The sequence below is a fragment of the Variovorax sp. 01N429 genome (assembly GCF_056399425.1).
In genome coordinates this window covers 1-56,735 of sequence record NZ_JBFTRG010000019.1, presented here as the reverse complement: position 1 = coordinate 56,735, position 56,735 = coordinate 1, and the positions used below count along the sequence as shown (strand labels likewise).

The 56,735-nt window shown below is 65.0% G+C and carries 50 protein-coding genes and 3 pseudogenes (1 of these 53 running past the window's edge); 37 read left to right on the top strand and 16 right to left on the bottom strand.

Translation table 11 applies throughout. The annotated features are described in order from the left end of the window. From AC1DSF_RS25470 to AC1DSF_RS25460, 3 genes are all read right to left on the bottom strand, one after another. On the bottom strand, positions 1–286 hold the start of the coding sequence (locus AC1DSF_RS25470; RefSeq protein ID WP_478183656.1) for a substrate-binding domain-containing protein. The gene continues 596 nt to the left of window position 1, outside the view; the window shows 286 of its 882 coding nt (coding positions 1–286); the start codon lies at positions 284–286; its stop codon lies off the left edge, out of view. Continuing rightward, complete coding sequence (locus AC1DSF_RS25465) at positions 283–678, bottom strand: c-type cytochrome (RefSeq protein WP_478128077.1); 396 nt, start codon at positions 676–678, stop codon at positions 283–285. The genes AC1DSF_RS25470 and AC1DSF_RS25465 overlap by 4 nt, the downstream gene beginning before the upstream one ends. A gap of 89 nt (positions 679–767) precedes the next feature. Beyond that, positions 768–2,606 carry a methanol/ethanol family PQQ-dependent dehydrogenase gene (locus tag AC1DSF_RS25460; RefSeq protein ID WP_478183655.1) on the bottom strand — a complete coding sequence of 613 codons (1,839 nt, stop codon included), beginning with the start codon at positions 2,604–2,606 and terminating at the stop codon, positions 768–770. Positions 2,607–3,084: 478 nt separating this feature from the next. Between AC1DSF_RS25460 and AC1DSF_RS25455 the strand changes: the two genes are divergently transcribed. The 11 genes from AC1DSF_RS25455 (at position 3,085) to AC1DSF_RS25405 (ending at position 13,458) form a co-directional block, all read left to right on the top strand. Continuing rightward, complete coding sequence (locus tag AC1DSF_RS25455; RefSeq protein WP_478183687.1) at positions 3,085–3,798, top strand: ABC transporter ATP-binding protein; 714 nt, start codon at positions 3,085–3,087, stop codon at positions 3,796–3,798. A 43-nt stretch (positions 3,799–3,841) separates the two neighbouring features. After that, complete coding sequence (locus AC1DSF_RS25450; RefSeq protein ID WP_478183654.1) at positions 3,842–4,831, top strand: PQQ-dependent catabolism-associated beta-propeller protein; 990 nt, start codon at positions 3,842–3,844, stop codon at positions 4,829–4,831. Continuing rightward, a complete protein-coding gene (locus AC1DSF_RS25445) occupies positions 4,828–6,006 on the top strand; it encodes a type 1 periplasmic-binding domain-containing protein (protein WP_478183653.1) in 1,179 nt (392 codons plus the stop codon). Before AC1DSF_RS25450 ends, AC1DSF_RS25445 begins: the two co-directional genes overlap by 4 nt. Continuing rightward, a complete protein-coding gene (locus tag AC1DSF_RS25440) occupies positions 6,003–6,869 on the top strand; it encodes an ABC transporter permease (RefSeq protein WP_478183686.1) in 867 nt (288 codons plus the stop codon). The genes AC1DSF_RS25445 and AC1DSF_RS25440 overlap by 4 nt, the downstream gene beginning before the upstream one ends. Positions 6,870–6,930: 61 nt before the next feature. Then, the gene (locus AC1DSF_RS25435) at positions 6,931–7,914 is read left to right on the top strand and encodes a Bug family tripartite tricarboxylate transporter substrate binding protein (protein WP_478128073.1); all 984 of its coding nucleotides are present in this window, start codon (positions 6,931–6,933) and stop codon (positions 7,912–7,914) included. A 22-nt stretch (positions 7,915–7,936) separates the two neighbouring features. Further along, positions 7,937–8,959, top strand: coding sequence for an AAA family ATPase (locus tag AC1DSF_RS25430; RefSeq protein ID WP_478183652.1), 1,023 nt, complete (start codon positions 7,937–7,939; stop codon positions 8,957–8,959). A gap of 143 nt (positions 8,960–9,102) precedes the next feature. Next, entirely contained in the window at positions 9,103–9,939 is an 837-nt protein-coding gene (locus tag AC1DSF_RS25425) for a DUF58 domain-containing protein (protein WP_478183651.1), read from the top strand. A gap of 9 nt (positions 9,940–9,948) precedes the next feature. Continuing rightward, on the top strand, positions 9,949–10,899 hold the full coding sequence (locus AC1DSF_RS25420; RefSeq protein ID WP_478128070.1) for a hypothetical protein: 951 nt from the start codon (positions 9,949–9,951) through the stop codon (positions 10,897–10,899). After that, positions 10,896–11,930: a vWA domain-containing protein gene (locus AC1DSF_RS25415; protein ID WP_478128069.1), complete on the top strand. Its 1,035-nt coding sequence runs from the start codon at positions 10,896–10,898 to the stop codon at positions 11,928–11,930. Before AC1DSF_RS25420 ends, AC1DSF_RS25415 begins: the two co-directional genes overlap by 4 nt. Then, a complete protein-coding gene (locus AC1DSF_RS25410; RefSeq protein WP_478183650.1) occupies positions 11,927–12,466 on the top strand; it encodes an MxaK protein in 540 nt (179 codons plus the stop codon). Before AC1DSF_RS25415 ends, AC1DSF_RS25410 begins: the two co-directional genes overlap by 4 nt. Beyond that, complete coding sequence (locus AC1DSF_RS25405; protein WP_478183649.1) at positions 12,463–13,458, top strand: vWA domain-containing protein; 996 nt, start codon at positions 12,463–12,465, stop codon at positions 13,456–13,458. The genes AC1DSF_RS25410 and AC1DSF_RS25405 overlap by 4 nt, the downstream gene beginning before the upstream one ends. Here AC1DSF_RS25405 and AC1DSF_RS25400 read toward each other — a convergent pair. After that, positions 13,413–15,362, bottom strand: a complete 1,950-nt coding sequence (locus AC1DSF_RS25400; RefSeq protein ID WP_478183648.1) for a S9 family peptidase — start codon at positions 15,360–15,362, stop codon at positions 13,413–13,415. The genes AC1DSF_RS25405 and AC1DSF_RS25400 overlap by 46 nt on opposite strands. Positions 15,363–15,494: 132 nt before the next feature. On the opposite strand from AC1DSF_RS25400, the gene AC1DSF_RS25395 reads away from it, so the two are divergent. Then, positions 15,495–15,836 carry a hypothetical protein gene (locus tag AC1DSF_RS25395; RefSeq protein ID WP_478143983.1) on the top strand — a complete coding sequence of 114 codons (342 nt, stop codon included), beginning with the start codon at positions 15,495–15,497 and terminating at the stop codon, positions 15,834–15,836. Between the two features lie 195 nt (positions 15,837–16,031). Here AC1DSF_RS25395 and AC1DSF_RS25390 read toward each other — a convergent pair. The 3 genes and pseudogenes from AC1DSF_RS25390 to AC1DSF_RS25380 form a co-directional block, all read right to left on the bottom strand. Further along, positions 16,032–16,133: pseudogene (locus AC1DSF_RS25390) on the bottom strand (ImmA/IrrE family metallo-endopeptidase); the annotation flags it as partial. A 40-nt stretch (positions 16,134–16,173) separates the two neighbouring features. After that, positions 16,174–16,386 carry a hypothetical protein gene (locus AC1DSF_RS25385; RefSeq protein WP_478128065.1) on the bottom strand — a complete coding sequence of 71 codons (213 nt, stop codon included), beginning with the start codon at positions 16,384–16,386 and terminating at the stop codon, positions 16,174–16,176. A gap of 354 nt (positions 16,387–16,740) precedes the next feature. Continuing rightward, positions 16,741–17,694 carry a helix-turn-helix domain-containing protein gene (locus AC1DSF_RS25380; RefSeq protein WP_478128064.1) on the bottom strand — a complete coding sequence of 318 codons (954 nt, stop codon included), beginning with the start codon at positions 17,692–17,694 and terminating at the stop codon, positions 16,741–16,743. Positions 17,695–17,871: 177 nt separating this feature from the next. On the opposite strand from AC1DSF_RS25380, the gene AC1DSF_RS25375 reads away from it, so the two are divergent. The 9 genes from AC1DSF_RS25375 to AC1DSF_RS25335 all read left to right on the top strand — a co-directional run bounded on the left by AC1DSF_RS25375 (position 17,872) and on the right by AC1DSF_RS25335 (position 26,253). Further along, positions 17,872–18,714 carry an SDR family NAD(P)-dependent oxidoreductase gene (locus tag AC1DSF_RS25375; RefSeq protein ID WP_478143942.1) on the top strand — a complete coding sequence of 281 codons (843 nt, stop codon included), beginning with the start codon at positions 17,872–17,874 and terminating at the stop codon, positions 18,712–18,714. Further along, positions 18,711–20,495, top strand: a complete 1,785-nt coding sequence (locus tag AC1DSF_RS25370; RefSeq protein WP_478128062.1) for an FAD-dependent oxidoreductase — start codon at positions 18,711–18,713, stop codon at positions 20,493–20,495. Before AC1DSF_RS25375 ends, AC1DSF_RS25370 begins: the two co-directional genes overlap by 4 nt. After that, positions 20,485–20,847 (top strand): NIPSNAP family protein, encoded by a 363-nt coding sequence (locus tag AC1DSF_RS25365; protein ID WP_478183647.1) that lies wholly within the window; start codon positions 20,485–20,487, stop codon positions 20,845–20,847. Before AC1DSF_RS25370 ends, AC1DSF_RS25365 begins: the two co-directional genes overlap by 11 nt. Positions 20,848–20,863: 16 nt before the next feature. Continuing rightward, complete coding sequence (locus AC1DSF_RS25360; RefSeq protein WP_478128060.1) at positions 20,864–21,658, top strand: SDR family NAD(P)-dependent oxidoreductase; 795 nt, start codon at positions 20,864–20,866, stop codon at positions 21,656–21,658. A 30-nt stretch (positions 21,659–21,688) separates the two neighbouring features. After that, positions 21,689–22,540 (top strand): branched-chain amino acid ABC transporter permease, encoded by an 852-nt coding sequence (locus AC1DSF_RS25355; protein ID WP_478128059.1) that lies wholly within the window; start codon positions 21,689–21,691, stop codon positions 22,538–22,540. 13 nt (positions 22,541–22,553) lie between these two features. After that, positions 22,554–23,555, top strand: coding sequence for a branched-chain amino acid ABC transporter permease (locus AC1DSF_RS25350; RefSeq protein WP_478128058.1), 1,002 nt, complete (start codon positions 22,554–22,556; stop codon positions 23,553–23,555). A gap of 13 nt (positions 23,556–23,568) precedes the next feature. Beyond that, entirely contained in the window at positions 23,569–24,288 is a 720-nt protein-coding gene (locus AC1DSF_RS25345; protein ID WP_478128057.1) for an ABC transporter ATP-binding protein, read from the top strand. Next, positions 24,285–24,983, top strand: coding sequence for an ABC transporter ATP-binding protein (locus AC1DSF_RS25340; protein ID WP_478143943.1), 699 nt, complete (start codon positions 24,285–24,287; stop codon positions 24,981–24,983). The genes AC1DSF_RS25345 and AC1DSF_RS25340 overlap by 4 nt, the downstream gene beginning before the upstream one ends. A gap of 82 nt (positions 24,984–25,065) precedes the next feature. Next, positions 25,066–26,253 carry an ABC transporter substrate-binding protein gene (locus AC1DSF_RS25335; RefSeq protein WP_478183646.1) on the top strand — a complete coding sequence of 396 codons (1,188 nt, stop codon included), beginning with the start codon at positions 25,066–25,068 and terminating at the stop codon, positions 26,251–26,253. 596 nt (positions 26,254–26,849) lie between these two features. Here AC1DSF_RS25335 and AC1DSF_RS25330 read toward each other — a convergent pair. Beyond that, entirely contained in the window at positions 26,850–28,766 is a 1,917-nt protein-coding gene (locus tag AC1DSF_RS25330; protein WP_478183645.1) for a sensor histidine kinase, read from the bottom strand. Continuing rightward, a complete protein-coding gene (locus AC1DSF_RS25325) occupies positions 28,676–29,383 on the bottom strand; it encodes a response regulator (RefSeq protein ID WP_478183644.1) in 708 nt (235 codons plus the stop codon). The genes AC1DSF_RS25330 and AC1DSF_RS25325 overlap by 91 nt, the downstream gene beginning before the upstream one ends. Before the next feature lie 140 nt (positions 29,384–29,523). Between AC1DSF_RS25325 and AC1DSF_RS25320 the strand changes: the two genes are divergently transcribed. Together AC1DSF_RS25320 and AC1DSF_RS25315 are read left to right on the top strand one after the other, a co-directional pair. Next, positions 29,524–30,570, top strand: coding sequence for a serine hydrolase (locus tag AC1DSF_RS25320; protein ID WP_478183643.1), 1,047 nt, complete (start codon positions 29,524–29,526; stop codon positions 30,568–30,570). After that, the gene (locus AC1DSF_RS25315; RefSeq protein WP_478183642.1) at positions 30,567–36,803 is read left to right on the top strand and encodes an autotransporter outer membrane beta-barrel domain-containing protein; all 6,237 of its coding nucleotides are present in this window, start codon (positions 30,567–30,569) and stop codon (positions 36,801–36,803) included. The genes AC1DSF_RS25320 and AC1DSF_RS25315 overlap by 4 nt, the downstream gene beginning before the upstream one ends. A gap of 8 nt (positions 36,804–36,811) precedes the next feature. Here the strand turns inward: AC1DSF_RS25315 and AC1DSF_RS25310 are convergent, their stop codons facing one another. The 3 genes and pseudogenes from AC1DSF_RS25310 to AC1DSF_RS25300 form a co-directional block, all read right to left on the bottom strand. After that, the gene (locus AC1DSF_RS25310) at positions 36,812–39,886 is read right to left on the bottom strand and encodes an adenylate/guanylate cyclase domain-containing protein (protein WP_478183685.1); all 3,075 of its coding nucleotides are present in this window, start codon (positions 39,884–39,886) and stop codon (positions 36,812–36,814) included. Positions 39,887–40,018: 132 nt separating this feature from the next. Further along, positions 40,019–40,144: pseudogene (locus AC1DSF_RS25305) on the bottom strand (double zinc ribbon domain-containing protein); the annotation flags it as partial. A gap of 125 nt (positions 40,145–40,269) precedes the next feature. Continuing rightward, positions 40,270–41,163: an SDR family oxidoreductase gene (locus tag AC1DSF_RS25300; RefSeq protein WP_478128050.1), complete on the bottom strand. Its 894-nt coding sequence runs from the start codon at positions 41,161–41,163 to the stop codon at positions 40,270–40,272. Positions 41,164–41,240: 77 nt separating this feature from the next. On the opposite strand from AC1DSF_RS25300, the gene AC1DSF_RS25295 reads away from it, so the two are divergent. After that, positions 41,241–41,810 carry a TetR family transcriptional regulator gene (locus AC1DSF_RS25295; RefSeq protein ID WP_478128049.1) on the top strand — a complete coding sequence of 190 codons (570 nt, stop codon included), beginning with the start codon at positions 41,241–41,243 and terminating at the stop codon, positions 41,808–41,810. Between the two features lie 66 nt (positions 41,811–41,876). Here the strand turns inward: AC1DSF_RS25295 and AC1DSF_RS25290 are convergent, their stop codons facing one another. Continuing rightward, a complete protein-coding gene (locus tag AC1DSF_RS25290; RefSeq protein WP_478128048.1) occupies positions 41,877–42,176 on the bottom strand; it encodes a hypothetical protein in 300 nt (99 codons plus the stop codon). A gap of 150 nt (positions 42,177–42,326) precedes the next feature. Between AC1DSF_RS25290 and AC1DSF_RS25285 the strand changes: the two genes are divergently transcribed. The 3 genes from AC1DSF_RS25285 to AC1DSF_RS25275 are packed head-to-tail and all read left to right on the top strand — an operon-like array spanning position 42,327 to position 46,130. Continuing rightward, positions 42,327–43,487 (top strand): mandelate racemase/muconate lactonizing enzyme family protein, encoded by a 1,161-nt coding sequence (locus AC1DSF_RS25285; protein ID WP_478128047.1) that lies wholly within the window; start codon positions 42,327–42,329, stop codon positions 43,485–43,487. 39 nt (positions 43,488–43,526) lie between these two features. Continuing rightward, entirely contained in the window at positions 43,527–44,666 is a 1,140-nt protein-coding gene (locus AC1DSF_RS25280; RefSeq protein ID WP_478128046.1) for a M24 family metallopeptidase, read from the top strand. 24 nt (positions 44,667–44,690) lie between these two features. Then, positions 44,691–46,130: an amidohydrolase family protein gene (locus tag AC1DSF_RS25275; RefSeq protein WP_478183641.1), complete on the top strand. Its 1,440-nt coding sequence runs from the start codon at positions 44,691–44,693 to the stop codon at positions 46,128–46,130. 28 nt (positions 46,131–46,158) lie between these two features. Here the strand turns inward: AC1DSF_RS25275 and AC1DSF_RS25270 are convergent, their stop codons facing one another. From AC1DSF_RS25270 to AC1DSF_RS25260, 3 genes are read right to left on the bottom strand one after another with little or no spacing between them, the layout of a single operon-like run. Next, a complete protein-coding gene (locus AC1DSF_RS25270) occupies positions 46,159–47,199 on the bottom strand; it encodes a CobW family GTP-binding protein (protein WP_478183640.1) in 1,041 nt (346 codons plus the stop codon). A 2-nt stretch (positions 47,200–47,201) separates the two neighbouring features. Beyond that, a complete protein-coding gene (locus AC1DSF_RS25265) occupies positions 47,202–47,672 on the bottom strand; it encodes a RidA family protein (protein ID WP_478128042.1) in 471 nt (156 codons plus the stop codon). Positions 47,673–47,694: 22 nt separating this feature from the next. Continuing rightward, complete coding sequence (locus AC1DSF_RS25260; protein ID WP_478183639.1) at positions 47,695–48,447, bottom strand: GntR family transcriptional regulator; 753 nt, start codon at positions 48,445–48,447, stop codon at positions 47,695–47,697. Between the two features lie 192 nt (positions 48,448–48,639). Between AC1DSF_RS25260 and AC1DSF_RS25255 the strand changes: the two genes are divergently transcribed. The 10 genes and pseudogenes from AC1DSF_RS25255 to AC1DSF_RS25210 all read left to right on the top strand — a co-directional run. Next, positions 48,640–49,641 (top strand): ABC transporter substrate-binding protein, encoded by a 1,002-nt coding sequence (locus AC1DSF_RS25255; protein ID WP_478128040.1) that lies wholly within the window; start codon positions 48,640–48,642, stop codon positions 49,639–49,641. 13 nt (positions 49,642–49,654) lie between these two features. Further along, complete coding sequence (locus AC1DSF_RS25250; RefSeq protein WP_478128039.1) at positions 49,655–50,479, top strand: ABC transporter permease; 825 nt, start codon at positions 49,655–49,657, stop codon at positions 50,477–50,479. Positions 50,480–50,504: 25 nt separating this feature from the next. Next, a complete protein-coding gene (locus AC1DSF_RS25245) occupies positions 50,505–51,293 on the top strand; it encodes an ABC transporter ATP-binding protein (RefSeq protein WP_478128038.1) in 789 nt (262 codons plus the stop codon). Positions 51,294–51,309: 16 nt separating this feature from the next. After that, on the top strand, positions 51,310–52,398 hold the full coding sequence (locus AC1DSF_RS25240; RefSeq protein WP_478183638.1) for an NAD/NADP octopine/nopaline dehydrogenase family protein: 1,089 nt from the start codon (positions 51,310–51,312) through the stop codon (positions 52,396–52,398). Then, positions 52,395–53,285, top strand: coding sequence for a dipicolinate synthase subunit DpsA (locus AC1DSF_RS25235; RefSeq protein WP_478128036.1), 891 nt, complete (start codon positions 52,395–52,397; stop codon positions 53,283–53,285). Before AC1DSF_RS25240 ends, AC1DSF_RS25235 begins: the two co-directional genes overlap by 4 nt. Then, positions 53,282–54,628: a dihydroorotase gene (locus AC1DSF_RS25230; protein WP_478128035.1), complete on the top strand. Its 1,347-nt coding sequence runs from the start codon at positions 53,282–53,284 to the stop codon at positions 54,626–54,628. The genes AC1DSF_RS25235 and AC1DSF_RS25230 overlap by 4 nt, the downstream gene beginning before the upstream one ends. Continuing rightward, positions 54,625–55,305 (top strand): hypothetical protein, encoded by a 681-nt coding sequence (locus tag AC1DSF_RS25225; RefSeq protein ID WP_478183637.1) that lies wholly within the window; start codon positions 54,625–54,627, stop codon positions 55,303–55,305. The genes AC1DSF_RS25230 and AC1DSF_RS25225 overlap by 4 nt, the downstream gene beginning before the upstream one ends. A gap of 1 nt (position 55,306) precedes the next feature. Further along, complete coding sequence (locus AC1DSF_RS25220; RefSeq protein ID WP_478128033.1) at positions 55,307–55,501, top strand: 2-hydroxymuconate tautomerase; 195 nt, start codon at positions 55,307–55,309, stop codon at positions 55,499–55,501. Next, positions 55,501–56,490: an isochorismatase family protein gene (locus AC1DSF_RS25215; protein WP_478128032.1), complete on the top strand. Its 990-nt coding sequence runs from the start codon at positions 55,501–55,503 to the stop codon at positions 56,488–56,490. The genes AC1DSF_RS25220 and AC1DSF_RS25215 overlap by 1 nt, the downstream gene beginning before the upstream one ends. Before the next feature lie 102 nt (positions 56,491–56,592). Further along, a pseudogene (locus AC1DSF_RS25210) lies at positions 56,593–56,735 on the top strand (NAD(P)(+) transhydrogenase (Re/Si-specific) subunit alpha); the annotation flags it as partial.

The window sequence follows — 56,735 nt, the reverse complement described above, 5'->3', positions numbered from 1 at the left end:
CTGGAAGCTTGAACTTCAATGTGTTCCGGATGAAGGCCAGGCGCTGCGGAAACGAGTAATAGACCACCGGGAGACCTAGCGACTTTCCGAACACTTCGGCGATCTTGTTCTCGATGCCCTCGCCCTTGACGTTTGAAAAGGGCAGGTTGTTCGGGTCCTGGCAGACGCGCAATGCGGTGCGTGCCGCCGGCGGATCCTGCGCGGCAGCGCCGGCCGTCAGCGCTGCCAGCCCGATGGCGATGGCGATGGCCGCGAGCATGCGTTGATGAGAGCCTGCGTGGGTCATTTGATCTCTTCGACCTTCGCGCGCGTGATTGCGCCGTCGGACCTGCCTTTGAGATAGGCGTAGAGCTGGTTGATGTTGTCCATGACCATCGGACTGTTGCCGAAGCTCTGCATCCCTTTTTCCAGCCGGCCGTTGGTCACGGTCTTGATGAAGTCCTCCTTCGACAGAGTCTTCAGGCTGATCACCAGCGACGGCCCGACCAGTCCTTCCTGGTTCGCGCCGTGGCAACGGTCGCAAGCGGCCGCTCGCCAGGCGCGGAAGCCCTTCATCGTCTCGCTGTCCACCTTGTAACCATCGACCACCTTGTACAGGGGCGGCTTGTCGTCGGAATGAGCAGCGCCCGCCAAGATCAGCAGTGCGCCGGCGATAAGCAAAGCCTTCCTTGAACTCATGTTGCGAGATCCTTGTTTTCGTCTGAATGAAGAGATGGCAACCGGTCGGCTGCCATCTCCGGATCTGGCCCTACGGGCCCCTCTCACGTTCAGTTGCCGCCGGGGTTGCCGCCGGGCAGGGCGAACACGGTCAGGGAGCCTCCGAGTTCGGTGTACTGGTTGAGCTCCCTGTAGCCACCTACGGCGCCCAGGCCATCCTGGTCTTTCTCGAGGCCTGCGGCCATGCCGATGCCGGCCCAGCCACCGATGCCGGAGAACACGCCAATGAACTGCTTGCCCTTGTGCTCGTACGTGAACACGTTGCCGATGATGCCGGAGGGGGTCTTGAACTTGAACAGTTCCTTGTTGATGTTCTTCTTGTCCACGCACTTGAGGTAGCCCTCGAGCGTGCCGTAGCAGGAGATGCCGCCAGCCGTGTTGAGCGGACCGCTCCAGACCGAGAACTTCTCCGGATGGCTCTGCACGATCTTGCCGGTGCTGGCGTTCCAGGTGATGTAGTTGCCCATGCCACCGTGGCTGTTCGGAGCCGGATACATGGAGAGCGTGGCACCGACGTACGGTTGGCCTGCTGTGTACTCGACCTTGAACGGCTCATAGTCCATGCACACGTGGTTCGTCGGCACGTAGAAGAGCTTGGTCTCCGGGTCGAAGGCGGCCGGCTGCTGGTCCTTGGAGCCAAGCGCTGCCGGGCAGATGCCCTTGCTGTTGACGTCCGGTCCGTTCTGCGCGGTGGAGTACTTGGACACCACTTGCGGGCGGCCTGTCTTCATGTCGACCTTCGTGGCCCAGTTCACTTGCGGGTCGTACTTTTCGGCCACCAGCAATGCGCCGGTCACGCGGTCCAGCGTGTAGCCGAAGCCGTTGCGGTCGAAGTGCACGAGCGCCTTGGTGGGCTTGCCCTTGACGTCGATGTCGGCCAGGATCATTTCGTTGATGCCGTCGAAGTCCCACTCGTCGAAAGGCGTCATCTGGTAGGCCCACTTGGCCATGCCGGTGTCGACGTCACGCGCGAAGATGGTCATGGACCACTTGTTGTCGCCGGGGCGTTGCGAGGGGTTCCAGGTCGACGGATTGCCGGTGCCGTAGTACACCGTATTGAGGGCCTTGTCGTAGCTGTACCAACCCCACGTGGTCCCGCCGCCGAGCTTCCACTGATCGCCTTGCCAGGTCTTCAGCGACGAGTCCTTGCCGACGGGTGCCATCTTGCCGTCGGTCCAGGTCATGGTCTTGTCGGGGTCCATGAGCATTTCGGCATCGGGCCCGGTGCTGTAGGCCTTCCAGACTTGCTTGCCGCTGTTGATGTCGTAGGCCGCCAGGAAGCCCCGTACCCCCCACTCGCCGCCGCTGATGCCCGTGATGACCTTGTCCTTGAAGACGTGAGGCGCGTTGGTGTTGACGGCGCCCAGCTTCGGGTCGCCGTTCTTCACGGTCCAGACGACCTTGCCGGTCTTGGCGTCGAGCGCGACGAGATTGCTGTCGGCCTGCTGAAGGAAGACCTTGCCCTCGGCATACGCCAGCCCGCGGTTCACCGTGTCGCAGCACATCTGCGGGATCACCGCCGGGTCCTGCTTGGGCTCGTACTTCCATACGATCTTCTGCGAATCGAGATCGATCGCGAAGACCTTGTTCGGGAACGGCGAGTGCAGGAACATCATGTTGTCGATGACCAGCGGCGAACCTTCATGCCCGCGCAGCACGCCGGTGGAGAAGGTCCACGCGACCTGCATCTTGCCGACATTGCCGGCGTTGATCTGCTTGAGCTTGCTGTAGCGCTGGTTGTACATGTCCCCAGCCTGCATCGCCCAGTTCTTCGAGTTGGCGATGTTTTTCTCGACATCGGCGTTCGCCAATGCCAAGGCTGGCAACGCGAGGAGCGCCGGCGCCAAACAACGCCAAAGGCGCCCGTGGAAATGCCCGGAAATTCGCATCGAAGTCTCCTTGTTCTGAGCCACCAGAGTCGCCCGAACGGAACCTCCGACAGGGCGACTGCCGCACGACGCAATGAAGTCGGCGACGGCGCTAAATGCAAGATGCGCGCCCGCTCGAACGAGCCTGATGAGCGCGTCCAGCCGAGTGCCTCCGCGCTTGCCGCGGGCCGCTCTGGAGGGGCCATTCCTTAGGGGCAAACCCTATTCGTGCATGCATCCGACAGGCCCGTTGCAACCTTGCCGAGGCTGTTTGCGGAACGACGCAGTGGTAGTGGCGAGAAACCGAAGTATCAGCGGGGGGAACCAGGAGGGGCCGCTGCGTCGAAACTGTGGCAACCACTTTCGACACAGAGTGTTTCACCGTCAGGCGAAGCATCCCGAACCCTGTGCCATGCAGGGGCGCGACCCGCTTGCGCCGATGGGCGCGTGTATTGCATGCTCGAAGTTATTCATGCCATACACGCTCCCATCGACGACCATGTTGCGGACCACGGGCCTGACCAAGCGCTACGGCACTCGGGCGGCGTTGAAGAGTCTTTCGCTCGCGATCGGGTCAGGTCAGTTCGTGGCCCTGCTGGGGCCCAACGGCGCTGGAAAGTCGACGCTGTTCCAAGTGCTCACCGGGCTTTTCGCGGCGGACGAAGGCGAGGTCGAAGTCGCTGGTCATTCGCTGCGCCGGTCCGCGACCGCGGCGTTGCGCCACATCGGCGTGGTGTTTCAGCAGATATCGCTCGATCTGGATCTCAGCATTCGCCGGAACCTGCTGTTCCAGGCTGACCTGCACGGCCTGCCGCGGCGGCTCGCAGCGTCACGCATCGAGGTGGGCTGCGCGCAGCTCGGCATCGACGCCGACCTCGATCGCAAGGTGCGTGAACTGTCCGGCGGCAACCGGCGCAAGGTGGAACTCGTGCGTGCATTGCTGCATCGACCCTCCGTGCTGCTGATGGACGAAGCCACCGTGGGCCTGGACCCGAAGTCACGCCAGGACCTGATGCGCGCGCTCCATGCGAACGTGCAGGAGCGCGGAGTCTGCGTCCTGTGGGCAACGCACAGGGTGGAGGAGGCCGAAGGCGCCGATCGCGTATTGGTGCTGCACAAAGGGGAACTGCTGGCCGATGGCACGCCGTCCGAGGTGACCCAGGCGCTTGGAGAGCCGTCGCTGGAAGCGGGCTTCATCGCCCGCACGAGTTGACAGGTTGAATGCGACGCTGAACCAGATCAGGAGAAACACCGACATGAATGCAGTTGCCCACGTCCTGAAGCGCGCAGCGTGTTCGGTTGCGGCCCTGTGGTGCGTGTGCCTCTGCACGGCGGCACTGGCGCAAGGCACCGCCTATGTGTCGAGCGAAAAGGACCAGGCACTCACGCTGATCGATCTGACGACCCTCAGCGTCAAGGGCACCATCCCTACCTGCAAGCGTGGGCGACACATCCAGCTCACGGCGGATCACCTCATCATGCTGGCCTGCAGCGATTCGAACGCCGCCGATGTGATCGACCCCGCGACGGGAAAGTCGGTGCGCCGCATTCCGCTGAGCGACGACCCCGAGGCCTTCGATGTGTCGCCGGACGGCAAGACCCTTTATGTGTCCAACGAGGACGAAGGCGCGGTCAGCTTCATCGATGCGGCCAACGGCAAGGTGCTCAAGTCGATCAAGGTCGGCAAGGAACCCGAAGGCGTGAAGATCAGCGCCGACGGCAAGACGCTGTACGTGACCTCCGAGGTCGCCAGCCTCGTGCACGTGATCGATGTCGCCAGCGGCACCATCGTCAAGAATGTGAAAGTTGGCAAGCGGCCGCGCCGCATGGCCTTCACCCCCGACGGCAAGGAACTGTGGGTCACCAACGAGCTCGATGCCAGCGTCAGCATCATCGACACGGCCACCCGCAATGTGGTGGGCGGCCTCAAGTTCGAAATCAAGGGTGCGCGCAGCGAGGACATCACGCCGGTGGGCATCCAGATTGCGCACGACGGCAAGCGCGCTTATGTGGCACTGGGGCGCGCCAACCACGTCGCGTTCGTCGATGTGCCGCAGCGCAAGGTCACGAATCTCGTGCTGGTCGGCAAGCGCGCGTGGAATGTCACGCTCGACAAGGCCGAAGCCCGGCTGTATGTGGTCAACGGCCTGAGCGACGACGTCACCGTGGTCGATGTCGCAGCAGCCAGGCCGATCAAGAGCATCCCCGTCGGCCGCGTGCCGTACGGGCTGGTGGTGGTCGAATGAAGTGGATCGCCTGCTCCGTCGGCGTGTCGCTGCTGCTGGCGGCGCCGGCGTCCATGGGACAGGCGAAAGGTGCCATCACCCCGCTGAAGGCAACGTTGATCTCGCCGAGTCCGGACGCGCGGCTCGAACGGTCGCGCGTCGAACGACATTTTCTGGGCCACCCCGACGGTCCTGCGAGTGACGGCCTGGAGGTTGCGTTGGACGAAGGTCAGTTCGAGATCGAGGCGGTCGATGCGGCGGTCGCGCTGGCGAAGCAGCCCGCAGCCTCGCTGGAGGCGGCACGCACCGTCGCGCAGGCGGCCGAAAAATCAGGCGCTGCGGTGATCGTGACGGATCTTCCTGCGGATTGGACGCTGGCCGTGGTTGACGCGGTGAAGTTGCCGGTGATCAACGTCGGCGACGCCGCCGATCGTTTGCGCGAGCAGGACTGCCGTGCGCGCCTGTTCCATATTCTCCCGAGCGAGCGCATGCGTGCCGACGCCCTGGCGCAAACGCTCGTGTCGCGCAAATGGAGCAAGTTGCTCCTGCTCGTGGGCCCGAGCGAGCAGGACCAGTTGCGGGCCGCCGCGGCGCAGGCTTCGATCAAGCGCTATGGCTTGCAGGTGGTCGCGACCAAGCCTTTCAAGCTCTCCGGTGACCCGCGCGAGCGCGACCTGGCCAATCCGCTCCTGCTGACAGCGGGCAGCACCTATGACGCCGTCTGGGTGGTCGACAGCGACGGTGAATTCGCGCGCGGCCTGCCCTACCGGATCGTGTTGCCGCGCCCGGTGGTGGGCGATGCAGGGCTGGTGGCGCTGGCTTGGCATGCGCAGTTCGAGCGCTACGGTGCGCCGCAGGTGTCGCGCCGGTTCGCGAAGGCGGTTGGCCGGCCCATGACCGACGTTGACTGGTCGGCCTGGATGGCGGGCAAGGCGCTCGTCGCAGCCGCCATCGCTGCTCCGAACGGACCTGCCAGCGCCTGGGCGCAGGCGCTCGCCAAGACGCCCCTCGATGGCTCCAAGGGCACGAACCTGACCTTCCGTCCGTGGGATGGGCAGTTGCGCCAGACCGTGCTGCTCACCGACGGACAGGGCGTGATTTCGCAGGCGCCGGTGGATGGCATGCTGCATCCGACCAACGTGCTGGACACACTGGGCGCGGACGCCCCGGAGAAGCGATGCAAGACGACGCAATGATTCCGGTCGAAGGCGCCGAGGCAGCGCGTGCGCCGCACCGCGGCATCGCCCATGCGCTGCAGGCCATGCAGGCGATCGTCATGCGCGAACTGCTCAAGTTCTCGCAGCAGACCGGCCGGTTGGTCTCGGCGCTGGTCCGGCCGCTGCTGTGGCTGGCGGTGTTCGCAGCGGGTTTTCGCAACGTGTTCGGCGTCGCGATCGTCGAGCCGTACGACACCTATATCCCCTACGACGTCTACATTGCGCCGGGACTGGTGGGCATGGTGCTGTTGTTCAACGGGATGCAGTCGTCTCTCGCGATGGTCTACGACCGCGAGATGGGCCTGATGCGGCTGCTGCTCACGGCGCCGTTGCCGCGAGCATGGCTGCTGTTCTGCAAGCTCTGCGCAACGGCGCTGCTGTCGGTCTTGCAGGCCTTGGTCTTCATCGTCGTCGCGACCCTGATCGGCACCGATCTGCCACTCTTCTCGCTGGGCGGGCTGCATGCCTTGCTGGCGCTGGTCTGCGGGGCACTGATGCTGGGTGCGCTCGGCCTGCTGCTGTCGGTGCACATCAAGCAACTCGAGAACTTCGCCGGCACGATGAATTTCGTGATCTTCCCGATGTACTTCATTTCGACTGCGCTCTATCCGCTGTGGAAGCTGCAGGAGTCGGGCGCTGAATGGGTCTATCAGCTCGCTCGCTTCAACCCGTTCACGCATGCCGTCGAATGGATCCGGTTCGCGTTGTATGGCAAGGACCCCGGCGAGGCACCCTGGATCGTGCTGGGTTGCCTGGCGGTGTTTCTCGTGTTCGCCTGCTGGGGCTACGACCCGCAGCGCGGTTTCGGCGGATTGACCAAGCGCGGCGGAGGCCCCACATGAGCGCCGCGCCGGACCGCTCCAAGCAAGCTCGCACCGCAGTGCGAAGCACGGAGGTTGCTGAATGAATACCGGCCGCCGCCGCTGGCTGCGCAGTGCGGGCGCGCTCGCGTTGGCTGCGCAGCCCATGGCGCGTGCGTTGGCCGCTGACGCCTTTCCGTCCCGGCCGATCACGATGTGGGTCCCGTGGGCCGCGGGTGGCGCGACCGATCTGTCGCTGCGGCTCCTGGCCGAACTTGCTGCGCAGTCGCTCGGCCAGCCGGTGGTGGTCGCCAACCGCGCCGGGGCCGGCGGCACGATGGCGATGCCAATCCTGCTGCAGGCCGAGCCCAACGGCTACACCATCGCGCAGATGCCGCAACCGGTCTTTCGCATGCCCTTCATGCAACAGGTCATCTGGGACCCCGTGCGTGACGTCACGCCGATCATCCAGATTTCGGGCGTCACTTTCGGCGTGCTGGTGCGCGCTTCCAGCCCGATGCGGTCGCTGCAACAGTTGTTCGACTTCGCCCGCGCGCGGCCGGGCGAGTTGAGCATCGCCACCAACGGCATCGGCACCACGCCGCACCTCGTGCTTGAAGCGCTCTTCACCGATCGTGGTCTGAGCTACATCCATGTGCCCTACAAGGGGACGGCCGAGCTGACCCTGGCAGTGGCATCGGGCCAGGTGATGGCGGGCGTCAATTCCTCGGGCTTCGCACCGGAGGTCGATGCGGGCCATCTGCGATTACTCGCAACCATGGGGCCGAAGCGCTCGCCACGCTGGCCGCAGGTGCCGACCCTGCGCGAACTGGGCTTCGATATCGTGGCGATGTCGCCCTACGGATTGGCCGGCCCCCGCGGGTTGCAGCCGGACGTGCTGGCCATCCTGCATGACGGCTTCAAGAAGGCGCTTTTCGACCCACGCTTTGCCGAGGACCTGGCAAAGTACGACCAGGAGATCGCCTACCTCGGCCCGGACGACTACGCGCAGTCCTGTCGCGAAGAGTACGCCAAGGAACGTGCGATCGCCGAGCGCATGAAGGCCCCGCGCGGCCCGGGTGGCTGAGTACAACCGTGGAGGACCTCGAATGGACCGAGACGATGGGGTGATGAGCGACTGGCGCCAGCGGGCGCTGATGCTCGAAGCCGAGGTCGCCAAGGCGGTGATCGGCCAGGCGCGGGCGATCCGCCTCATCAACACGGCCATCTTCGCGCGCGGCCACGTGCTGCTGCAGGGCGACGTCGGTGTCGGCAAGACAACGCTCCTGCGGGCCTTCGCGCAGGTACTGGGCGGCAATTTCGCGCGGATCGAAGGGACCATCGACCTGATGCCCAACGACCTGATCTACTACACCTACATCAGCGCCGAGGGCAGGCCCGCTGTCGAGCACGGGCCATTGATCACGCATGGCGAGAGCCTCGCGATCTTCTTCTTCAACGAGATCAACCGGGCGCGGCCGCAGGTGCATTCGCTGCTGCTGCGCGTGATGGCCGAGCGCAGCGTGGCGGCGTTCAATCGCGAATTCCGCTTTCCGCACCTCCTGGTCTTTGCCGACCGCAACCGGGTCGAGCGCGAAGAGACCTTCGAGATCTCGGCCGCTGCGCGGGACCGCTTCATGCTGGAAGTGACCGTCGATGCACCCGCTTCCGATGCCGAACGACGTCAGTTGATGAGCGATCCGCGCTTTCACGACACGGACCGCCTGGTTGGCGGGCTGGCCAGCGGGCTGGTTGCCTACCAGGAGCTGAATCAGGTCTCGGAGTTGATCCAGCGCTGCGTGCAAGCCTCGGAGACATTGCAAATCTATGCGCTTGATCTGTGGCGTGCGACGGCGGCGCCCGCCGACTACGGCGTGCGCGTGCCGGACCTGGACGCCGCGCGGTTGATGCTCGCGGGCGCCAGTCCACGCGGCATGAGCCTGCTGCTGCGCGCCGCCCGCGTTGCGGCCTGGCTCGACGGGCGCGACTACGTCACGCCCGAGGACGTGCAGGCGGTCTTCCTTGAGGCCGTCGCGCATCGGCTGTGCTTTCAGCCGGTGTATGAAATGCGGCGCCAGGAGATCTCCGGGCGCCTGATCAGCGGCATCCTCTCAAGCGTGGCTGCACCGTAGATGAACTCGCCCCCAGTCTTCGCGCACTTCGTGTCGCTTCGCCAACCCCCTACCGGGGGCAATACCGGTGGCCCGGCGAAGCCGGTTCCACGGTATTCCTGGGCTTGGGCGTGAAAGGGGGCTTGATGATGGAGCGGTCGAAGGTGCAGGAACTTCATTACCGGGTCGGGGTGCCGGTGTTGGGACACTTTCCGGGGCATCACCGGAGTTCGCGTGGTGAGAGCGGCTTCGAGTTTCGTGGGCATGCGGCGCTGCTCGACGCACCGGATCCGCGTCGGCTCGATCTGCACGCGAGTCTGCGCGACCCGTTCGGCAACTGGATCGTCCGGGTCTTCAGTCAGCGCAAGGCGATACCTGTCGTGATGGTGGCGGACCTCTCGGCGTCCATGGGGTTTGTCGGCACGCACCGCAAGCTCGATGTGCTGGCGGACTTCGTCGACAGTCTGGCCTGGTCGGCTTGGCGCACAGGTGACAGCTTCGGCTTCGTCGGTTGCGACGATGCGGTGCGCGAGGATGTGCTGCTGCCACCCACGCGCTCGCGCGGCATGGGGGGCACGCTGGCGGGGACGCTTCGCAGGCTGCAGCTTCAAGGCAGTTCAGCCCATGGCCTATCGATGGCGCATCGCCATCTCGGCCGGCAGCGTTCGCTGGTGTTTCTCGTCTCGGATTTTCATCTGCCGCTGCCGGAGGTCGATACCGTCATGGTCTCCATGGCTCACCACGATCTCGTGCCAGTGGTGCTGTGGGATCCGCTCGAATTCGGTCTGACGCCGCGACGCGGCCTGGCGCAGGTGACCGACCCGGAATCCGGCGTCACGAAGTTGCTGTGGTGGCGTCCGGCGTTGCGCGAGAAGTGGCTGGCGGCCCACCAGCAGCGCCGCGATGCGCTGTTGGGGATCTTTCGATCGCACCGGCTCAAGCCGCTGTTCATCGATGGTGCCTTCGATGCTGACGCGGTCACGCGGCATTTCCACTCGTGAGCGCGATCCATGTCGATCTGGCGAATGCATCTGGCCCCACGCGGACTTTGCGCCGCGATGCTGGGCTGGCTTGCGTCGGCGGCCTGCGCCGTGGTGCTGCCGGGGCAGCTCAATGCCACCTTGAGCGAGCCGCGCGCCTTCGGCTACCAGATCGGGGACATCGTGTCGCGCACGGTCACGGTCGATGCCTCCGACGGCCTGGTGCTTGATGAGTCCAGCGTGCCGCAAGCCGGTGCGCGCGGCAACGCGCTCGAGTTGCGAAGCGTGGAGCAGCGCAGCAGCGTCGAGACCGGGGGACGGCGCCATGAACTGACGCTGGCCTACCAGGTGTTCCTTTCGCCGCCAGAGTCGCGCACCCTGGAGATGCCGGGTTTCACCTTGCGCTTCCAGGGTCAGCCGCGAGCGCAGGAGGTCCACGTCGAGGCCTGGCCGGTGACCGTGTCGCCGTTGGTGCCGGTGGACGTCTCGCCCCGGCGCGGCCTTGGTGAGCTGCAGCCTGATACACCCCCGCCGCTGATCGATACACGCTTCGCGCGTTGGCGCCTCATCGTCTATGGGATTGTCTCGCTGGTGCTGCTGGCCTACCTCGCCCATGTGTACATCGGCTTGCCGTGGTGGACGCGCGCGCATCGGCCGTTCACATTGGCATGGCGCGCGATGCATGGCCTGACGCCGGCGAGTTCCGATTCGCAACGGCGCGACGCTTTCAGGCATCTTCATGAGGCCTTGAACCGGACGATGGGGGAGGTCGTCTTCGAAGAGCGCGTCGATCGCTTCGTCCGTGCGCGGCCGCACTTCGCGCATCTGCGCGACGACCTTGTCAGGTTCTTCCGGCAGTCGCGTCAAGAGTTCTTCGGCAGCGAGACTCATGAGGGGAATCAAGTCCCGGCGCATGCAGATCGAAGCTGGCTGCTTGAGTTCTGCCGCCGTTGCCGCGACGCCGAGAGGGGTTCCCCATGAGCTTCGACCACGCCTGGCTGCTGTGGCTGTTGCCCCTGTCCGTGCTGCCGCTGCTGGCGCGGTCGAGCGGCGCGCTCGACAACGCCTGGGCCGCGCTCATGCCGCGGGACCGGAGCTCCGAACTGTTGGAGTGGGCGCTGCGCATCGTCGGCGTGCTGGCGCTCGCCGCCCTCACCATCGGCATGGCCGGCCCCTACTGGCCGGAGTACGACGTGGAGCGCATTGGCAAAGGCGCCGAGATCGTGCTGGTGCTCGATCGCAGCCGCAGCATGGATCAGGGTTTCGGCGGCGCGCGGCCTCCGCCCTGGGCGAAGGGCACCGGCCCGGCAGCGATCGACTACTACATGACTCAGATCAGGACGCGCGAGTCCAAGGGCAAGGTCGCGCGGCAGTTGTTGTCCGAGTTCATCGCCAAGCGGCAGGAGGACCGGTTCGGGATGATCGTCTTCAGCACGCTGCCTATCCGGGTGCTGGATTTCACGCAGAAGAACGAAGCCATCCAGGCTGCCATCGTGGCGGGCGACGTCGGCCGCGGGCTTTCGGAAACCAACATCGGCCTGGCGATGCAAGCGGCGCTGTCGTCTTTCATCGATCGGCCCTATACCGGCTCGCGCATCGTGATGCTGGTGTCCGACGGTGGCGATCGGCTCGACCCGCCAGCCCGTGAGCGCATTGCCTATCTGGCGCGCAAGCACCGTGTCGCGATCTACTGGATCTACCTTCGCTCCGCCAACAGTCCGGGCCTGGTCCTTGAAAAAGGCGAAGCGCCGGAGAACGTCGACGCGGTCCCGGAGTACGCACTGCATCGATTCTTCGAATCCCTTGGCAACTCGTACCGCGCCTACGAGGCCAGCGATCCCGAAGCCTTGAAGAAGGCCATCGAGGCAGTGAATCTTCTCGAAAACCTGCCAATCACCTATTTGGACACCGTGCCCCGGCGCGACCTGTCCGGACTGGTGCTCGGAGTCGCGTTCTGCTGCGTCCTGCTGCTGGCCGCAGCGAATTTGGCGGAGATCCGGCGATGGGCATGAACCGGCAGCGATGCACACGCGCGGTGCTGGGCCTCCTCGCGCTGGTCGCGGCCGCGGCGGCGATCGACGGCGCGCGTACCTGGCGCTTGCATCAGTGGAATGAATTGATCGTGTCGAGGCCGCTGCCGGCCGAAACCAGGGACATCCCGCCGCAGGTGCAATTCGCGCAGGCCTATGCACAGGCAGCCAGCGGTGCCGACGAAGCGGCCCTGCGTCTGTATCGCAGCCTCGAGAACGATTCGCCGCTTGGCCGGGCGGCGCGCTACAACAGCGCGAACCTGCTGATACGCCAAGCGGTGGTGGTGCAAGCCGGCACCGAACCCGGCAAGGCCATTGCGCTGATCGAGTTGGCCAAGGAGATCTACCGGGACGTGTTGCGCGTCGATCCTGGGCACTGGGACGCGCGCTACAACCTGGAGCGTGCCCAGCGGCTGCTCCCCGATCCCGACGAGATGGACGCCGCACCGCCCGAGAACCGGCGCGACTCCGAGCGTGCCGCCACCACGGTGCGGGGCCATTCGCCCGGCCTGCCATGAAGGCGTGGCAACGTTGGCGCGCCCCGTGGCGGCACAGCACCGACCGTTGGCTGCTCATGCTGGCGGCGCTGGCGCTGGCTGCAAGCCTGCTCGATCCGGCGGTGGTGATGGAGCGCCCGCTGTTCGATCATGTGATCGTGATCGACGTCACCCAGAGCATGAACGTCACGGATGCGGACATCGACGGCCGGCCGGCCTCACGGCTCGATTTCGTCAAGCACGCCTTGCGTCAATCGCTTCTGCAACTGCCGTGCGGCTCCAAGGTGGGCTGGGCGATCTTCACCGAGTACCGTGCGTTGCTGCTGATCGCACCCATCGACGTATGTGCAAATCTGAGGGAGCTGCGTTCGACCTTGGCGCAGATCGACTCGCGCATGGCGTGGTCCGGCAACAGCGAGATTGCCAAGGGGCTGCACAGTGCGATCGGCGTTGCGAAGCAGTTGCCGGACAAGCCGTCGCTGGTGTTCGTCACCGACGGGCAGGAGGCGCCGCCGCTGAACGCGCGCTACCGCCCGGCCTTCGACGACAAGCCTGGGGAGGTGCCGGGGCTCATCGTTGGCGTCGGTGACCTGCTGCCATCGCCGATCCCGAAGTCGGATCCCGAAGGTCGGCCCCTGGGCTTCTGGCGCGCCGATGAAGTGGCGCAGGGCGACCCGCGCAGCCAGGGGCGCGGCGCGAGCGTGCGTGGCGAAGCGCTGGTGGACGAGCAGTCGGCGCCGCCTGCGTCCACGCTCGGCGCCACGCCGGGACTCGAACACCTGTCGTCATTGCGGGAAGGCTATCTGCGCCTGCTCGCGAGCGAACAGGGCATGGTGTTCATTCGCCTGCAATCGCGCGAAAGACTGGCAGAAGCGTTGATGTCGCCTGCGTTGGCTAGGCCGACGCCGGTGCGTACCGGTGGGCGCACCTTTCTGGCGGGGCTGGCGTTCTGTCTGATGCTGGCGCGCTATGCCGCGCCGTGGCTGCGAAAGACGATGGTGTCGAAGAAATAGAACTCGGCGTCCAATGCCCACCGGATGTTCGAAGACTGGCGGAAGCCGTGCTGCTCGCCGGCGAAGAGCAGGTACTGCGCGGTGATCCCCTTCTGGCGCAGCGCCGTGACCATCAATTCGGTCTGCCCGGGCGGGACGATCTTGTCCTCGGCGCCCTGAAAGAACGCGACGGATGCCGACAGGCGTTCGGCATTGCGCACCGGCGAACGCTCGAGGTAGGCCTTGCGATCCGCGTACGGCGCGATCAGCCAATCCAGATAGCGCGACTCGAACTTGTGCGTGTCCCGGGCGAGTGCCTCCGGATCGCTGACCCCATAGTGACTTCCACCCGCCTTGAACATGCTGCGAACCGTCGGATCTGCGCAGGTGAGGCAGGTCAGGGTCGTGAATCCGCCGGCACTGCTGCCGCTGACCACGGTTCGCGTTGCATCCACCCATTTTTTGTCAATGACGTACCGGGCGGCGGAAGCGCAGTCGGCCGCATCCACGATGCCCCACATTCCATGCAGGCGTTCGCGGAATGCGCGTCCGTATCCGGTGCTTCCGCCGTAGTCGACGTCGACGACTGCGATCCCTCGGCTGGTCCAGAACTGCGTGCGCAAGTCGAGCGTGCGCGAGGCCGACGAAGTGGGTCCGCCGTGGCACTTGACCAGGAGCGGCGGCAATTCGCCGTCGGGCGCGACATGGTCGGCGTTCTTCGGCGGGTAGAACAGTCCGAACGCCGTCTGTCCGCCGGTTGTCGGAAACTCGATCGGCAAGGGGATGGAGAAATGCCTGTTTGTCGAGGGATCGTCTGCGACGGTGGTGGATTTCCGGATCGTGCTCACCGTGCCGCTTTGCGCGTCGAGCAGAACGATCGAGCCGGGAATGGTCGGTCCGCCAGCCTTGAAGGCCACCTTCTCGCCTCGGGCCCTCACAGAAGAAAACTCGGTGAAAGGCAGCTTCACTTCCGTCAGCTTGCCGCTTGCGAGATCCAGCAGAGCAAGCTTGCCGAGTCCTCCTTCGGTGTACGTGCACACGGCTTGGTTCGCCGACAGGAAGGCGTATGTCGACATCCCGAAGGTCCATTGGGCCCGACCGAATTCCGCCGCCATCGGGCAGACATTGACGCAGGCCCCGTGAGCTTCCGCTCGATAAATGTTCCACCAGCCCGAGCGGTCGGACACGAAGTAGAGCGTGCCATCCGGCGACCATTCCGGCTGGAACACCGATTCGGCTGGGCCGCCTGCAATCCGGGTCGGGTTCTCCACACCAGAACCGGTGAACTCCGCCACCCATAGCTCCGTGCCGACCCATGGCATGCGGGGGTGGCTCCATGACAGCCAGGCCAAGCGCCGGCGATCCGGACTGAGCCGCGGCGATGCGTAGAAGTCATCTCCCTCGACCCAAACTGTGCCGGCGCCGCCTGAGCGCAGGTCCACGCCCACGATTGTGTTGACGGCCTCCTTGCCCGGATTTCGATGATCCTCGCGAACACCGATCCACAGATGGCTCGGGCGGTCAATCTGCCCGTCTGCGTATCGAAGTCCGGCGTCTGGATGGCCTGAGGTGGGGGCGGGGGTCAGAGGTACAGGGCTGCTGTCGTTGCCGCCGAGGCGATAAAGACGCTGGTCCTTGAAGTTGCTGAAGTAGCTGACCTCTCCGGCAACCACGACCCCGGCACCGCCGTACTCGTGCACCCGCGTGCGCGTGGAAAAAGGCCGGGGCGTGACATCGATCGTCGTCCCGTCGGTATTGCGTCGAACCAAGACGCGGCGGCCGGCCTCTTGCGGGCGGCCTTCGACCCAGTAGACATCGGTGCCGTCGAGCAGCACATCGACGAGTTCGACCGTGGCAGTCGCCACGAGCTCGGACGTGATCGAAGATTTCCAGGTGCCGAAGGGCGCTGTTGTCGGGCGGGGCATGGGAGACCTCGGGTTTGCCTCGCACTGTATAGCCGTAAGGGGGCACCCACATGGCAAGGCGCCCAGTGCGTACAGGTGTTGACCGATAGGGGGAGCCAAAAGGTGATCTGGACTTCCTCAAGGAGACACACCATGAACACAGCACACACATCGCTATCCGTGGCCGTCGCAGCCATCCTGGCGCTGGGATGCAGTTGCGCGACAGCTCAAACGGCCGCTGCGCCTGCTGGCAGCGGCGCTGCTGGTGGCAACGCTCCCACGAGAAGCGAAGGCACCAGTCCGCAGAACCCTTCCGTGAACGGCTACAAGGACTCCAAGCCCGACAACTCGGCTGGGAACAAGCAGCGCCCGCAGCAGGACACCACCGCCGCAGGTGCTTTGCCCAGCGACCCGACGAGCAAAGACTCGATGACCAAGGACAACCGGCCCAGACACCCCGCCGCGGACATGCAGAAGCCTGCTGATCCGAAGTGAACGGCGCAAGTGCTGACCGCAGATCAGGCAGAGGCCGATGCCAACAGAGACCCGGTAGACGAGCGTCTCCGCATGAAAGGCTAGGCGCAGATGAGCACCTTGCAAGCGCGGAACTGCTTGAGAGGCATCAAAGGTCAAGGCAAACTCGTCTGCCTCGGCCTCCATCTTCTTGCGGCTACCCCCGCAGCCGGCGACCTCCGCCTGCGAGCAAAGAAACTCTTCCTGCAACGCTCGGCGCACCAGAAAGTGACCCAGCTCATGCGCGTGGGTGAAGCGAATACGACCAGGCGACTTCAAGCTTTCGTTGTACAGAAGCGCCCACCGGCCATCTTCTATTTCAAACTTCAAACAGCCCGCCCTCGAAAGACCTCAGATTTGCCGCCTGAGCTTCGGGAATCTCCGCCCTGAGGCGAAGCTGACTGCCGACAGCCTTCGCTGGCTCGACCACGTCCACTCGAAATGGCGTCGTCTCACCGAAAGCTGCATCGAGGAGATGCGTCTGCCGGATTGCTTCCTTCGCAGGGGCAACTACTTCATCGGTGGATGCCATCGTCAGCCGCCTTTCTTCAGTGCCTCTAGGATCGCACGGAGTCTTTCCCTATCCCCGGGCTCGAGCTTGGTGTAGTTCCGAAAGAACTGTCGGTCCTTCAGGTCCTCTTCCGAATCTTCAATGCTGTCGTCCATGAAGAAGGCGACTTCGATATCCACTAGCCATGCGCCGACCGCGACTCACATCGGCTCGTGGTCTCGCGCTTGGCCGGTTCGCTGCAGGTGCCTAGCGTTGACATATCGGATCTATCTGAGGTGGAAGCCGAGGTCCCGGGACGGCAGAAACTTGTGTGCGGATAACCCGATCCTTTGCGACGTCGACTGTCTGGAGGGTTTTCAGATCCTTCGGACCAACTTAAGCAAGCTGGTTGGCCTGGTTCTGCCCCAGGCGCAGTAGCGCCATACGACGAAACTCACTGGGAGTGTCTCCGGTCTGCTTGCGAAAGAGCCGCCCAAAATAAGCTTCGTCGGCAAAGCCAAGAATGGCTGCAATCTGCTTGATGCTCGATGTCGAATAGGCCAATTCGCGCTGTGCCTCGTGAATGATTCTGGCGTTCAGCACATCAAGGCTGGACATGCCTAGCGTGTCTTGGCAAAGCCGATTGAGCTGGCCCGCGGTGATGCCGAGTTGCTGCGCGTACTGCGAGATCGGCAGGCGCTTGCGAAAGTTGGTGTCGACGAGCGCGCGAAATTTTTCGATCTGCGTCGACTTGCGCGAACGTGCGCGGCTGTCGCGGGTCTCGCCCGGACGCGGCGCGGCATAGGTGCTCAGGCGCTCGATCTGCACGAACAGCGCGACGAGCAAGGCGGTGCCCGCGGCGATGTGGCCCGCGGCATGCACACGCGACTCTCGTTCGACCGCTTCGAACAGCGGCATCAACGCCTGCGCGTGACGGGGCGACAGGGTCGTGTCGACAACAGCGGGTGTCCGGATGGTCGTCAGTAGCTCGGGCGAGGCGACCGCTGCGAGCGATTCCAGCGGGCGCTGCGCGGCGGTAACCACGGGCCCGTCGATGTCAGCGCTGAAATCGAAGCTGTGCACCGATCTGGCCGGCACGACGATCAGACTGCCGGGGCGAACCGCCCAGCGCATGTCGTCGATGAAGGTCTCGCCGCCACCGTGCTGCACATACAGCAGTTGAAAAAGTCCGCTGTGCACATGCGGCGCGATCTTGTAGTCATGCAGGCAGGAACGCTCGTGGATCTGCTCGTAGTGAACCTGGTTTTCCCAGGCCGGCTGCGCGTCCACGCCGTACAGCGCGTAGTTGGGAATGGTCGAGGACGGGTTTTCCCTTATCAAGGCATTCATGCATGAATTGTCCGAGTAATGGCCGCTTTTGTCGATTGAGCGGACAACGCGTCAAACCTACGATCCGGGGCAAATCATTCGGAGACACCTCGACGAACAAGCCGCATGCGGTGCTGCGGTCTCTTGCCTTGCATTTCGCGCGGCCGGAATTGTCGGGTGCTCCATGGAGCCCCATTCATGCAGTTTCCTCTTTCCGACGGTTGGTTGGGCTTGGCTCGCCGGGTCTGCGTTGTCACCGGTGCGGCCAGCGGCATCGGCGCCGCCATTGCGACAGAACTGGCCCGCGCAGGCGCCCACGTCGCGCTATTGGACCGCGACGGAGATGCCGTCGACGGTCTCGCGCGAACCTTGACTGCCGCCGGCGGCACCGCCGTCGGCCTGGCGTGCGACGTGGCGGACGAAGCTGCGGTGCAAGCTGCGGCGCAACGGGTGCACGACACGCTGGGACCGTGCGCCGGCTTGGTCAACAACGCCGGCGTGCTGCGCTCCTCGCCTCTTGAAACGGTCTCGCTGGACGCATGGAACCAGGTGCTGGCGGTCAACCTGACCGGCTACCTGCTGTGCGCCCGAAGCTTCGCGCCGCAGATGCGCGCGCAGGGCGGTGGCAGCATCGTGCACACCGCCTCCATTTCCGGCTTGAACCCGCAGACCGGGAGCGGCGCCTACAGCGCCAGCAAGGCCGGCGTGCTGTTGCTGTCGCGGCAGATGGCCGCCGAGTGGGGGCCGCAGGGCATCCGCAGCAACGCCGTCTGCCCCGGAATGATTCGCACGGCGCTGTCCGCCAAGTTCTATGAGGAGCCCGGTTTCGAGCAAAGGCGCGCGGAAGTGACGGCGAGCCGCCGCATCGGCGAACCCATCGACATCGCCAACCCCGTGCTGTTCCTGCTGAGCGATCGCGCGAGCTACATGAACGGCGCCGAGATGCTGGTCGACGGCGGCATGGACACCATGCTGATGGATCTGGTTCCGCGCCCGGGCTTCAACCAGAGCGCGGCAACGACCGAGGGAGTTTCCGCATGAACACGAGCGCCAACGAGATCCACTGCGATCTGCTGATCATCGGCGCAGGCGCTGGTGGGCTGTCCACCGCCATCACCGCCAGTAAGCACGGCCTGGACGTGATCGTGGTCGAGAAAGAGCCGGTCTTCGGCGGCACGATGGCTTTCTCCGGCGGTGTGCTGTGGGTGCCGGGCAATGCGGTGTCGGCGCGCGCCGGCGCGAAGGACGGCATCGACGCCGCGCGCACCTTCATGCGCCATGAAGCCGGCGCGCATTTCGATGCCGAGCAGGCCGAGGCTTTCCTTGAAGAGGGACCCGGAATGGTCGACTTCTTCGAGCGCGAGACCACGGTCAAGTTCGTGCCGACGCTCTATCCCGACTACCACCCGACGGCGCCGGGCGGCGTGGATGTGGGGCGCTCGATCCTCGCTGCGCCCTACGATATTCGCGAACTCGGCGAAGACATGGCCAGGCTGCGCCCGCCGCTCAAGACCATCACCTTCATCGGGATGATGTTCAACTCTTCCAACGCAGACCTGAAGCACTTCTTCCGCGCGACGAAGTCGCTGACCTCGGCCGTGTACGTCGCCCGGCGGCTGCTCAACCATGTCAAGGAACTGATCCTTTACCGCCGCGGCACCAACGTGACCAGCGGCAATGCGCTCGCGGCGCGGCTGGCCAGGTCGGCACTCGACCTGAAGATCCCGATCTGGACCTCGACGCCGGGCAAGGCGCTGATCCAGGAGAAAGGCGGCGTGGTCGGCGCCGTGGTGCAAAAGGACGCCAAGGATGTCCGCATCCTGGCCCGCAAAGGCGTGGTGCTGGCTGCGGGCGGCTTCTCGCACGATGTGCAGCGGCTCAAAAAGGCCTACCCCCATGTGGCAAGAGGAGGCGAACACGTGTCGCCCGTCCCCACGGGCAACACGGGCGACGGAGCATGCCTGGCCGAATCGGCCGGCGGCACCGTGCCGATCCGCTACCGGCAGGCGGCGGCCTGGATGCCGGTGTCGCGCGTGCCCCTGGGCGGCGGCAAGTTCGGCGTGTTCCCGCATCTGCTGGACCGCTACAAGCCCGGCGTCATCGGCGTGACGAGGAACGGCAAGCGCTTCACCAACGAATCCGACTCGTACCACGATGTCGGCGCCGCGATGATCGAGGCCTGCAAGGACCAGAAGGAGACGGCGGCCTGGCTCATCTGCGATGCGGCCACCATCGGGAAGTACGGCCTGGGCTACGCCAAGCCTTCGCCCATGCCGCTGGGCGGCCTGGTGCGCAACGGATACCTGAACAAGGGCCGCACGCTGGCAGAACTCGCGGCCAGCGCGGGCATCGACGCGGCCGGGCTGGAGGCCACCGTGCGTGACTACAACGTGCATGCGGTTCGCGGCGAAGACCCTGCCTTCGGCCGCGGCGGCAACGCCTTCAACCGCTACCTCGCGGACCCCGAGCACAAGCCCAATCCGGCGGTCGGCCCGATCGGGCAGGGCCCGTACTACGCGCTCAAGCTCTGGATGGGAGATCTTGGGACCTTCGACGGGATCCGCACCAGCGTGGCAGGCGAGGTGCTGCGCGAGGATGGCGAGGTGATCCCGGGGCTGTTCGCGGTGGGCAACGACCGCGCCAGCGTCATGGGGGGCAACTACCCGGGCGCCGGCATAACCCTGGGACCCATCATGACCTTCGGCTACATCACGGGACGCTATGTCGCGGGCGCCTGGACGCCGGCGTTGCGCACGGAGATCCCGGCCGTTGCCGGCCTGCGGGCGACGAGCGAAGCGAAGGTGGTGCGGCATGCGCGCTGAATCCATCCTCGACGCGCATGCGCTGCCCCTGGTGGACCATCGCATCTACACGATCGCGCTTCGCAAGATGCCCGAGTTCCTGGAAGTGTTCGATCGCCTCGCCATGCCCGTCCTGCTGGAGACGCTGGGCAACCCGGTGGGCATGTATGTGAGCCAGGTCGGCCCGCAGAATCAGTTCGTGCACCTCTGGGCCTATGCGAGCCTGGGCGACTACGAGGCGCGCTGCGGCGCGCGCGACGCCCATCCGGACTTCCCGGCCTACCTGCAGGCATCGGGACATCTCCTCACTGCCCAGGAAACGCGGTTGATCAGGCGCGTTGCCATGCCCAGCGTCCGGGCGAAAGAACGCTGAGCGCCCGATGGAACCCATGAAGACAACGCAAGACCCGCGAAGGGGTCATGAATCGGTCGCGGTTGTGACGGGCGCTGCCGACGGCATCGGTTGGGCCGCCGCGCAGCGGCTGGCGGAGGAACACGCGCATGTCGTGCTCATCGACCTGCGGGAAGAAGTGGCGCGCGATCGCGCCGCGCAGCTGGGGGCCGCGCATCTGGGCCTGCGTGCCGACGTGACATCGGCCGACGATGTGGCCTCGGCGCTGGCTGCCGTGACGTCGCGCTTCGGCCGCGTCGATGTGCTGGTGAACAACGCGGGCATCGGCGAGCAGGCCGCGCCCACCGTGGAGCAGAAGGTCGAGCTTTTCGACCGGGTGCTGTCGGTCCACTTGCGCGGAACTTTCCTGATGAGCCGCGAGGCCGGGCGCACCATGCTGGCGCACGGCAGCGGCTCCATCGTCAACCTCGGGTCGATCGCCGCGTTCGGCGGCATCCCCTCGCGCAACGCCTACGGCGCGGCCAAGGCGGGCATCCTGGCCATGACGCGGGCGATGGCCTGCGAATGGGCGCGTCGAGGCGTGCGTGTCAACGCGGTCGCGCCGGGCTATGTCCGCACCGCGCTGGTGGAAGAACTGGAGCGCAAGGGAGCGCTCGACATCCAGGCGATCAACGCGCGCACACCCATGGGACGCCTCGCGGCGCCGGGCGAGGTCGCCGAAGCGATCGCGTTCCTCGCCTCGGCGCGGGCCAGCTTCATCACCGGCACCACGCTGCACGTCGACGGCGGCTGGCTGGCGCTGGGAGCACCCGAGTCGGCGCTCGCTGGCTGACCCGAATCACAAGAAGAGGAGAGACATGAAATGCTGACGATCAACATCTTCAACGGCCTGGTCTACGGCGCGTTGCTGACCGTGATGTGTTCCGGGCTGGCGCTGATCTACGGATTGCGCCGGGTGGTGAACTTCGCCCACGGCTCGCTCTACATGCTGGGCGCCTACCTGGGCTACAGCATCGCTACCTATAGCAACTTCTGGGTCGCGCTGGTCGCCGCGCCGGCGCTGATGGCGCTGCTGGGCGTGTGCCTGGACCGGTTCGGTTTTCGTCTGCTGCAGGACCGGGATCCGCTCACCGTTGTGCTCGTCACGTTCGGCCTGCTCATGATCATCGAGGACGCCGTGCAGACCCTTTGGGGCAAGGACAACCTGTCGGTGCCGGCGCCCGCGCTGCTGAGTACCTCGGTCGACCTGTTCGGCACGCCCGTGCCGGCCTACCGTATCGGCGTCATGGCCGTCGGGCTGCTGGTGGCGCTCGGCCTGACGCTGTGGATGCGCCATTCGCGTGCCGGGCTGTTCGTGCGCGCGGCCAGCACTGATCCCGCGACGACGGCCATGCAGGGCGTGAACACCGATGCGCTCTCTGCCACCGTGGTCGGCGTCGGCACGGCGCTGGCCGGGCTGGCCGGTGTCGTGGCCGCGCCGTTTCTCGCGCTGTCGCCCTCGATGAGCAGCGACGTGCTGATCGACTCCTTCGTGGTCGTCGTCATCGGTGGCCTCGGCAGCCTGTCCGGTGCATTCGCAACCGCGCTGGTGCTGGGGCTGATCCAGTCGATCGGTGCTGTCTACCTTCCCGACGCTTCGGCGATCCTGCCTTTCGCTCTGATGATCGCCGTCCTGCTGTGGAAGCCCGCGGGCCTGGCGGGCAGCCGCACCTGAGGAGCGCATTGCCATGACGATCTCCCTTTCCCGCATCGCGGCGTACGCCGCAGCCGCGCTGCTCGTGGGCGGCGCGGCTGCAGCGTACGCCGGTTCGGCCACTCTCCTGTCCCTGTTCACGCAGGCCGTCATCTTCGCCGTGTTCGCCCTGGGCGTCGGCCTTCTGTTGCGCCAGAGCGGACTGGTCAGCTTCGGCCATGCGGCCTTCTTCGGCTGTGCCGGCTACAGCGTGGCCGTGCTGTTGGAAACCCGTGTTGTGCCGGCGGAGGCCGCGATCGTGCTCACGCTGCTCGGCATTACCGCTGTGGCCTTCCTGCTCGGGCTGGTGTTCGTTCGCGTGCCCGGCATCGCATTCGGCATGCTGACGCTGGCGGTGGGCCAGATGCTGTTCCTCACGGCCGCCCGCTCGCGCGGCCTGACGGGCGGCGCCGACGGCATGAACATCAATTGGCCGAACACCTTGTTCGGTGTCTCGACCTCGGCGCTGACCGAGCCGCATGCGATGTTCGCGCTGTGCTGGTCCGTCCTGGTGCTGACCCTGACCGCGCTCACCCTGCTGCTGCGAGGGCGCTTCGGCGCCATCACCGAGGCCGTGCGCGACAACGAGGAGCGCGCCCGGTTCATCGGCATCCGCACCTTGCTGCCCAGGGCGGCGGTGTTCGCCTTGTCGGGCGGGGTCACCGCGCTGGCCGGCGTGCTCGCGGCGTTGAACACCGGCTTCGTCTCGCCGGAGAACCTGCACTGGAGCGTGTCCGGCGTCGCCTTGATGATGGTCGTGGTGGGCGGGCAGGGCGCGTTGTGGGGGCCGCCGCTCGGCGCGATCGTCTACTTCGTGCTCAAGGATCTCCTGGGCGGCTACGCCGACCACTGGATGGCCATCTTCGGCGCCGCGCTGATCGCCACCATCGTGTTCTCGCCACGCGGGCTTGTCGGTGCCCTGCAGCGCCTGGTGCGGCGACGGACCGGGACCTCCGCCGCCGCGTCCGCCGCTTCGCGCGGAACGGCATTTCGTTGAGGGCAAGACATTCATGACGGAACTGATACTGCAAGCCCGCGACGTGGCCATCCACTATGGCGGCGTGAAAGCGGTCGACGGCGTCGAACTGACGCTGGAGCCGGGGCAGATCCGGGGCCTCATTGGCCCCAACGGCGCCGGAAAGTCGACAGTGATCGACGCCATCACCGGACGCCGGCGGCTGACGCGCGGCAGCATCGCGCTGCAAGGCGAAGACATCACGACGCAGGGCGTCGAACAGCGGCGCCGACGCGGGTTGTCGCGATCGTTCCAGCGCACCAGCATCTTCGGCCAGATGCCGGTGCGCAAGCAGGTGGTGCTGGCGTCGCAGCAAATGGGAATCGCCGGAGCGGCGCAGGATGCGGACGAAATCCTTTCCGAGCTGGACCTGCTCCCGCTGGGCGCCACTCTCGCCGCCGACCTGGGCTACGGCCAGCAGCGCCGGCTGGATCTGGCGCTGGCGCTGGTGGGTCGGCCGGTGGTGCTGCTGCTGGACGAACCCATGGCGGGGCTTTCGGTGCAGGAATCCCGCGACCTCGCGCATCACCTCCAGGCGCTTACCGAACGGCGCGGGGTTTCGGTGCTGCTCGTGGAGCACGACATGGACGTGGTGTTCGGCATCTCCGACGCGGTCACGGTCTTTGAACTCGGCCGCGTCATCGCGAGCGGCACACCTGCCGAAGTGCGCGCCGATCCGCGCGTACGTCAAGCCTACCTGGGGAGCGCGGCATGAAGAGCCTGCTTCAATTCGAACGCGTCAACGCCTGCTACGCCGCGGCGCACATCCTCCATGACCTGAACCTGGAGATCGGCGCCGGCGAGCGAGTCGCATTGATTGGACGCAACGGCGTGGGAAAGACCACGGTGGTCAACACGCTCCTCGGCGTGGCCAGCCTGCGCGGCGGTACGGTGAGAGTGGCGGGCAAGACGTTCCTGCGTCCCAAGGCATACGAAGCCGCGCAACTTGGCGTTGCTGTGGTGCCGCAAGGCCGTCGCATCGTCGCCAACCTGACCGTCGAGGAGAACCTGCGGCTCGGTGCTGCCGTGCGTCGAAAGGGGCCGTGGACCACGGACGCCATCTACAAGCTCTTTCCGATTCTGCTGGAGCGCGCGCACACACCGGGCACCGCCTTGTCGGGCGGCCAGCAACAGATGCTGGCCATCGGCCGCGCGCTGATGTCGAACCCGGCGCTGGTGCTGCTGGACGAACCCACGGAGGGGCTCGCGCCCGTGATCGTCGATCAGCTCGCCGAGATCTTCGGCCAGGTGGCGGACCAGGGCACCGCGCTCTTGCTAATCGAACAGAACATGAGCCTGGTCGTGCGCGTCGCGCACCGGTACCTGGCCATGGCCAAAGGCTCGGTCATCGCTGAAGGGCGCGTGGCGCCCGAAGGCATCGAAGAACTGCATAGACACGTGATGGTCTGACCCGCGCAGCCGCCGCGCATCCCGCATTCCGTATCCACCGTACGCCCCCATCCGGGCTCATTTTTCAAAGGAGACATTCGTAGTGTTCAGAAGAATTCCCCCTCGAGGTGCCTTGACGGCACTGGCCGTCTGCGCCGCCTTGCCCTTGTCTGCGCTCGCGCAGGACAAGCCTCCCATCAAGATCGGCCTGGTTTCCTCCCAGTCGGGTGTGTTCGCTCAGCAGGGCGCCGAAGTGATCCGCGGCGTGCAGTACGCCATCGAAGAGGCCAACGCGAAGGGCATCGACGGCCGCAAGGTTGAAGTACAGCTCGGCGACGACGAGAGCACGCCCGACGCGGGCCGCCGCGTGGCGGAGAAGATGGCGCGCGACGGCTACAACCTGCTGATCGGCGCGATCCCTTCGTCCATCTCGCTGACCATCGCGCAGAACCTGCAACGCTGGGATGCGGCCTATTTCGTCGTGGCGAGCAAGTCCGACAAGCTGACCGGCGACAGCTGCAAGCCGCGCAGCTTCCGGACCAACCACTCCGATGCCATGGACCTGGCCATGATCAAGGAATGGGCGCCGACCTTCAAGGAGAAGAAGTTCGCCGTGCTTGCCGCCGACTACGTGTGGGGGCGTGATTCCGGCGAGTCGTTCACCAAGGCCGTCAAGTCGCACGGCAAGGACGTCGTCCTGGCGCTTTACCCGCCGATGGGCACCAAAGACTTTTCTCCCTACATCGCCCAGCTCAAGGCTTCCGATGCCGAAGCGATCTGGGTGGCGGAGGTCGGCCGCGATGCCATTGCCTTCGCCAAGCAGGCGCAGGAGTTCGGCTTGACACCGGGCAAGCGCCTGATCGGTCATGCGCTGATCATGAACTTTATGATCGACGGCAGCGGCACCGCGCTGGAAAACGTTCAAGGCAATACGTCCTACACCGCGGACATCGATACCCCGAAGAACAAGGCATTCGTTGCCGGATGGCAGGCCAAGTACAAGCGCGTGCCCACCGACAATGAAGCCCAGGCCTACAACGGCGCCCAGGTGATCTTCGCGGGTGTGGCCAAGGCCGGGAGCGTGAAGCCGGCGGATGTGAGCAAGGCGCTGCGCGGCACCACGATCGACACCATCTATGGTTCGGTGCGGATGCGTTCCGAGGACAACCAGCTCGTCCTGCCCAACTACGTGGCGCGCGTGAAGAAGGTGGACGGCGCGCTGCGGCCCGTCGTGGAACAGCGATATGACCCGGCGCTGGTGCCCGCTGCGTCGCTTGACTGCAAGATGTAGGCTTCGTTGCCAATGCCGCCAATGCGGCTGACAAGATGCCATTGGGCGTCATAGCTCCGCGTCACTCTGAAGCAGGGGCGCGGCAGCGCCGTCAAGCTTGAAACCGCTCTTGATGCAGCGTTCAGCGCTTTCGCATCATTTGGGACGTTGCCGGGCGCCAAGTCACTCGAGCGGCGGAGCGGCTGGAGATCAGTCAGTCGTCAATGAGAGTTGCTCTCGCCAAGCTTCGCGACCTGCTCGACGAGTTGCACCGCCATGACGACGGTGTGCGTCACGCACGAAATGGGTTTCGCCCGAGCCATAGCTGACCGCGGCATCTTCGTGGCCGACGGGGCGCCATCTCCAAGTCCGCTTCGCCGCGGGAATTTTTCAGTAGCCCTCGCGCCGAGCGGGCACAAAAATTTTCGCCCAGATTCTTCACCATTGAACGGCCGGGTCTCGGCATGCGTCATGGAAGCTGTCCCCCTGCCGCCCATGTTCTGCGACCAAGCCACCGCAATGGGGCGTTTACGTGCCGTTGGTTGTCGTCAGTTGGCTTCGGCCAGCTGTCATTGGTGGATGCTTAGGAAGAGCGAAAGTGTCGACAAACGGCACCATCACATCGGTGGCCCAGTGAAGCGCATGCGCAGAGCAAGCGCTGTCCGGCCCGGCTGCGACTCCAGCATCAGTTCGCCGCCGAGCCGGCGCGCTCGCGCGTGCATGCTGCGAAGGCCGGCGCCGCTTCCCCGTCGCGCCGCGTCAAGCGTGAAGCCTTTGCCATCGTCGCGCACGCCCACGCAGAGTTCTGCACCCGATCTGGAAAGCGACACATCGGCTCGCTTGGCGTCGCTGTGCTTGAGCACGTTGGTCAGCGCTTCCTGCAGAAATCGCAAGATCTCGAGGTTCTGCGAAGGTGCGAGCACCAGAGTCTCGACCCCCGACAACTGCCACCGGCAATCGATGCCGTTGGCATCCAGCAGTTCGGTGAGTCGATGGCGCAGCGGCACAAGCAGGTCTCCCAGCGCGGGGGTGCCGTCGTCGTGACTACTGGCATCGATGATCAGTCGCAAATCATCGCGCAGGCTCGTGAGCATTGCCAGCAACTGGGGTGCCGAGAGATTCTCCGGTGTGCGCTCCAGTGTCGCGATGCTGCCAATCAGCATGCCGCCCAGTCCGTCGTGCAGGTCGCTGACCAGGTTCACGCGTTCGCCGATACGCGCGTGCGCCAGTTCCAATGCGTGCCGCTGAGCCAGCGTGGCGGCCAATTCGGCCTTGGCGGCGTTCACTTCCTCGATCAGTTCGGTGTTGAAGTTCTCGATGCGCCTGAGGCTGTTCACGAAGCGGCCGGCCTGGATCAGCGCCATGCCGAGCAGCAGCGCATACGAGGACATGGTGCCGTAGTAAATATTGCTGTCGATCACCTGCGTGTACGCCAGCAGGTCGTGCGTGGCGGCCGAAGCGGAAACCGCCATGAACGGAGTCAGCGCGACGAGGGCGCGCTCGCGCGTTCTCCAGGCCTGCACGATTGCTGTGCAGCCCACGGCGATCGTGATCAGGCCACCGACAAGCGTCCAGACGGCGCGGTGCGTCGCCAATGACGGCGGGCCGATCAACCACAGGTCGGCCCAGCCCACGGCCACAAGAAGCAGCGCCGCGATCTCGAGCCGCCGCATCCGGCGCCCGCAAAAGCGCAGCGTGAAGACCATGAAGGAAATGGCGAACGCCAGCAACAGAGAGGTGTTGAGCGCCTGCCACGCGTCGTTGGACGCAAACGGCCATGGGCTGGTCGCGACCTGGTTGAAGCCGAACAGGAGCCACAGCACCGACATCAGCGCGAACCAACCATACGCTGTCTCGCGTCGGCGCATCAGCCACAGCGCACCGAAAAAGGCCGAGACTGCGGCGCTGATCGCCAGGCCGAGCACCTGCAGGTCGCGACGCAGCATGCGCTCGCGCTCGTACTGCGCCTGCATGACGGCGGGCGGGCCGAGGCTGACGGGGCCCAGCCCCGCCTGGTAGGCGGACAGACCGGACACGCGGACCAGCAGCGTATTGGTGCCCTGTTGCAGCAGCGGCGGCGCCAGGAGCCAGTAGCGCGGCGTGTTCCAGGCGCGAGTGAGCGGCTCGACGAGGCTGTTGTCGCGCCAGATCGACATGCCGTTGAGAGACACGACGCCGGCCATGTTGAGGTAGACCAGCAGCAGCCCGGTCTCCTGCACCGGGGCCGGCTGGTCCCAGGTCAGGCGATACCAGACCACACCGTCAAAGCCGGGCCAGCGCGAGGCCCAAGTGTCTGGAAGGGTGACCGGGGTCCAACCGTCGGTTGGGGGTGTCGCATCGAGCCAGCCCGAGCCGCGTGCCGCCTCGACGTGCAGTGCCGGCGCGGGCTGCGCGCGCACTGTGCCGGTTGCGCACAGGGCGATGCAGACGATGCAGGCGCCGATCAGCGCAGCAAGCCATGCCTTCGCGCTTGATAGACGGCTTCGGTGCGCGAGTTGACGGCGAGCTTGCGATAGATGTTTTTGGTGTGGCATTCCACGGTCAACCTGGAGATCGACAGTGTCTCGGCCATGTCGCGGTTGCTGAGGCCTTGGGAGACAAGTTCGAGGATCTTGCGCTCGCGGGGGGTGAGGACCGCGGCGGGAGGCACTGCGAGGGGTTGCGGTTGTGGCGATCCCGGACTGGCCGTGAGCCATGAAAGGATGCGCCGTGCAATGGAGGGATCGATCGGTGCGCCGCCCTGTTCGATATTGCGCAGTGCGATGCTGAGTTCAAGGTCGTCGCGCTCTTTCAGCAGATAGCCGATGGCGCCCGCGCGCAAAGCCGAAAAAATCACTTCGTCAGTGCGCCAGGCGGAGATCACCACCGCTGAAACGTCGGGATGGTGAGCCCGCAGCCATGCAATCAGTTCGACGCCGCTGCCGTCGGGCAGGCCAATGTCGACGAGGGCGATGCTGAACGATTGCTTCCTGAACAGTTCTTGCGCCGCGGCGACGCTGTCTGCGACAGCAATCTGCCGGTCGTCGCCGCCGAGATTGGAAAGAAGCAGGCGCAGGCGGTCCCGCATCAGCGGGTCGTCCTCCACGATCAGGGCCGGACTCAATGCGACCGGTTGGGCATCTTCGAGTGGGGCTGTGGCATGGGATTGCATGGAGGAACGGCGGGGCGACGCTTTTACCTATTCTCGGGGATTGAGGGAGCCTGTGACTATTGGTTACGCTTGTGTGGTTACCGGTCGACAGAGATGCAACGCCGATGTCCCGCCGGAGCGCCAACCGGAACTGATCATCGATGCATCCCCCCATTCCCCTCATTCCTCCGATTTCGAACGCACGACGCGTCGCGCTGAAGCTGACGGCCTCAGTGCTCGCAGTTCCCCTGGTGTCCGGCTGCGGGGGCTCCAGCGCTGAAGCCGCCGCAGTCACTGCGGCGAGCCCAGTCTCGGTGACGGAGGCGATCAATAGCTTCGGGGCGATGGCGCCCGACACCACGCATTGCCTCGTCCATGTGGACGCGCCCGGCGGGGCGTGGAGGGGCGGTTGGCAGCCAGATCGCCAGCTGTTTGTCGGCAGCGCCGTCAAGACCTTCGTGCTCGCGCAATCGATCATCGATACCGCCAATCAATTCAACGGCCTGACAGAAGACACGCAGCAGGTGGTCAGCGACGCTGTGCGCTCGCCCGGGAGTCCCGTGCTCCAGCACATGAACGGGACGATGCCTCTTCGAAGCGTTCTCGAGGCGATGATCTCGCACAGCGACAACACCGCGACGGACATCGCATTTGCAGCGGTGCAAGCGCCCAGAGTGCGCCAGCTGATCACGCGGGCGGGCTTGGCGAACACGCAGATTCCGGGTTCGACGCGACTGTTCTTCTCGTACCTGTCAGGTGCGCCCTACGGTACGGATCTGGGTTGGAATGGCCTGAATGCGATCCCGGATCCAAATCCGAATGCACGGCCGGCGGTCAACGACACCGAATCGATGCGCAGCACAGCGACGGACATGGTGAACTGGTATCGACAGACGCTGGGCAGCCCGTATTTTCCGAACAGCGGAGCGTTGACCGAATACAAGCGGATCCTGGCCATGGCAGATGCCATTTCAGTCATCGTGCCCGCCGACATTGCGGCCTATGGCAAGGGCGGCAGCATCGACTGGGAAGGTTTCCACGCGCTGAGCTTTCCGGGCCGCATGGTGGTCGACGGTGTGCCTGTTTCGTTCTGCTTCACGTACAACTGGACGGGCGCCGAAGGGAGCACCGGAGCACCGTTCCAGCTGTTTGCCCAGCGCTCGAGTGCCGTCTTGCAAGCGGTCGTGCAGGCGTTGCGCACGCGATGAATTTCGGTCGCACGGTCGTGTGGACAGATGTCGTGCTGGTTGGAGCGGCGATGCTGGTGTTTTCGGGACCGGTATCCGCGCAATCGGGCGCCATCTTCTGGGACCGGCGGGGCGCGAATGGCACCTGTTGCCGCGATAGCAATGGCTCCGACGGCGCCCCCGCGACGGACAACTTCATCCTCACGCAGTCGGGCCTGAACATCAGTGCAACCGGCAGCGCCGGCGTCACGGTCGACGTGAGCGGCGGCAATGGCGGCGACGGCGCTGAGGTCAGCACCAGCCAAAACCATTGGGGCGGCAACGGTGGCTACGGCCGCATCATCGACTACACGGTCCAGAGCAGCTCCATCCTCAGCACCGCCGGCGCCGGGCTTGTCGGCGTTTCGAAGGGCGGCGATGGAGGCAAGTGGGGGGACGGAAAAGACCACGGCAATGGGGCCGATGGACATGCCGTCCTGCTGACGCTCACGGGCTCGACGATCTTCGCGGCCGGCTACGGCATCTCGGCAATGTCGATGGGCGGCACCGGGCAAGAGAGCGCGATCGCAACGTTCGGCGCCGAACGGAATGCAGGCAACGGCGGCAACGCTGGTGAGGTCCGCGTGACGCTGAACGGGAATTCCGCGCTCTCGGTCGGTGCCTCCGCCCGGACCGGTGCCTACCCGAACGAGCTTGGCGCGGGTATCGGCGCTCAATCGATCGGGGGACAGGGCGGACCCGGCGTCCACACCGGCGATTTCGGCGGCCACAGCTACACGGGCCGGGGCGGCGCGGCGGGGAACATCACCGTCACCACGCAAGACGGGACGAGCATCAGCACCCGTGGCGACAGGACGCTGGGAATCCTGGCCCGCTCGACCGGCGGCGATGCCCTGACCGTTCCCTCCGGCGACCCGGTGGACGTGGCGGCCGCGAATGGTGGCGACGCAGGCCTTGTCACCGTCACCAACGGCGCATGGATCTCGACCAGCGGGACGATGTCGCCCGGCATCCTGGCGGCGAGCACCGGCGGTAATGGCTCGAACGGTGGCCCTGGCTCCTGGGGCTCTGGCCACAACGGCGGCGCCGGCGGCACGCCGCAGGGGGTCGTCGTCGCGAACACGGGGTCGATCTCGACGACTGGGGTCAATTCGAACGGCATCACAGCCATCGTCAAAGGTGGCAGCGGCGGCATCGGCGGGGCGAGCGGCATTTCGGGCTACGGCGGCGACGGCGGCGCCGGCGCGAGCACCAGGGCGACGGCCATCCAGATCAACAACAGCGGTTCGATCACGACATCGGGACAAAACTCGACAGGAATTCTTGCCCACGCAGTCGGCGGGGGCGGCGGGGCGAGCGCGGCCAGCAACGGCGCCTTCTTTGTCGGCGGCGGCAACGGCGGCAATGCGGGCACGGGTGGCGTCCTGGACATCGCGAACAGCGGCGGCATCACCACCGGTGGTGACCATAGCGATGCGATCCTGCTGCAAAGCATCGGCGGCGGCGGTGGTGCAGGCGGGGATGCCGACAGCACCGGCGTCATCACCGCCATGGCCATCGGCGGTCGCGGCGGGGCGGCCGGCGGCGGCGGCAACATCTCGCTTAAAGCGTCAGGACGGATCGTGACCACGGGCGCAGGTTCATCCGGCCTGACATTGCAGAGCATTGGCGGGGGTGGTGGCGAAGGAGGCTCGGCAAGCGCGGTTTCCGTCGGAGTGCTGACCGGCGTCGCCATGAGCATCGGCGGCAGTGGCGGCGGTGGCGGCCAGGCGGGTGGGCTGGCCATCACGCTCGACCAGAACGGGGGCATCAGCACGGCGGGCGCGCTTGGCAATGCGGTGGTGGCGCAGGCGATCGGCGGCGGCGGAGGCAACGGTGCTTTCGCGGATTCGACGCAGGCCACGATCGCGCCCGACCTCGGCCCGGAAATTCCTTCCGGTGCAGCCAGCATCCAGCACACGGTCGGCGGTTCGGGTGGCACCGGCGGCATGGGCGGCACGATCGGGATCAACACCAGCGGCCAATTGGCGACCACGGGCGCCCGGGCCTTTGGCATCCTGGCGCAGAGCATCGGCGGTGGCGGCGGCAATGGCGGCACGGCGGCGGCACCGCTTCGGCCGACGGTGGTCGGCGCATCCGACATCTCCATCAGCGCCGGCATCACCGTCGGCGGCAATGGTGGTGCCGGCGGCCAGGGAACGACGGTCAACATCGGCAACCACAAGTCCGGTGCTATCAGCACCACAGGCGACCAGTCGATCGGCGTTCTGGCGCAGAGCATCGGTGGCGGCGGCGGCAGCGGCGGTCTCGTGCAGGAGGAGAACTCGCACTCCTTCTCGCCGACCATGGGATCGCCGCAGGCCTTCCTGGGCGCCGTGAATCAGGTCGCGAGCTGGTTGGAGACCGCCCCCACCGGCCTCAAGCTGGCGTCCTTCACGTACGCCCTCGACGCGAGAGTCGGCGGAGATGGCGCCGGGGGCGGCAATGGCGGCGACATCACAGTCACGAACGACGGCCGTGTGGTCACCAGCGGCGCCAGCGCCCCGGCCATCGTCGCGCAGAGTATTGCGGGTGGCGGCGGCCAAGGTGGCGCGATCAATTCCTCCGGCGTGTCGAGCTTGCTGTCGAGCATCGACAGCATGGTCGCTGCGGCCTCTGGCGCTGTCAGCGGCGCCTTTTCGCTGTCGCCGAACATCGGTCTCAACATGGCGATCGGCGGGCTCGGTGGTTTCGGCGGCAATGGTGGAAGCGTCACGATCAACAACACGGGCACGGTCGCCACGAGCGCTTTCGCCTCGCCAGCCGTGCTGGCCCAGAGCATCGGCGGCGGTGGCGGAACCGGCACGATGGCCGACCAGAGCCTCGAAGCCGTGGTGAAGCAGCAGGGTGGCGCGTCTGCCGAGCAGATCCTCGACAGGATCACAACGATCCTCGATCTGTTGGGAAGCAAGGGACTGTCCATGGCAAGGAGCGTCGCTGTCAATGTCGGCGGCAGCAACGGCGCGGACGGCAACGGCGGCCCCGTGCTCGTCGATGCCTCTGCCGGCACGAGCAGCATCTCGACCCGGGGCGGCGCTTCTCCTGCCGTGCTGGCGCAAAGCGTCGGCGGGGGCGGCGGAACGGCCGATGTCTCGACCGACGCGATCGGCGCCGGGGGATTCTCCGCGCTGGCCGGCGGCGCGGAGAATCCGTTGTCGATTGCGCTTGGGGCGACCCGAACCTTCACGCCAATGTTCCAAGGCGACATGAATGGCGGCACGGTCACAGTGCTGACCGGCGGCGCCATTCGCACGCAAGGCAATGATTCGATCGGCGTCCTGGCGCAAAGCGTCAGCGGCGGCGGCGGGGTTGCCTTGGTCAACGTCGACAGCAGTGCCGCAACGAGTCTGGGCGCCGATCGGCAAAGGCAATCGCCGAGCATCTCGCTCGGCGGGAAACTGAGCAGGGAGGATTACTTCACCGCAACACCGCATATCCAGGGCGGGGACGTTACGGTGAAAGGGAAGGGCGACATCACGACCACCGGCACGCTGTCTCACGCGATCGTGGCGCAAAGCGTGGGCGGTGGCGGCGGCATCGCGAGTCTCGCAGTCAGCCCTCAGGCAGGCGCCTTGCTGGCCGCGCCGAATGTCAGTCTCGGCGTCACGAGCGGTCAGTTCGGCGCGCCGACCAGCGGCGGCGCCGTGAAGGTCACCTTCGATGGCGCGGCTTCGACCAGCGGCAACCTGGCTTTCGGCGTGCTGGCGCAAAGCATCGGCAATGGCGGCGGATACGTGGCGCTGACCAGCGCCGGCCAGGCATACGCGGGTCCCACGACATTGACCTTCGGCGGGAGCGGCGATTCATCGGGCTCTGGTGGTGCTGCGTCGGTCGTGCTCAATGGCGCGGTTCGAACAGCCGGGCAGGACTCGCACGGCATCGTGGCACAGAGCGTTGGCGGCGGCGGTGGCATCGCGGGGCTCACAACACAGCCGGGCACCCTGACGCTGCATGGCACGAGCGCGAACGAGCTCGAGTACAGCAATGGCGGACAAGTCACGGTCAAGGTCGCGGCAGGCGGCCACCTTGAAACCGCGGGCCGTGGTGCGATCGGCATCCTCGCGCAGAGCGTGGGCGGTGGCGGCGGCATCGCGGGAGACGCGGCCTCAGTCAACTATGGGCTGGGCATGGTGCAGCGCTCAGACGTGACCAGCAGCGTCGGGAGCGGTGGCAGCGTCGCGGTGAATGTCGGTTGTGCGCCGGGCGAGACTTGCGCCGGCCTGGCAAGCGTTGTCGCCACCAGTGGCGCCAACGCCCCCGCGATTCTTGCGATGAGCCTGGGCGGCGGCGCTGTTTTCAGGGACGGCGGTGTTTTCCTGAACACCCCGCCCCATCTGAACCCTTCTTCGCCCATCAATGCCGGCGCGGCCGTGGAGGTCAATCTTCACGCCGGTGCGACGGTTTCCGCGATGGGGGCCGGCTCCCCGGCCATTGCGGCGATCAGCATGGGCAGCAGGGCCGGCGGCGACGCCTTGCTCGGGAGCGCCGTCGACATCTCCATCGACAAGGGCGCGAACGTGATGGCGGATCGCAGTTCAGGCATCGGCATCCTGGCCATCACCACGGATGTCACCACCATCAACAACGCCGGAACCGTTTCTGGCCGAACAGCCATCGCGACCGACCGGCAAACCGTGGTCAACAACGATGGGCTGATCGCAGGCAATGTCGACATCGGACGAGGATCAGGCATTGGCAGCAACTTCAACAATCGCGCAGGGGCCACCTTCCAGAGCGGGGACAACCTCTATATCACGTGGGGCGCACTGAACAACGCTGGCACGCTCAGCCCCGGTGGCCCCGGCGTTTTCACGACCACCCGGCTGACCTACGGCAAGTTCAACCAGACCTCGTCGGGCACCTTGGCCGCCGATCTCGACTTCGCCAACAGAAAGAGCGATCGTCTCTCGAGCAGCGAGGCCTCCTACTTCGGAGGCACCGTCACGCCGCTCACGCAGAACCCGGTGCGCGATACCGCGCTGACGATCATCCATTCGGATCCGGTGATCCCCGCCCATTCTGTCGAGTTGAGCGTGGCCGATCGTTCTCCGGTCTTCGCCTATCCATTGCGAATCAGTGAGGACAAGCACGACGTGCTGATTTCGGTCAACGCCAATTTCAGGCCGCAGGGCATCGCTCTCAACAGTGACCAGGCCGCCGTTGCCGGCCATCTGCAGGCGCTGTGGGATACCGGCAGTGTGAAGGCGGCGCCGCTGTTCGGCACTCTCACGGGCATCAAGGACTCGACCGCCTACGTGCATGCGCTCGGCACCATCGCCTCCGACGTCTCCCTCGCTCGGGCAAGCGGCCGCGGCCAGGAGAACTATGCATTTCTCAATCGGTTGATGAGCTGTCCCTCCTTTGTCGATGGCAGCACCCGACTTGCCGAGGGCGAATGCACGTGGGGGCGCGTGCTCGGCGCGAGCGCCGACCGTTCGACCACGAGCGAGGACGTCGGATATCGCAGAAACCAGGCCATCTACCAGATCGGAACGCAGAAGAAGATTGCCCCCGACTGGTTCTTCGGCGGTTCCCTCAACTACACCCGGACCCACACCACGTCGAGCGACCAGACCGTGACGGCGTCGAGCGACGGCGCGCAAGGCGGCATCACACTGAAGCGTCAAGCCGGCCCCTGGCAGTTTGCCGGAGCGCTGTTCGCGGGCTACGAAAGCTCGACCCAGAAGCGCAGCATCGTTCTGCCCGGCTTCTTCGCCAGCGCAACCGGCAAGCCGGAGGCCTACTTCGGGGGCGCTCGCGCCCGCGTTTCCGATCAGATCGACTTCGACACCTGGTACCTGAAGCCTTATGTCGATCTCGACGCCACCTATGAGCGCAGCTCTGCCTATCGCGAAACGGGAGCCGGGCTTTTCGATCTCGCCTATCGCTCGACCGGCAGTACCACGTGGATGGCGACGCCAAGCGTCGAGATCGGGGGTCGCGTCGACCTGGACGACGCCACATTGCGGCCCTATCTGGCGTTCGGCGTCAGCTCAGTGTTGAGCGGCGATGCCAAGGTGAGCGTGAGCCTGGCGGAGTTCCCGATGCAGCCGTTCCAGATCACGAGCAACATGCCAAAGGTCTACGGCGACGTGACCGCCGGCCTCGAACTCTTGAAGAATTCGGGTTGGGAGTTCAAGGCCGAATACCGCCTGCGCGCCGCCAAAGGCTACGTCGACCAGAGCGCGATGCTCCGGCTGGCAAGGCATTTCTGACGGCTTCATCACGCCGTCGCCGGGTCAGGCCTCAGCGCCTCATCGATGCCCGCGAGAGCCCAGCCATTGCCTGCCGCAACCGCCGTCGCGCGAACGGCCCTCAGCCGTGCGGTGGCCGCCGCGTCAGCGCCCGATACGGCCGCCCCGACGATGGCCCGCGCCCGCTCGACCATCAACGCGACCCAGGGCAAAATCTCGACCTGGAACATCCGCTCCAGCGAAGCTGCGTGTTGCAGCGCGCACTGCCAATCGCCGGCTGCAAGGCAGGCCTCCATCGCGTCGCGATAGAACCAGAGGTGGTTGTGGGCGAGCCCGGTGTCCTGCAGCAGGGCTTCACCAGCGGCAAGATGCGCAACCCGCTCTTCGGCGGATTCCGCCATGCGCGCAAACCGCCCCATGAGCGCGGCACCGATGAATCCGAGACCGGTCTGGCGTGCCAGCTCGAGCGCCAATTCCAGGTCTTTGCGCGCCTGCGCGCGATTGCCCTTTCGCAGATGGTGCTCGGCAGAGAAGTACAGCACGGTCGCTTCGTAGCGCCTCGATCCCGCAAGTCGCGCGAGTTCAAGCGCTTTCGTGACCGACACGCCAGCCTCTTCGAAGAGGCCAGCTTCGGTGAGCACCTGAGTGAGCGTGGCCTGCGCGAAGACCCGCACGGGCACGACTCCGAAGCGCTGCGCGTCGTCGCAGACCGAATGGGCATGAGCCACGGCGTCGTGCAGTTCATTGGCATACCAGAGGCAGTGAGCGATCATGCAGCGGTTGGGCCCGGTGATGCGGATCTGCTCCTCCCCGCACAGCGCGACACAGCGCTTGAAGTAGTCGAGCGCACTGGCCATGCGGCCTTCGGCGTAGCGCGCATCACCGAGGCCGCTCAGTGCCCGCGCCTGGCCCTGTGGTTCGCTGCATTGCTCGGCCAGCGCGAGCGCGATCACGTGCTGAGCGTCGCACTCGGCCGTTCGGCCCTGGGCGAAATAGAGGTTACCCCTCGTGTGATGGATGCGAGAGCGTTCGACGGTCAGCGCGAGCCGTTCGGCGATCGGCTGGGCCTCGCCGAGTGCCTGCATCGCCGGAGCGAATTCGCCAGTGACACGATGGCCGTCGGCGATGCCCATCCAGGCACGGCAGCGCAGGGCGTCGTCGCGGGCGAGTTCGAGCGCACGCTGGAAGGCGGCGACCGACTCGGTCGAGCGTCCGAGCTCGCGCAACATCTCGCCGCAAAGCAACGCGAGTTCGCAGCCGACCGTGGCGTTGCCTCGCGCCGGATCGGCCGCCAGCGAGTCGCCGCGCTCGGCCAGGCGCAGCGCACTTTCGAAGCGCAGCCGCCCGGCTTCACGAGTCGCTGCACGCAGGTAGGCCGCTGCGGCCTCCGTGTCCTCTGCGCGGTCGAGATGCTCCGCCTTCAATACCGGATCGTCGTCGCCGAACCATCGTGCGGCGGCCTGGTGCAATTCGCGTCTCCGGCTCTTGAGCGTCGACGCATAGACGGCTTCCTGGATCAGTGCGTGTGCAAACAGAAAATCCGCACCGTCGGGCCGCACGATGTCGGCCGCCACCAATATGTCGCAGCTCGCATTCGGCGCGCTTGCGACACCGCGCAGGTTGGCAAGCGAGAAGCGCTTGCCGATCACCGCGGCGGCCTGGAGGTTGGCGCGATCGGGCGCGGCGAGGCGGTCCATACGCTCGAGCACCAGACTCTGGATGGTCGGCGGCACAGCGGGCGCGAGCCCCGGTGTCTCGCCGGCCCGCGCGGTTCGCAACAACTGCTCGAGAAACAGTGGATTGCCTTCAGCGCGTTCGATGCACATCAGTGCAAAGCGGCTCGACGCTTCCACCAGCCCGCCGGCGAGCAAGCGCGCTTCCTGCGGGCGCAGGGGCGCAAGATCGATGGTCATGAAAGCGCTGCCGTGGATCGACGCCCGCCATGCCTTGTCGATCGGATCACCCTCGATGCGCGAGGTCAGCAGCAGGACCATCGGTGCCCGCGCAGCCGCACGGGCTGCCGCCGCCACCAGTCGCAGCAACTCCGGCGAGGCCCAGTGGATGTCCTCGATCAACACCAGTTGCGATCGAGTCGCAGCGGCCCGCTGCAACAGGGAACGCAACGCCTCGCTCGCGCGCTGCAGCCGGGTGGCGTTGTCCATGGCCTCGAAAATCGCCTCCAGCGGCTTCGGCTGCGGCAGATCGAGCCACTCATTGACGAACAGAATCTCGTCGTCAGTCACCAGGCCGCGCGCAGCGGCATCCAGCACCGCTGCGTGGCGTTGCGCTTCGTCGTCGCATGCGCTGACCTGCAGCAGGGTTTTCAGCAGCGACGAGACGGCGTCCTGGCCTTTGGCGACGCCGAAATCCAGAACCTGCCCTGAGGGGGTGTCGAATCCGAGGTCGCGAGCGCGCGCTTGGTACTCTTCGACCAATCTTGATTTGCCGATCCCTGCATCGCCGCGAACAAGCACCGTCACTCCGACGCCGGTGTCGCGCACTGCGTTGAGCGCCCCGACCAGTTGCCCCAGTTCGGCTTGCCGGCCCACAAAGGGCATGCGTTCGCCACGGGCCAGGCGCAAGCCGAGCAAGCGCCAGGTCTCTACCGGCACTGCGAAGCCCTTGACCATTTGGCTGCCTGCGGACTGCACTTCGACGCTGGCGGCGACTTCGCGGTACAGCGCGTCAGAAATCAGGATCTCGCCTGGCTGGGCCAATGCATCGAGCCGGGCGGCCAGATTGACCGAGTCGCCGGTGACCGAGTATTTGGCCTTGCCGCCGCCGCTGATCACCGCGGCCACGACCTCGCCCTTGGTAATGCCGATGTGCAGCCGCAGCGGCACGCCTTTGCAATCCGGAACCCCCGCAGCCGCGCGATGCATCGCAAGCGCGGCGTGCAATGCGCGTTGCGCATCGTTGCCATGGGCCACCGGCGCGCCGAAGACCGCCATGACGGCGTCACCCGCCCGGTCGATCACCCGGCCGCCGTGAGATTCGACCACTTTGTCCATCGCATCGAAAAAGCGCCCGAGCATCTCCTGGATTTGCTCCGGATCACTGCCGGCGCACAGTGTGGTGTATCCGGTGATGTCGGCGAATAACACGGCCGCCTGTCGCCGATCCGCGGTCGTCGCGTCGGGCGGCGGCCGGGCATCGCGTGCGAGTTCGCGAGGCGCTTCTGCTTCTGTTACCGAGGGGGCCGGCGCGAAGACTCGCGCCGGCGTGCCGCATTGGCTGCAGAACTTCGCCTGTGCCGCAAGCTCGTAGCCGCAGGTCGCGCACTGTCGTGCGAGTGCGCTGCCGCATTCTTCGCAGAATTTGGCCCCTTGCAAATGAGGATGGCGACACCGCGGGCACTGCATCCGGCAAGTTTCATCCCTGTCGCGCACTGTGTCGAGGGCCGCGTCGCGCCCGCTGTACGGAACAACCGGTTCACCTCGAGGGGCGCCTCGCCGAGTTCGGCGGAGGCGCTTCCTCAGTGAATGCTTCAGTGGCCTGGATAGTGGCCGGCCGCGATGTCTTCCAGCAGCATCGCATGCGACGGCTTCCAGCCCAGCAGTTCGCGAGTCTTCATGCTGGACGCGGGGGCGTCGGCGCCGAAGAACATGCCGATCCATCCAAAATGCGCGGCTGCGCGATCGGCGGAAATGGACTCCACAGGCACATTCAGAAACTGCCCGAGGGCCGCAGCGATGTCGCGCGTAGCGATCCCTTCTTCGGCAACGGCGTGCAGCACGGTGCCTGGAGTCGCCTTGTCGACCGCCAGTTGCACGAGCTTGCCGGCATCCAGCCGGTGGACCGCAGGCCAGCGGTTCCGGCCCTCGCCGATGTACGCGGAAACTCCCTTCGCGCGTGCGATCTTCGCCAAAGTGGCGACGAACCCGTGGTCACCTCCAGCGCCGTGAACTGTCGGGGCGAAGCGCACGACGATGGGGCGGAGGTCCCGTTCTGCCAAGCCGAGCGTATACGCGGCGTTCGCGAGGCGCGGATGCGCCGCAGGGTCAGGCATGTCGCCTTCGGTGCCCACGCGCCCGGGCGCCAGGCTCAATGTTCCCGAGGCGATCATCAGAGGGGCACCATTGCCTTGCAGGACGTCGGCAAAGGCGGCAATAGCGGCACGGTCGGTTTGCGCCGCCGCGGCCATCTGCGAGAAGTCATGGTTGTAGGCGAGGTGCACCACGCCCTCGGCGCGCGCGGCTGCGGCGCGCAGGCTGTCCGGGTCTTCGAGGGTGCCGCGCACTGCCTCGGCGCCGAGTCTCTTGATCTTGGCCGCGGCCTCATCGTTGCGGGCGAGGCCCAAGACCTGATGTCCGGCGGCAATGAGTTCTGTGACGGCGGCCGAGCCGATCCAGCCCGAGGCTCCGGTGACGAGAATTCGCATGGATGCTTCCTTGATGTCATTGAGTGACATCAGTATAGGCCTATGATGTCACTTTGTGTCAACACCATGGGGATGTAATGGGTCGATGGGAGCCCGATGCGGAAGGCCGTTTTCGCCTGGCGGCCTTGGAGTTGTTCGCGGAGGTGGGTTATGAGCAGACGACCGTCGCGGCCATCGCCGAGCGGGCCGGCCTCACCTCGCGGACGTTCTTCCGCTACTTTTCGGACAAGCGCGAGGTGCTCTTCAGCGGGCCGCAGTTGCTGCAGGAATCGATGGTCAGCGCGCTCGCCGGTGCTCCGGCGGACGCAACGGCCATGGACGCCATTGCCTTCGCGCTGCAAGCGCCCGGCGACTTTTTCGACGAGGATCGCCGTGGGTACGCCCGCCTGCGCGCATCAGTGATCGCGGCCCACGGAGATCTCTACGAACGCGAGTTGATCAAGCTGGCGAATCTATCCGCGGCACTGGCGGAGGCCCTGCGGGCGAGGGGAGTCGGTGAGCCCGACGCGAGCCTCGTCGCCGAGGCGGGTATCGCTGTCTTCCGCGTGGCTTTTGCGCGGTGGGTCGGAGCGACTGAGCGACGTAGCTACAGCGACATCGTCGGCGATTCGCTGGCGCGTCTGAAGGCACTCGCGAGTGCTCAGTGAAGCCAAAATCGGTCGTCGTTGGTAGCGGGCTGAAGAAGACCGAAGCTCCAGATCTCGTCAAGCGGCCTATTCGACCGCTGCCGCTTCGATGTGCCGCTCGAATCTCTCCAGCAGCAGATGCATCGCCTTTCGAGCACTGGCAAATTCATCGCACTCCGCGCGCGCGGCCATGTCCGCCTCATAAGCTGCATGCGTTTCGAACGCGCATTCCCATCGAACGTCCGGGCCTGGCCCTTCCAGCTTTGTGAATATCCGCCCGGCCGGCAAGCCCAGGCGTGTCCTGATCGCACTGGCATGCAGGCGTTGCGACAGAACGTCTTCAATCTTTCCCGGCAAAGCGTAGTAGTTCGTGATCTCGACAATCATGTTGCGCTCCTGAATGCATTTGCGCGGTCTCAAGGCCTTCGCGTATTGACAAGAATTCTACTTGATCACAAACTGTGATCACAGTATTCTTCGCAACGTCGGCAGATGGTCTGTTCGACATGCGTAAGTTGATACGTGAGGAGCAGGCAGATGCCAACCATTCAAACCATAGAGACATTGCTCGTCCAACTCCCGACGCGGCGCGAGCACAAATGGACCGGCCTGACGGAATCCATTGGCCGTTACTTGCTCATCAAGATGACCGACAGCGACGGCCGAGTGGGGTGGGGAGAGGCTCCGGCCCTGAAGGACTGGGGCGGCGAGTTCGGCCGCTACTTCGGGGAGTCGACTGCGATTGCCAAACTGGTCATCGAGAAGTACCTCGCGCCATCATTGATCGGCATCGAACTCGGCAACTTCGCAGAGATGCACTCCCGCATGGATGCCGTGATCCGCGGCTATCCCTACGCCAAGGCCGCAGTCGACTTCGCTGCTTACGACATCACAGGCCGCTGGCTCGACTTGCCGGTGCACATGCTGCTGGGTGGCAAAGTGCGGTCCCATATCCCTGTCACGCACTCCATCGGACTGATTTCAATCGCTGAAGCGGAAAAGGAAGTGGCGCAGGTCGCCGCGGAGGGCATCAAGACGATCAAGATCAAGATCGGTGTCGATGCGAAGCGAGACATCGACATGGTCCGCACTGTTCGTGCCGCAGTTGGCGATGAAGTCGAACTCTGCGTGGATGCCAACGAAGGCTATCGCACACCCGGAGAGGCGATCTCGACGGTGCGCGCGATGGAAAAGTATCGGCTCAAGTACGTCGAGCAACCCGTGATGGGCATCGAGCGCATTGCCGAAGTGGCTCGTGCCATCGACGCACCCGTCATGGCGGACGAGTCCGCATGGAACGCCCACGACGTCATCCAGATCAGCGAACACCGTGCCGCGCAGATCGTGTCGATCTACACGACGAAGCCCGGCGGTCTCTACAAGGCGATGGAAGTGGCCGCTGTTTGCAGGGCCGCCGGCATTGTCTGCAACGTCAACGGATCCGTTGAGACCGGCGTCGGCAATCTCGCAAATATCCATTTGGCCGCCGCGGCGCCGGCGGCCACTTTGTCGTGCGTCGTCCCCGTGTCAACGCCGGCCGAATGGCAGCAGGGGCAGGTGGGCGGCATCTATTACCGCGACGACCTGATCGTCGCTCCCATGAAGCTCGTCGACGGCGCCATCGAGGTTCCTGGTGGGCCCGGCATGGGCATCGATGTCGACCTCGGAAAGATCGACAAGTACCAGGTACGCGACTGATCGCGACCGGCCACTCTTTCAACACCAGGAAAGCTAAAGATGCGCAAATCAATCATCGAGCGGCAAGTCAAGGCAATGGCCGAGGGCGGACTCGACGCCATGGTGTCGTGCTCGCCCGAAAACTATGCCTATGTCACTGGCTTTGTCGTCCCGTCGCAACCGTTGATTCGGCACCGGCACGCGATGGCCATCATCAGCGCCGATGGCACGGCCGAGTTGTTCTCGGTCGATATGGAAGCCAGCACGGTGAAGCGGCGCGCGCCGAATGTGCCGACACGCATCTGGGCTGAGTTCACGGACGACGCGATGCTGGTTCTCGCGGACCAATTGAAGAAGCTCGGCCTGGGTCGGTCGCGCATCGGCATCGAGATGGACTACTTGCCGGCAGGAGATCTCGCACGCCTTGAGAAGGCACTGCCAGAGGCTCGTTTCGAACCCTGCGAACACATCCTGGCGCGTCTGCGCCAGATCAAGACACCCGAAGAGGTTGCCCTTCTGCGGCGTCTGTCGCGCATCGCCGATCAGGCCATCACCGACGCGCTTGCATCGGTCAAGGCAGGCGACTCGGAGATGGACATCGCGGGCCATCTGACGCGCAATGTCTATGCATTGGGCGCGGAGCACTTCAAGCTCATGATCATTGCCACGGGCGAACGCAGCGTGCTGCCGAACGTGGGCCCGAGCGAACGCAGGCTCAAGCCGCGTGACGTCTGCCGCGTCGAGATTTTCTCGGTGATCGACGGCTACCAGGCCGGAGTGTGCCGCACCGCTGTTGTGCAGGAAGCCCCTCCCCAGGCGGAACGGATCTGGCAGCACCTTGTCGACTGCAAGTACCAGATCATGGAACTGGTCAAGCCAGGCGCAAGCTGCCGCGCCATCTACGATGCTTTCATCGCGAAGCTCGCAGAACTGGACTTGCCGCCGATTTCTTTCGTCGGGCACGGCATCGGCCTGCATCTGCACGAAGATCCGTACCTCGGAAAGACCCCGATCCTCGGCAAGCCCGGAAGCGATGCTGCGATCGAGGAAGGCATGGTTCTGGGCTTCGAGCCACTGTGCTACGAAACGGGCTTCGGATTCGGCATGCAGAACAAGGACATGCTGCTCGTTACGGCCAATGGCTGCGAACTGCTGTCCGACTATGCCGACACCGACAAGCTGTTGGTTGTCAAAGGCTGAACATCAATACTGGAAAGAGCACCCATGCGCACGCTGATCGAGCACCTTGAATTCGCGTTCCTGGTCGACGCCAAGGACACTGTCCTTCGCGATGCCAGCATCGTCATCGAGAACGACCGCATCGTCGACATTGGCGCGGCAGAGCAGGTCGCCGCGAGACACAAAGGCGGCAAGTTCGACCGCGTCATGGATGGCACGATGCTCGGCATATGCCCGGGCTTCGTCGACAGCCACGTTCATTTGTCCGAGACACTGTCGCGGGCCGTGTTTCCGGACAACCTGAATACGCGGGCATGGGTCTTTCACTGGGCGAAGCCTTTCTACGCGCACATCACCGAGGAAGACGAGTATTGGGGCGCGTTGCTCGGCATCACCGAGATGCTTCGCAACGGGACGACTTGCTTTATCGACATGGGGTCGCAGTACGACCCTGGGATCACCGTCCGAGCCATGGAAAAGACCGGCATCCGCGGCGTCACGGGACGACACGCCGCGGACAACCCACCGGCCGAATTGCCGCGCGGATGGACCGAGGAGATGGCGCGTCATCATTTCTTCCCAAGCGCCGAGGCTGCCCTCGCCGAGCTGGAGGCTTGCGTCCGCAAATACGACGGTGCCCTCGGCGGCCGCGTCCGCTGCTGGGTCAACATCGAGGGCAAGGAGCCTTGCACGCTGGAGCTGCACGTCGGAGCCCAGAAGCTCGCGCAACGCCTGGGCGTGGGTACGACCTACCACCTCGCCACGTCGATCGAGGAGGCAAAGGTCTGCGAGGGCAAATACGGCATGTGGCCGATCACGCGGATCGATCGCGCAGGTGGCATCGGCTCCAACCTGGTGATTGCCCATGGCGCCGCAGTCAGCGACGAAGAGGTGTCCCTCCTGGCTCGTCGCGGCGCCAAAGTGGCCTTCTGTCCCTGCTCATCGTTCAAGCTCGGCAAGGGCGCGACCGCGATCGGGAAGTACCCGGAGATGGTCGCCGCAGGCGTCACGGTCGGCCTGGGCACCGATGGCGTGTCCGCCGCCGGAAACATGAACCTGATGCGTCAGATGCTGCTCGTTGCCGGCATGTTCAAGGACGCACGCATGAAGCCGGACATCTTCACGGCGCGGCAGGCCCTCAGGGCTGCCACCATCGATGGCGCGAAGGCGGCCATGTGGGACCATGACATCGGTTCACTCGAAGTTGGGAAGAAGGCGGACTTCATTCTGTTCGACCTCGATCACATCGAGTGGACGCCATTTCACGACCCGCTACAGGCGCTGGTGTTCTCGGCATCCACTGCTTCAATCTCGCAGACCTGGGTTGACGGGCAGGCGCTCTACAGCCATGGCAAGGTGCATGGCGTCGATGAGGTCCAGCTGCGCCGCAAGGCCAGGGAACTCGCGGCAGCGGCGGTGAAGCGGGCAGGACTGCACGAAGAGGGCGTGGAGACCACGACGACCCTGTACGACAGCGGCAACTGATCGACAAAGCCCTGAGATATCGCACCAGTCAGACGAGGCTCGATTCGTAGACCGAACGAATTGAGTTCTCGATGGCTCGGGCAGTCAAGTCGCGTGCGATGAAGACAAGCCATCCGGGCGAGGCTGTGCCTTCGGGCCACGTCGGCAGCCGGTCCAATGGATAAAGGACATGCTGCACGCCCTGTACCACCACTGGCCTTTCGTCGTCCGTCACGCCGAGCAGGCCTTTCACGCGCAGGATCGAATCGCCCCTGTTCGCGAGCAGCAACTCGAGCCAATCGACGAAGACGCTCCACTCCACCTCGCGCTCCAGCTGGACCGTGAACGTCCGGATCGCCTCGTCGTGACTGCCCATCAGCGGACCCAGCGGTGCGTCACCGTCACCGTCCTGTCCATCCTTGGCAGCCATGGGCAGGATCGGACCGGACCGCCGCCATTGCGCTTCAGATTCGTCGAAGAGCGCGCGTGCCGGCAATCGGCCGTTGCGGGCACTGGCAAAGATGGCGCCCGGATTCGTCGCCCGCAGCTTCTCGAGCAGCACCGCGCAGTCGGACTCGTCGACCAGATCCGATTTGGTCAGGATTACGCGGTCGGCGGTCGCCAGCTGCTGCCGGGCTTCCCGATGGCGGACCAGCGTCTGGTCGCCGTTGATGGCATCCACTGTGGTGATGACCTGCCCAAGCCGGAACCACGGCGTCAGGCTTTGCTCGCTGAGAACGGCTTGCATGATGGGTGCGGGGTCGGCCATGCCCGTGGTCTCCACGACAACACGCGCGAAGGCGGGGATGTCGCCGGTGCGCATCATGGCGTTGAGCTCGGCCAGCGTTGACACTAGGTCGTCGCGCACAGAGCAGCAAAGGCACCCTGAACCGAGCAGCACAACGTCTTCGGCAACCTCCCGCACGAGAAGATGGTCCAGGCCTGCTTCGCCGAATTCGTTGATGACCACCGCCGTATCCGATAGATCCGGATCAGCCAGCAAGTGACGCAACAGAGTCGTCTTGCCACTGCCGAGAAAGCCGGTCAGCACATGGATCGGCACTCGGCGATCGAGTCCGGCGTGGCTCATGTTCAGGCGATCTCGAAGATGGCGTCCACTTCGACCGCCACATTGCGCGGCAGCGAATTGCAGCCAACCGCCGCTCGCGCGTGCCGGCCCGCATCGCCGAACACTTCGACCATCAGATCGGAAGCGCCGTTGATGACCTTCGGGTGGTCGCCAAACTCCGGCGTTGCGTTGACGAAGCCGCCCAATCGTATGCAGCCCACCACGCGATCGAGGCTTCCGCCGAGAGCGGTGCGCAACTGCGCCAGGATGTTGATGGCGCACAACCGTGCCGCCTTCTGCGCGTCTTCAATCGACACGTCTCGTCCGACCTTGCCTACGTACTGGTCCTTGCCGCCGGCGCTGGGTACCTGACCGGCGATGTAGATCATCGAGCCACTCTTGCGAGCCGGGACGTAGTTGGCCGCGGGGGCGGCTGGGTTGGGCAACTCGATGCCGAGTTGTTCGAGACGAGCGTCGTGTCCTTGCTGAGTCATGTTTCTTCCTGGTCCTTGGGAGTCAGTTGCCGAAATACAGATCGTCCAGCGGCGCGGACAGCAGACTTGCCGCCTCGGGCTCAACGAGCGCAGGTGCGAGGGATTGCGCGGTGTTGCGAATGTCGCGGAGAACGCCACGTTTGGCGATCGCGGGCTTCTTCGCCTGCAGGCCTTCAAGGATCTCGACGTGCGCCGATGCGTCCCACGGCATGTCGGGCGAGAGCAGCGACAGGTACATCGTCGGCCCGAATTGCAACCAAAGAGACTCGACGAGCGGCATGATCACTTCGCTACCGGCGGCCTCATACAGGGTGAAGTGGAAGCGCTGGTTCGAGGACAGGCAGCCGATCAGATTGCGCTTGGCGATTGCATCGAGAAGCTCACCGTTGATGGCGGTCAGTGCCTTGAGCAAGGCAGGCGTGCAATTGCGGCATGCCATCTCGGTGGCAAGGCCTTCGATCAGTTCCCTGACGGTGAAAAGCTCATTGAGCTTCTTTGGGGTAAGCCGAGGCACTCGGACCGATCCGCTCGAAGTGTCCTCCAGCGCGTTGATGACGACCAATCGCGTCAGCGCCTCGCGAATCGGCATCGGACTCGTGCCGAAGCTGGCGGCCAACTTTCGCAGGCTCATGACTTGGCCTGGCACGAAGGCGCCCACCATCAATCCCCGTCGCAGCCTCTGAAAGACTTCTTCCGGGACGCTGCCGCGCGCCCGCCTGTTTGGCTCTTCCGCGGTATCCGAATCTGCTTGACGACGGCTCGCAATCTTTTCCATGGCGTTCTCTTTGGTGTTCTCTGTGAGGCAGTGCGGGTTAACCCGGTTGTTGGCGATTATATGTGTGATCACACTTCGTGATCAAGATATGAAAAGCAGAAGAAAAACATGAGATCGCCACCCTAGTCCCGGCCAGCCCCGCACGCAAGTTTCGGCCCCGGTTCACTCACTCAACCTTATGGCAGGTAATTCATGCGCACCCATTTTTCGGTTGGTTCATTGACTTCCGGCATTCGGGCCGCCGCTGTTGCGGCGGCGCTCACATTGACTTCGGCCGCGTGGGCCGCCGATGACGTCAACGTCCGGTTCAGTTGGAAACTCAAGGGCGAATACGCGCACATGTACCTTGCGCAAGAGCAGGGAATGTATGCAGCCCACAACCTCGACGTCCGGATGGGCGAGGGTGCAGGTGCACCCGCCGCGCTGGGAGCCCTTCTGCAGGGCCAGGAGGACGTGGTGATCATGCCGGCCATCTTTGCGGTCTCGGCCATCCAGAAAGGCATGCCGGTCAAGATCATTGCCTTGTACCAACCGAAGACGCCCGTGGTGTTGATTTCGCAGCCCGACAAACCGGTGCTCAAGCCGAAGGATCTCGAGGGAAAGACCGTGGCGCACTCTGTGGGGGAAACAGGAACGTCCTATCTGGCTGTCTTCTGCGCCGTCAATCACGTCGACTGCACCAAGGTGAAGAAGGTCCAGATGGATGCGCAGTCGCGCGTGCCGCAATTCCTGCAGAAGCAGGTCGACGTGGTCAGCGTCTACACGAACAACGACCTCCCCATCATCGAGGCGCGCATCGGGACCAAATTCCCGTCGCTCGATCTGGCTCAAAACGGCCTGGCTATTCCCGGGCTGGCCGCTGTATCGAGCGACGCGACGATTGCGAAGAAGCCGGACGTGCTCAAGCGCTATCTGGTTGCGGTGAACCAGGGCATCGATGCGACCCGAAAGGACCCGAAGGCCGCCACCGCCGCCATCTTGAAAAACTGGAAGGGGGGCCCCTCCCCAGAGGTTGTCGAAGTGCAGGTGCGCGCGACGATGGACGCCATCAGCGCACGGCCCGGGAAGCCAGTCGGGTGGACGGACCCCCAAACCATCGTGCAGGCGCTCGAACTGCTGAAGACCGACGAAGCCATCGGCGCGCCAAAGCCGGCTGAGGCCTTCTTCACCAACGACCTGCTGACCCAGCCGTAACCCAAGGTGATCCATGACTGAACTGAAACACCCCGGAATCGTCGCGATGCCCGTCCCTCGAAGCACGAAGAAGAAGCAGCCGCGCGTCAGGTTTGTCGAGCGCTACGCCTCAGTCCTGCTTGCAATCGGCGTCCTCGTCATCTGGCAACTCGCGGTGCCGCTGTCCGGCCTCTCCGAATTCGTGCTGCCGACGCCGCTCGCCATCGCCAAGCGAATGGTGACCGACTTCAACTTGCTCGCGACACACTCTTACATCACTTTGCTCGAAGTGCTGGGCGGCTTTCTCTCTGGCGTGCTGGTCGGCATTCCACTCGCGCTGGCGATCTTCTATTCGAAGGTCTTCGAGCGCGCGGTCTACCCGCTTCTCGTGGCGCTGCAGACGGTGCCCAAGATCGCGCTCGCGCCGTTGCTGGTGCTCTATCTGGGCTACGGCTGGGCGCCGAAGATCAGCCTGGCTTTCCTGATCTCGTTCTTCCCCATCGTGATCTCGACCGTAGTGGGCCTGCAGTCGCTCGACAAAGGCTTGGTCAACATGGTCCGCTCGATGGGTGCCAGCGAGGCACAGACCTTCTTCAAGGTTCGGCTACCTGCGGCGTTGCCGAGCATCTTCGGTGGCCTCAAGGTTGCGATCTCGCTGGCTGTCATCGGCGCGATCATCGGCGAATACATCGCCGCCGAGCGTGGTCTCGGCTACCTGCAGCTCCAGGCCAACTCGCAGTTCGACACGACGCTGAATTTCGCAACCGTCGTCACGATCTCCCTGATCGGTGTGCTGCTCTATTTCGTCCTTGCACTTGTCGAGAGCAAGGTTTCGTTCCACCGCGAAAGCGCCAAATGATGGAAATCCGCCGGGAGTCCACGCCATGAGTAGTGCAGCCGCAGTCACCATCGAAGGTGTCTCCAAATCGTATGAAGTGCGCGCGGGCGACGACGTGCTCGCACTCGACCGCGTCGATCTCGACATCGAGCCCGGGAGCTTCGTCGCGATCGTCGGCCCCAGCGGATGCGGCAAGAGCACGCTGCTCTCGTTGCTCGCGGGCCTGACGCCGGTGAGCTCCGGCAGATTGGGCATCGATGGCGACATCGTCCTGCGACCGCATCCCAAGGCGGGCGTCGTGTTCCAGTCCGACTTGCTGCTCTATTGGCGCAGCATCGTCGACAACATCTTGCTGCCGATCGAGATCAAGGGATTGGACCGCAAGGCCTATGCCGATCGTGCGCGCGAACTGTTGGCGCAGGTCGGGCTCGAGGGCTTCGCGGAGAAGTTTCCTTCCGAGCTTTCGGGCGGAATGCGTCAACGCGTCGCGATCTGCCGTGCCTTGATCCAGGAACCCGGACTGCTGTTGATGGACGAGCCCTTCGGCGCGCTCGACGCGCTCACGCGCGAGCAAATGATCATGGATCTGCAGACCATGTGGATGCGGCTGCGCAATACGGTGTTGTTCATCACGCACGGCATCGACGAAGCGGTGTTTCTGGCAGACCGCGTAATCGTGATGTCGCCGCGTCCGGGCCGCGTGGATCTCGATCTCACCGTCGATATCCCGAGGCCGCGCCGCTGGAGTGGCATCCACGAGAACCCCGCCTTTCAGCACTATGTGCGGCAGGTGCGCGAGATGTTCGAAGCCAAGGGCGTGCTCGTCGCGCACTGACCAGACAGAGGCAAGAATGAAAGTTTCCATACTGGGCGCCGGCGCCGGTGGTGCCGCGGCCGTGGCCGAACTCGCGCAAGCCGGTCACGAAGTGGTTCTCTGGAACCGATCTCCCGAAACACTCGCTCCTTTCCAGGCACTGGGCGGAGTGCGCTATGAGGGCGTTCTGGGCCAAGGCATTGCGCGGCCAGCCCTGATCACGGCGAATCTCGCGGAAGCCATCCAGGGTGCCGACGCGGCCGTGGTAACGCTGCCGACCTTCTCTCACGCGCCGGTCGCGCGCGCGCTCGCCGCTGCGTGCTGGCCGGCCAATCGACCGGTGATTCTGAATCCCGGGCACACCGGCGGCGCGCTCGACTTCGCGCATGCCTATCGAACTGTTCGTGCCGATCTGCCGCCGATCGCCGAGTTCTCGACGCTGACGTATGTCGCTCGCAAGTACCAGTCAGACAGCGTGACGGTGACCGGCCGAGCGCGGCAGGTGCGTGCGGCGGCGCTGCCTGGCGGCGAGGCCGCGCTCGCTGTCGCATGCCAACTGTTTCCCGGCGCTTCACCGGTAGGTGATGTGCTCGCCTCTGCGCTCGCCAACGCCAACCTCGTGCTGCATCCACCGGGCGCCGTCCTGGCGGCGGCGTGGGTCGAGGCGACGCATGGCGACTTCACCTTCTACGTTCAGGCCATGACGCCGGGGGTGGCGCGCACCATGCGCGCGCTCGACGACGAACGCCTGGCTGTCGCCGCGGCCTTCGGCCACCGCCTGCCGAACCTCGTAGAGGAGATGAAGCTGATCGGCACGGTCGAGTCGTCAGTCACGGATACGCAAGACTTCGTGGCCGCCATAGCGGGCGGCGAGGCCAACAAGCGAATCAAGGGCCCAGACTCCCTGCAGCACAGGTACTACCGGGAAGACTTCGGCCACGGCCTGCTTCCCTTTCTCGAACTCGCCGCGATCGCCGGGGTGGCCACGCCGGTCGCTCGTTCGCTGTTCACGCTGGCGCAGGCGCTGGTCGGTATCGACTACAGCAAGGGCGGCCGGACCGCCGACGCGATGGGCATCGCGGGCCTGTCGAAGTCCGAACTTCTTCAACATGTGAGGCAGCCATGAACTGGGATCAAGTCGTCATCGCGATCATCGGCGGCGATCGTCGCGAACAAGAGATCGCCCGCTGCGCGGTTGCAGCCGGAGCCCACGTACGTGCCTTCGGCTTTCCGTGGCCAGAGCAGGGCATCGCTGGCGTCGGCCACGCGTCGAGCGCATGCGAGGCACTGGAAGGTGCCGACATCGCGCTCTTTCCAATTCCGGGCATCGCCCCCGACGGCGCGCTCTTCGCGCCCCAATGTGCCGATCGCATCATTCCGGACCGCGACATGCTCACCGGCATGCGCCGCCCCGGACACATCATCCTGGGATGGGCCGACCCCAAGCTCAAGGCGCATTGCGAGGGTCTCGGCATCAATCTGCATGAGTATGAGTGGGACGAGGACCTGATGCTCCTGCGCGGACCCGCGATCGTCGAAGGCATGCTCAAGGTGTTGATCGAGAACACCGACATCACGATCCACAAGGCGAAGGTTTGCCTGGTGGGGCAGGGGACGATCGGTTCGCTCGTCACGCACACCCTGTTGGGGCTGGGCGCGCATGTTCACGTCGCTGCGCGCAACCCAGTGCAGCGCGCCGCGGCATACGCCGCCGGCGCCGAGCCGCACGAACTGTCCGATCTGGCAAAGGTGCTTCCGGACACGGACATCGTCATCGCGAGCGTGCCCGCCCGCGTGCTCGGGCGTGAGTTGCTTGAGACCTTGCCCAGGCACGCACTGCTCGTCGACCTGGCGGCGCCGCCCGGAGGCATCGACCGCGATGCCGCGCAAGAGCTCGGGCTGAAGTTCGTCTGGGCCCGCGGACTTGGAGCTCGCGCACCCATCACCGTCGGCCGCAGCCAATGGAGCGGCGTGCGGCGTCGCATCGACAACATCTTGAAGGAGAAAGCATGAGCGCCGACCTGGTGATTCGCAACGCACGGGTGGTTCGCCACGATGGAGAGTTCCACGGCGGTGTCGCCGTGAAAGACGGCAAGATCATCCTGACCGGCGCCGACAGCGCCTTGCCCAAAGGTCATCGCGAGATTGACGCAGGCGGCCGCGTGCTGATGCCGGGCGTGATCGATCCGCATTGCCACCTGGGCGTGAAGTATCCCTATGCGGAAGACATGCGCACCGAGACAGCGGCAGCGGCGTCGGGCGGCGTGACAACGGCGTTGCTCTACATCCGCAATCTCAAGCCTTCGTACTTGCCGTTCTATGAAGAACGAAAGGCGCTCGGCGAAGAGAACTCGATTGTCGACTTCGGCTTTCACTTCGGCATTCAGCGCGAGGAGCATATTGCCGAGATCCCGGAGATCGTCGCAAAGACGGGCGTTCGTTCGTTCAAGTGCTATTTCGGCTATGAGCCTGACAACCCGATCGGCATCGTTCCCGCAACCGACGGCTGGGTGTATGCCGCGATGCGAATCCTGGCGAGGATTCCAGGCGCGCTCATCAACGTCCACTGCGAGAACACACAGATCGCCGCCTGGATGAAGAACGAGATCAAGGCAACGGGTCGGCAGGACCTTGGCGCATACACGGAATCTCGCCCCGCGTTCTGCGAGGTGGAAACAATCCGCCGAATGATCTTTCTTGCGGAACGAACCGGCTGCTCCCTGCACCTGGTTCACACCTCTGTGGGCATGGGTCCCGTATTGGCTGCCGAGGCTCAGGCACGCGGTGTGCACGTCACGGTCGAGACTTGCCAGCACTACCTCACCCGCACGGCCTATGACAGCGACCTGGACATGCGCGCCAAGATCTCGCCGCCGCTGCGCGACAAGGAAGAGCAGGAGGGCCTGTGGCGAGGCGTCCTGAACGGGTCGGTCTACAGCCTGGGCACCGATCACGTTCCTTTCATGCCCAAGAAGCTTGAGGACCTCTGGTCGGAACTGCCGGGCGTGGTCTCCTTTCCGTGGGAGTTGTCGCTGATGCTGCACTTCGGTGTTCATCAGCGCGGGTTGCCGCTGTCGCGCCTGGTCCAGCTCAACTCGGCCAATCCGGCGCGCCGTTTCGGCCTGTGGCCGCGCAAGGGCAACATCGAGGTCGGATTCGACGCGGACCTCGTGCTGGTGGACCTCGACGAAGAGCGCACGGTTCACCACACGGGCAAAGGCACCTGCATCTACGAAGGCTGGAAGCTCAAGGGATGGCCGGTGCTCACCGTATCTCGAGGCGCGGTGGTCTATGAGAACGGCAAAGTCGACGAAAGCCTCTTCGGTCGGGGCCGCTGTCTTTCCAATCCTTCTTGACCATGGAAACAGGGCTCCCCGAGAGAGCGACTGGCGGCGTGGCGCCACGCTCCCGCAGCATCGCCGAACGGATTGCAGAACTGCGCAAAGCGATGCGGGAGCTTTCGCTGCTGCGGCCGCGCCCGCGACTGGAGCGGCTGTCGGGGCTTCATAACCCATGGGGCCATGCTGCTGGGCTCACCGACGCCTGGCGCTTCCTGGACCTGTGCGAGGACCCGGCCATCGTGGATCGGGTCGAATCGGTGATCGGGCATGACATCGTGCTGTGGGATTCCGAACTTCATCTCGAAGCCGCCTCCTACCAGCGCTTCGTGCGCGAAGGTCGCGAAGGGCGGTACTGGCCTGTCATGCCGCTGGCGGGCGCGGTGGTGCTCGTGACGCCGGAGCGCGCGCAGCCGTTGACCTGCCTCGAACTGAGTCGTGTCGCCACCGGCTTGCCGCCGCTGGATCCACATGAGCCTCTGTACGTAATCCGCTACATGCCAGCGGACAGCAACTTCCTGCGGGACGGGCGCGCCTTGGCCAACTGGGTGGCCATGGAAGAACAGCCCCTCATCAACCATGCCGTGCGGCCACTCTGGCTCGTGCGCGGCGAAGACCGTGCGGGCAACGATTTCGTCACGGGCTTCTCACCCCCTGTCCCACGCTGGGCGGGAAATCAACCTAAGGAGCAGTGAAATGCCATTCGTCATCGTCGAATTCTGGGAAGGTCGCACGGTCGACCAGAAACGCAATCTCGTCAGGGCCATCACGAAGGCGATGGTCGACGAGGCAGGTTGCAAGCCGGAGCACCTTCACGTCGTGATCCATGACACACCCAAGGACAGTTGGGGACGCGCCGGGGTACTCGGCATCGACATGGAGGAAAAGTGATGAATCTCGATGAACTCGACCCCCGTTCCTCGGCACTGCTGGTCATCGATCTTCAGAACGCCTTCGTCCACGACAAGGGAACACTCGGCATCTCTGGCGTCGATACGAAGCGTCTCTCTTCGATCGTGCCCGCGCTCGCTGAACTGATTCCGCATTGCCAGGCGGCAGGCATTCCGGTCATATGGACCGTTCAGGAGCATTTCGCGGTGGACGCGAGCCGCGCCCGCAAGAAGCTGGCCGGCCACACCGCGCGGCGCAAGCAAGTCTCCGCTCTCGCTGGCAGCTGGGACGAGGAAATCGTCGATGAGTTGAAGCCGCTGGCCGCCTTCAATCCTTCCTATGTCATCCGCAAACACCGTTTCGGCGCCTTCTACGAGACCCGCCTCGAGATGATGTTGAAGATGCTGGGAACCCGGACGCTGTTCGTGGCGGGAACCACGACGAATGCCTGCGTCGAGACGAGCATCCGGGAGGCCTACCTGCGCGACTACGATGTCGTCGCGCTGAACGACTGCATCTCCGGAGTCAATGGAGAGTGGGAGGAAACGGCCAAACGGGTCTGGAAGCAGTATTTCTGCGAGCTCTCCGACTCCAAGGAAATGCGCGGCTGGATCGATTCGAAATCTTCACCGCGCACGCTCGGCTATGGGCACATGCTGCTGATGGTGCAGGACGTGGAGCGCTCCACGGCTTTCTATGTGAACCAGCTCGGTTTTTCCATTCGTCCGGCAAAGCCGCTGGCCGACGGTCGGCCATTCACTGCATTTCACCAGGGGATCGCGATTGTCGGTGGACGTGCGCCGGCACATCGGCAGATCGACCATATGGCTTTTGAAGTCAACGATGTTCGGGCGCTGCGCGATCGGCTGAAGAAGTCTGACGTCGAGTTTCAGCAGGATCTGCACGACGGCCCCTATGGCTTGACTATTTACGTCACCGATCCGGACGGAACCAGGGTCGAGCTGTATCAGGTCGGCGCGGCCGCCTGAGTGATCGCGTCGCCTGCTGAAGGCGACGATCCGCCCACTCTACAGACGACACACGGCGCTTTCGCCGTGTGTCGTTTCGTCTCAAGACATCAAGGAACCTCCATGCTGATAGGCGTGCCGGCCGAAACTGTGCCAGGCGAGACCAGAGTGGCCGTGACTGCGGAGACCGCCAAGAAGCTGGTTGCGCAGGGCCACACCGTGCGAGTGCAATCGGGTGCGGGGGTGGCGGCGAGCCTGACCGACAG

Coding starts and splice junctions, on each gene's coding strand:
- AC1DSF_RS25430 (WP_478183652.1), top strand. CDS start 7,937: ATGGACCGAGACGATGGGGTGATGAGCGACTGGCGCCAGCGGGCGCTG.
- AC1DSF_RS25340 (WP_478143943.1), top strand. CDS start 24,285: ATGAAGAGCCTGCTTCAATTCGAACGCGTCAACGCCTGCTACGCCGCG.
- AC1DSF_RS25345 (WP_478128057.1), top strand. CDS start 23,569: ATGACGGAACTGATACTGCAAGCCCGCGACGTGGCCATCCACTATGGC.
- AC1DSF_RS25285 (WP_478128047.1), top strand. CDS start 42,327: ATGCCAACCATTCAAACCATAGAGACATTGCTCGTCCAACTCCCGACG.
- AC1DSF_RS25220 (WP_478128033.1), top strand. CDS start 55,307: ATGCCATTCGTCATCGTCGAATTCTGGGAAGGTCGCACGGTCGACCAG.
- AC1DSF_RS25350 (WP_478128058.1), top strand. CDS start 22,554: ATGACGATCTCCCTTTCCCGCATCGCGGCGTACGCCGCAGCCGCGCTG.
- AC1DSF_RS25410 (WP_478183650.1), top strand. CDS start 11,927: ATGAACCGGCAGCGATGCACACGCGCGGTGCTGGGCCTCCTCGCGCTG.
- AC1DSF_RS25370 (WP_478128062.1), top strand. CDS start 18,711: ATGAACACGAGCGCCAACGAGATCCACTGCGATCTGCTGATCATCGGC.
- AC1DSF_RS25315 (WP_478183642.1), top strand. CDS start 30,567: ATGAATTTCGGTCGCACGGTCGTGTGGACAGATGTCGTGCTGGTTGGA.
- AC1DSF_RS25420 (WP_478128070.1), top strand. CDS start 9,949: ATGTCGATCTGGCGAATGCATCTGGCCCCACGCGGACTTTGCGCCGCG.
- AC1DSF_RS25325 (WP_478183644.1), bottom strand. CDS start 29,383: ATGCAATCCCATGCCACAGCCCCACTCGAAGATGCCCAACCGGTCGCA.
- AC1DSF_RS25395 (WP_478143983.1), top strand. CDS start 15,495: ATGAACACAGCACACACATCGCTATCCGTGGCCGTCGCAGCCATCCTG.
- AC1DSF_RS25270 (WP_478183640.1), bottom strand. CDS start 47,199: ATGAGCCACGCCGGACTCGATCGCCGAGTGCCGATCCATGTGCTGACC.
- AC1DSF_RS25365 (WP_478183647.1), top strand. CDS start 20,485: ATGCGCGCTGAATCCATCCTCGACGCGCATGCGCTGCCCCTGGTGGAC.
- AC1DSF_RS25280 (WP_478128046.1), top strand. CDS start 43,527: ATGCGCAAATCAATCATCGAGCGGCAAGTCAAGGCAATGGCCGAGGGC.
- AC1DSF_RS25215 (WP_478128032.1), top strand. CDS start 55,501: ATGAATCTCGATGAACTCGACCCCCGTTCCTCGGCACTGCTGGTCATC.
- AC1DSF_RS25355 (WP_478128059.1), top strand. CDS start 21,689: ATGCTGACGATCAACATCTTCAACGGCCTGGTCTACGGCGCGTTGCTG.
- AC1DSF_RS25440 (WP_478183686.1), top strand. CDS start 6,003: ATGATTCCGGTCGAAGGCGCCGAGGCAGCGCGTGCGCCGCACCGCGGC.
- AC1DSF_RS25250 (WP_478128039.1), top strand. CDS start 49,655: ATGACTGAACTGAAACACCCCGGAATCGTCGCGATGCCCGTCCCTCGA.
- AC1DSF_RS25300 (WP_478128050.1), bottom strand. CDS start 41,163: ATGCGAATTCTCGTCACCGGAGCCTCGGGCTGGATCGGCTCGGCCGCC.
- AC1DSF_RS25275 (WP_478183641.1), top strand. CDS start 44,691: ATGCGCACGCTGATCGAGCACCTTGAATTCGCGTTCCTGGTCGACGCC.
- AC1DSF_RS25295 (WP_478128049.1), top strand. CDS start 41,241: ATGGGTCGATGGGAGCCCGATGCGGAAGGCCGTTTTCGCCTGGCGGCC.
- AC1DSF_RS25380 (WP_478128064.1), bottom strand. CDS start 17,694: ATGAATGCCTTGATAAGGGAAAACCCGTCCTCGACCATTCCCAACTAC.
- AC1DSF_RS25245 (WP_478128038.1), top strand. CDS start 50,505: ATGAGTAGTGCAGCCGCAGTCACCATCGAAGGTGTCTCCAAATCGTAT.
- AC1DSF_RS25255 (WP_478128040.1), top strand. CDS start 48,640: ATGCGCACCCATTTTTCGGTTGGTTCATTGACTTCCGGCATTCGGGCC.
- AC1DSF_RS25455 (WP_478183687.1), top strand. CDS start 3,085: ATGTTGCGGACCACGGGCCTGACCAAGCGCTACGGCACTCGGGCGGCG.
- AC1DSF_RS25230 (WP_478128035.1), top strand. CDS start 53,282: ATGAGCGCCGACCTGGTGATTCGCAACGCACGGGTGGTTCGCCACGAT.
- AC1DSF_RS25240 (WP_478183638.1), top strand. CDS start 51,310: ATGAAAGTTTCCATACTGGGCGCCGGCGCCGGTGGTGCCGCGGCCGTG.
- AC1DSF_RS25435 (WP_478128073.1), top strand. CDS start 6,931: ATGAATACCGGCCGCCGCCGCTGGCTGCGCAGTGCGGGCGCGCTCGCG.
- AC1DSF_RS25465 (WP_478128077.1), bottom strand. CDS start 678: ATGAGTTCAAGGAAGGCTTTGCTTATCGCCGGCGCACTGCTGATCTTG.
- AC1DSF_RS25290 (WP_478128048.1), bottom strand. CDS start 42,176: ATGATTGTCGAGATCACGAACTACTACGCTTTGCCGGGAAAGATTGAA.
- AC1DSF_RS25460 (WP_478183655.1), bottom strand. CDS start 2,606: ATGCGAATTTCCGGGCATTTCCACGGGCGCCTTTGGCGTTGTTTGGCG.
- AC1DSF_RS25445 (WP_478183653.1), top strand. CDS start 4,828: ATGAAGTGGATCGCCTGCTCCGTCGGCGTGTCGCTGCTGCTGGCGGCG.
- AC1DSF_RS25235 (WP_478128036.1), top strand. CDS start 52,395: ATGAACTGGGATCAAGTCGTCATCGCGATCATCGGCGGCGATCGTCGC.
- AC1DSF_RS25360 (WP_478128060.1), top strand. CDS start 20,864: ATGAAGACAACGCAAGACCCGCGAAGGGGTCATGAATCGGTCGCGGTT.
- AC1DSF_RS25400 (WP_478183648.1), bottom strand. CDS start 15,362: ATGCCCCGCCCGACAACAGCGCCCTTCGGCACCTGGAAATCTTCGATC.
- AC1DSF_RS25375 (WP_478143942.1), top strand. CDS start 17,872: ATGCAGTTTCCTCTTTCCGACGGTTGGTTGGGCTTGGCTCGCCGGGTC.
- AC1DSF_RS25450 (WP_478183654.1), top strand. CDS start 3,842: ATGAATGCAGTTGCCCACGTCCTGAAGCGCGCAGCGTGTTCGGTTGCG.
- AC1DSF_RS25405 (WP_478183649.1), top strand. CDS start 12,463: ATGAAGGCGTGGCAACGTTGGCGCGCCCCGTGGCGGCACAGCACCGAC.
- AC1DSF_RS25415 (WP_478128069.1), top strand. CDS start 10,896: ATGAGCTTCGACCACGCCTGGCTGCTGTGGCTGTTGCCCCTGTCCGTG.
- AC1DSF_RS25265 (WP_478128042.1), bottom strand. CDS start 47,672: ATGACTCAGCAAGGACACGACGCTCGTCTCGAACAACTCGGCATCGAG.
- AC1DSF_RS25330 (WP_478183645.1), bottom strand. CDS start 28,766: ATGCCACACCAAAAACATCTATCGCAAGCTCGCCGTCAACTCGCGCAC.
- AC1DSF_RS25260 (WP_478183639.1), bottom strand. CDS start 48,447: ATGGAAAAGATTGCGAGCCGTCGTCAAGCAGATTCGGATACCGCGGAA.
- AC1DSF_RS25320 (WP_478183643.1), top strand. CDS start 29,524: ATGCATCCCCCCATTCCCCTCATTCCTCCGATTTCGAACGCACGACGC.
- AC1DSF_RS25385 (WP_478128065.1), bottom strand. CDS start 16,386: ATGGCATCCACCGATGAAGTAGTTGCCCCTGCGAAGGAAGCAATCCGG.